Origin of the sequence: Streptomyces sp. NPDC012769 (genome assembly GCF_042901205.1) — a bacterium.
Classification (GTDB): Bacteria; Actinomycetota; Actinomycetes; order Streptomycetales; family Streptomycetaceae; genus Streptomyces.
Map to the genome: position 1 here is coordinate 57,672 of NZ_JBIBCP010000002.1, position 57,421 is coordinate 115,092.

The window sequence follows — 57,421 nt, forward strand, 5'->3', positions numbered from 1 at the left end:
GGCCCGCAGCCACACCATGCGGGACATCGTCGCCTCCATCCAGGCCGAGCAGGACCTGGTCATCCGCGCCCCCGCCGCCTCCGTCACCTACGTCGAGGGCGGCCCCGGCACCGGCAAGACCGCCGTCGCCCTGCACCGCGCCGCCTACCTGCTCTACCAGGACCGGCGCCGCTACGCGGGCGGCATCCTCATCGTCTCGCCGACCCCGCTGCTCGTCTCGTACACCGAGGGCGTGCTCCCCTCGCTCGGCGAGGAGGGCCAGGTCGCCATCCGCGCCCTGGGCTCACTGGTCGACGGGGTCGAGGCCGACGCGTACGACGAGCCCGCCGTCGCCCGGGTCAAGGGCTCCTCCCGGATGGTCGCCGTGCTGCGCAAGGCGGCCCGCGGCGCCCTGGAGACCCCCGCGCCCAGGCCCGCGGCCGGCGGACAGCTCGCCCTCGGCGAGGACGAGCAGGCCCCCACCGTCCCGGCCGGCACCCCCACCCTGCTGCGGGTCGTCGCCTTCGGCCGCCGCCTGGAGCTCGGCGCCGACGAGCTCAAGCGGATCCGCCACAACGTCCTCGGCGGCACCGCGCCCGTCAACCTGCTCCGCCCCCGTGCCCGCCGGCTGCTGCTCGACGCGCTGTACGCCAAGTCCGGCGCGGCCGGCCGGCACAGCGACCCCGAGCTCGCCGCCGAACTGCGCTCCTCCTTCGACGAGGACGTCTCCACCGAGGACTCCTTCCTCGCCTTCCTCGACGCCTGGTGGCCCGAGCTGACCCCGCGGCGGGTGCTCGACGCCATGGCCGACGAGAAGCGGCTCGGCCGCTGGGCCCGCCGGATCCTCAACCCCGGCGAGGTCCGCCGACTGGCCCGCTCGCTGCGCCGCCCCGGGCTCTCCGTGCACGACGTGGCCCTCCTCGACGAGCTGGCCACGCTCCTCGGCACGCCCGCCCGGCCCCGCAAGAAGCGGGAGTACGACCCGCTGGACCAGCTCACGGGCCTGGAAGAGCTCATGCCCGTACGGGAGGAGACCCAGCGCGAGCGGGCCGAACGGCTCGCGGCCGAGCGCGTCGAGTACGCGCACGTCATCGTCGACGAGGCCCAGGACCTGACGCCCATGCAGTGGCGAATGGTCGGCCGGCGGGGCCGGCACGCCACCTGGACGGTCGTCGGCGACCCCGCCCAGTCCTCCTGGTCCGACCCCGACGAGGCGGCCGAGGCCCGCGACGAGGCCCTCGGCACCCGGCCGCGCCGCCGCTTCGAGCTCACCGTGAACTACCGCAACCCGGCCGAGATCGCCGAGCTCGCCTCCAAGGTGCTCGCCCTCGCGATGCCCGGCAAGGAGTCGCCCAGGGCGGTGCGCTCCACCGGGGTGGAGCCCCGCTTCGTGGCGGCCGAGAAGGCCGATCCGGCCGAAACCGTACGGTTCGAGGCGGAGCGGCTCCTCGAGCGGGTGGACGGCACGGTCGGCGTGGTCGTCGCCATGGACCGGCGCGCGGAGGCCGCCCGCTGGCTCGCCGGGCTCGGCGACCGGGTGGTGGCGCTCGGCTCCCTGGAGGCGAAGGGCCTGGAGTACGACGCCACGGTGGTCGTCTCGCCCGCGGAGATCGCGGACGAGTCGCCGGCCGGCCTGCGGGTGCTCTACGTGGCTCTGACCCGGTCCACCCAGGCGCTGACGGTGGTCTCGGGGGAGCGGGACCTGCCGGACGCGGACGGGGTCCCGGACCTGCTGCGGGACTGAGGCCGCGGGACTGATTTCGAGTCAACCCGCGCCGCGGGAATCGCTTCCGGGGGTGGTTTGTTAGCCTTGTCGTGGCACCGGCTCGATCCAAGCCCCCGGGCCCAACCTTCGTCCCTCAGAGGGACCACTTGCCGCGAGGCGAGCATGGCGGGTCGGTGCCGCTCACGTGGAGAGGTCCTCGTCACCTTCGGGTGACGGGGACCTCTTCGTTTCCCCACGACTTCCTCTGGTCTTCCCCTCGTCTTCCCTTCGTCTCTTCAGTTTCGCGGTCGTCTCTCGTATGGTGGAAACTACTTTCCGAAAACGAAAAGACCGTATTACCTGCTACCCGCAGGTAGGTGCGACGATCGGAGGGCGCCGCCGGGCGACCAGCCGGGCCGGCGTAGCAACGAAGCTAGGGAAAGCAGAGGAACACGGCCATGGCAACGGCGCCCAGCGTCTCGTACTCGATGACGGTCCGGCTCGAGGTGCCCGCGAGCGGCACCGCGGTCTCGCAGCTCACCACGGCCGTCGAGTCCCACGGCGGTTCCGTCACCGGCCTCGACGTCACCGCTTCCGGCCACGAGGCGCTGCGCATCGACGTCACCATCGCCGCGACCTCCACCGCGCACGCCGAGGAGATCGTCGAGCAGCTGCGCGGCATCGAGGGCGTCACGCTGGGCAAGGTCTCCGACCGTACGTTCCTGATGCACCTCGGCGGCAAGATCGAGATGGCGTCGAAGCATCCCATCCGCAACCGTGACGACCTGTCCATGATCTACACCCCGGGCGTGGCCCGGGTGTGCATGGCGATCGCCGAGAACCCCGAGGACGCCCGCCGCCTCACCATCAAGCGCAACTCCGTCGCCGTCGTCACGGACGGCTCCGCCGTCCTCGGCCTCGGCAACATCGGCCCGAAGGCCGCCCTGCCCGTCATGGAGGGCAAGGCCGCCCTCTTCAAGCGCTTCGCCGGCATCGACGCCTGGCCGATCTGCCTGGACACCCAGGACACCGACGCCATCGTCGAGATCGTCAAGGCCATCGCCCCCGGCTTCGCGGGCATCAACCTGGAGGACATCTCCGCGCCCCGCTGCTTCGAGATCGAGGCCCGGCTGCGCGAGGCCCTGGACATCCCCGTCTTCCACGACGACCAGCACGGCACCGCCATCGTCGTGCTCGCCTCCCTCACCAACGCCCTGCGGGTGGTCGGCAAGGGCATCGGCGACGTGCGGGTCGTGATGTCCGGCGCGGGCGCGGCCGGTACGGCCATCCTGAAGCTGCTGATCGCGGCCGGCGTGAAGCACGCCGTCGTCGCCGACATCCACGGCGTCGTCCACGCGGGCCGCGAGGACCTGCGGGACGCCAAGCCGGACTCGCCGCTGCGCTGGATCGCCGACAACACCAACCCGGAGGGCGTCACCGGCACCCTCAAGGAGGCCGTCGTCGGCGCCGACGTCTTCATCGGCGTCTCGGCCCCCAACGTGCTCGGCGGCGAGGACGTCGCCGCCATGGCCGAGGGCGCCATCGTGTTCGCGCTCGCGAACCCGGACCCGGAGGTCGAGCCGGCGATCGCCCGTCAGACCGCCGCCGTCGTCGCCACCGGCCGCTCGGACTTCCCCAACCAGATCAACAACGTGCTGGTGTTCCCGGGCGTCTTCCGCGGCCTGCTCGACGCCCAGTCCCGGACGGTGAACACGGAGATGATGCTGGCCGCGGCCAGCGCCCTCGCCGACGTCGTCACCGAGGACGAGCTGAACCCGAACTACATCATCCCGTCGGTCTTCAACGACAAGGTCGCCGGCGCGGTCGCGGGCGCGGTCCGCAACGCGGCGAAGGCGGCGGGCGCGGGCGCCTGACCCTCGGACGGCCCCATGGGGCCGCTCCACCGCCCCTCGACCCCCGGGGGGCGGGCCGCGGCGCGCGTGTCGCGGGTCGCCGCACCCCAAACCCCCCTTTAGGGTGGTAGTTCGGCTCCGCATCGTCCCTGCGGAGTCGACGCTACGTCACCACCGGTGGGCACTGGCGCTTTTCGTGTGACCCCCAGGGGTGCCGGATTGGCGTTCCCGCCGCTGGTGGGGGCAGGATGCGGTCTGGGCGCGAGGGTCTGTCACCAGACCCGGGTCCGGGCACTGTCCGAGGGCCCTGGCAGCATCGGCTTCGCAGTGCCCATCATGCGGCTCCGCCGCGTGGCCCGCCTCACAGGCAACCCGCCTCACAGGCAAGAAGAAACACGGGAGTAACGAAATGAACCGCAGTGAGCTGGTGGCCGCCCTGGCCGACCGCGCCGAGGTGACCCGCAAGGACGCCGACGCCGTTCTGGCCGCGCTCGCCGAGACCGTCGGCGAGGTCGTCGCCAAGGGTGACGAGAAGGTCACCATCCCCGGCTTCCTGACCTTCGAGCGCACCCACCGTGCCGCTCGCACCGCTCGTAACCCGCAGACCGGCGACCCGATCAACATCCCGGCCGGCTACAGCGTGAAGGTCTCCGCGGGCTCGAAGCTCAAGGAAGCCGCCAAGGGCAAGTAAGCAGCCTGTAGGCAGCGCGCGCCGCGAGGCCGTACAGACGGCCTGAGGCAAGCGGAAAGGGCGGCCACCCTGTCAGGGGGTGGCCGCCCTCTCGTTCGTCCGTCAGAAGCGGTTGCAGGCGCTTATACGAGCGCGCTGCCCGGGAGCTCGACCTTGGCGCCGAGCTCCACGAGCTTCTCCATGAAGTTCTCGTAGCCGCGGTTGATGAGGTCGATGCCGTGCACCCGGCTGGTGCCCTGCGCCGCGAGCGCCGCGATCAGGTACGAGAAGCCGCCGCGCAGGTCCGGGATGACCAGGTCGGCGCCCTGGAGCTTGGTCGGGCCGCTGACGACCGCCGAGTGCAGGAAGTTGCGCTGGCCGAAGCGGCAGTCCGAGCCGCCCAGGCACTCGCGGTACAGCTGGATGTGCGCGCCCATCTGGTTCAGCGCCGAGGTGAAGCCGAGCCGCGACTCGTACACCGTCTCGTGGACGATCGACAGGCCCGCGGCCTGGGTGAGGGCCACCACCAGCGGCTGCTGCCAGTCGGTCTGGAAGCCGGGGTGCACGTCCGTCTCCAGGGCGATGGCGTTGAGCGAGCCGCCCGGGTGCCAGAAGCGGATGCCCTCGTCGTCGATCTCGAAGGCGCCGCCGACCTTCCGGTACGTGTTCAGGAAGGTCATCATCGAGCGCTGCTGCGCGCCGCGCACGTAGATGTCGCCCTCGGTCGCGAGCGCCGCCGACGCCCAGGAGGCCGCCTCCAGGCGGTCCGAGAGGGCGTGGTGGTTGTAGCCGCCGAGCTTGTCGACACCGGTGATCCGGATGGTCCGGTCGGTGTCCATGGCGATGATCGCGCCCATCTTCTGCAGCACGCAGATGAGGTCCTCGATCTCCGGCTCCACGGCGGCGTTGGACAGCTCGGTGACGCCCTCGGCGAGGACGGCGGTGAGCAGCACCTGCTCGGTGGCGCCGACGGAGGGGTACGGCAGGCGGATCTTGGTGCCGCGCAGCCGCTGCGGGGCCTCCAGGTACTGCCCGTCCGCCCGCTTCTCGATCGTCGCGCCGAACTTGCGCAGCACGTCGAAGTGGAAGTCGATCGGCCGGCCGCCGATGTCGCAGCCGCCGAGGCCCGGGATGAAGGCGTGGCCGAGGCGGTGCAGCAGCGGGCCGCAGAAGAGGATCGGGATGCGGGAGGAGCCGGCGTGGGCGTCGATGTCGGCCACATTGGCGGACTCGACGTGGGTCGGATCCATGATCAGCTCGCCCGGCTCCTCGCCGGGGCGGACCGTCACACCGTGCAGCTGGAGCAGTCCGCGGACCACGCGGACGTCACGGATGTCGGGCACGTTGCGCAGTCGGCTCGGCTCGCTGCCGAGCAGGGCGGCGACCATCGCCTTGGGCACGAGGTTCTTCGCGCCGCGGACGCGGATCTCGCCCTCCAGCGGGGTTCCGCCGTGGACAAGCAGGACATCGTCTGTGCCGGTCATGGATCTCGCGTTCCGGGTCGTCGGTCGGGTGGCCAGAGAAAAGGGTAAGGGGCAAGGAGACCCCACTTGTGTGGCTGAGGGGTCTCGGCGAATGTAATGAATTCGGCACAACACCCTCCGTCCCCGTGATCTTGCGGAGCGTCACCGTCCGCTTGTCGACCGCCCCGCTCCCGGGGGCCGGGTTGACCTGCGACTGCGCCCACCTACCCCGGACCCGGCCGGACAACCCCCCGTAGACGCCGAAGATGCGGGATCATGTGTCGCATGACCGAGGTGTCCTCGCTCACAGGACGGCTGCTCGTCGCCACGCCCGCGCTGGCGGACCCGAACTTCGACCGCGCGGTGGTCCTGCTGCTCGACCACGACGACGAGGGCTCCCTCGGCGTGGTCCTCAACCGGCCCACGCCGGTGACCGTCGGCGACATCCTCGCCCCGTGGGCCGATCTGGCCGGCGAGCCGGGCGTCGTCTTCCAGGGCGGCCCGGTGTCGCTCGACGCCGCCCTCGGCATCGCCGTGATCCCCGGCGACGAGGGCCCGCTCGGCTGGCGCCGGGTGCACGGGGCGATCGGCCTGGTCGACCTGGAGACCCCGCCCGAACTCCTCGGCCCCGCCATAGGGGCCCTGCGCATCTTCGCCGGCTACGCGGGCTGGGGCCCCGGCCAGCTGGAGGCCGAGCTCGGCGACGGCGCCTGGTACGTGGTGGAGTCCGAACCCGGCGACGTCTCCTCCCCCCGCCCCGAGACCCTCTGGCGCCAGGTCCTCCGCCGCCAGCGCGGCGACCTCGCGATGGTCGCCACGTATCCGGACGACCCTTCGCTGAACTGACCGCCCGGATTTCAGTACCCTGGGGCCCATGAGCACTCTCGAGCCCGAGCGCGGGGCAGGTACGGGAACCCTCGTCGAGCCGACGCCGCAGGTGTCCCACGGTGACGGCGACCACGAGCGCTACGCCCATTACGTCCAGAAGGACAAGATCATGGCGAGTGCCCTCGACGGCACTCCCGTGGTGGCACTCTGCGGCAAGGTCTGGGTACCGGGGCGCGATCCCAAGAAGTATCCGGTCTGCCCGATGTGCAAGGAGATCTACGAGTCCATGGGCGCCGGCGGCGACAAGGACAAGGACAAGGGCGGCAAGGACAAGTAGTCCGCTCCTCCGTACGAGTCGGGGACGGCCCCCGGCGCGCCCACCCGTGTGGTGGGAGCGCCGGGGGCCGTTCTCGTCTTCGTTCTCGTCGAGCTCATTGCACGGGGTGCTTCCGGCGGTCACAGAGTGGTTGAGACCACTTGTCGCGGTGATGACCGGCCCCTAACCTCACGCGTGTTGTGCAGCACGAAACGCCCGTTGCGTATGTTGCAACACGCTCGGAGGGGAACCGCCATGAAGCTTCCTGCCCGCATCGCCGTACCCATCGCCCTCATGACCCTCGCCGCCTGCGCCCCGCAGACCTCCGGCGGCGCCGCCACCGGCGACGAGAAGAGCGGCACCCTGCGCGTCTGGCTCTTCCAGGAGGTCGGCAACAAGCCCAAGGAGCAGGTCGTCGACCAGGCCGTCGCCTCCTTCGAGCGGCGGCACCCGGGCACGAAGGTCGAGGTCGAGTACATCCCCGTCGACACCCGCGCCCAGCGCGTCAAAGCCGCCTTCAACGACCCCGCGTCCGCGCCCGACCTCGTCGAGTACGGCAACACCGACACCGCCGGCTACGTCAAGGACGGCGGACTCGCCGACATCACCACCGAGTTCGACGCCTGGGCCGACGCCGAGGACACCGACCCCACCGCCCGCTCCTCCGTCACCGTCGGCGGCAAGGTCTACGGCGCGCCCCTCTTCGTCGGCGTCCGCGCCCTCTACTACCGCACCGACGTGTTCAAGGAGCTCGGCCTCACCGCCCCCAAGACCCAGGCCGAACTGATCGCGACCGCGAAGAAGGTCCGCAAGGCGAAGCCCGAGCTGTACGGGATCGCCGTCGGTGGCGCGTACACCTACGGCGCCCTGCCGTTCCTCTGGGCCCACGGCGGCGAACTCGCCACCGCCCAGGGCGACTCGTACAAGGCGGCCGTCAACGGCGAGGCAGCCCGCGCGGGCATCGCCGCCTACACCTCACTCTTCGGCGACGACAACTGCCCGGCCGCCAAGTGCGCCCAGATGGGCGGCAACGCCACCGTCACCGCCTTCGCCTCCGGCAAGGCCGCCATGGCCATCGGCGGTGACTTCAGCCACGCCGCCGTCGAGGCCGGCGCGGCCAAGGGCAAGTACGCCGTCGTGCCGCTGCCCGGCACCACCCCCGGCTCCATCGCCCCCGCCTTCGCGGGCGGGAACAACCTCGGCGTCCTGAAGAGCACCTCCCACCGCACCCTCGCGATCGACCTGATGAAGTCCCTCGCCGGGAAGGAGACCCAGGGCCGGCTCTTCGACGCCATGGGCTTCCTGCCCACGTACACCGACGTCCGGCAGGAGGCGGCACGCAAGGAGCCGTTCGTGAAGCCCTTCATCGACACCCTCGGCGCCGGCGCCAAGTTCGTGCCCGCCTCCGCCGGCTGGGGGCAGATCGACGCCTCGCTCGTGCTGCCGACCATGTTCCAGGAGATCGTCAGCGGCCGAAAGGACGTCAAGGCAGCCTCGGACGACGCCGCGAAGAAGATGGACGCCGCCTTCGCCGCGGCCGCCCGCTGAGGCGGCGGGCCGACCCATGACGCCCACCACGACCGCACCCGGCGCCCCGGCGAAGCAGACCGCCGGGGAAGCCGCCCCCGCGCGGCCCCCCGGCCCCGCACCCCGGCGCGGCACCCGCCGCGGCGGCTCCGCCTGGACCCCCTGGCTCTATCTGCTCCCCGCCCTCGCCGTCCTCGGCGGACTCCTCGTCTACCCGATCTACCAACTCGGCCTGATCTCCTTCCTGGAGTACACCCAGGCCCAGGTCAGCGGCGGCGCACCCACCTCCTTCCAGGGATTCGGCAACTACACCGCCCTCTTCTCCGACCCCCAGTTCCGGCAGGTCCTCCTCGCCACCGTCCTCTTCGCCGCCGCCTGCGTGATCGCCACCCTCGCCGTCGGCTGCGCCCTCGCCGTCCTCCTCACCCGCGTCCGCGCCCTGCCCCGGCTCGCCCTGATGCTGGCCGCGCTCGGCGCGTGGGCCACCCCCGCCGTCACCGGCTCCACCGTCTGGGTCTTCCTCTTCGACCCCGACCACGGGCCCGTCAACCGGGTCCTCGGACTGGGCGACTTCTCCTGGACGTACGGGCGCCTCAGCGCCTTCGCGCTGGTCCTGATGGAGGTCGTCTGGTGCTCGTTCCCCTTCGTGATGGTCACCGTCTACGCGGGCATCCGGGCCATCCCCACCGAGGTCCTGGAGGCCGCCGCCCTCGACGGGGCCTCGTCGTGGCGGATCTGGCGCTCCGTGATGGCCCCCATGCTCCGGCCGATCCTCGTCGTCGTCACGATCCAGTCGGTCATCTGGGACTTCAAGGTCTTCACCCAGATCTACGTGATGACCGGAGGCGGCGGCATCGCCGGCCAGAACCTCGTCCTCAACGTGTACGCGTACCAGAAGGCGTTCGCCTCCTCCCAGTACAGCCTGGGCGCGGCGATCGGCGTCGTCATGCTGCTGATCCTGCTGGCCGTGACGCTCGTGTACCTCCGTCTGCTGCGCCGCCAGGGAGAAGAACTGTGAGTGCCTTCCGCATCCGGCGGCCCGTGCGGCCCGTGCGGCCCGTGCGGCCCGTGCGGCCAGGGCGGCTCGCCGCCGAGGCGGCGACCCTCCTGGTCGCGGCCGCCGTCGCCTTCCCCCTGTACTGGATGGTGCTCTCCGCCTTCAAACCGGCCGGCGAGATCCAGTCGACCCGGCCGCGGCCGTGGACCCTGTCCCCGTCCCTGGACTCCTTCCGCCGCGTCTTCGAACAGCAGGAATTCGGCCGCTACTTCCTCAACTCCCTGACCGTCGCCGTCTCCGTGGTGCTCGCCTCCGCCGTCATCGCCTTCCTCGCGGCGACCGCCGTCACCCGATTCCGCTTCCGCCTCCGCACCACCCTGCTCGTCATGTTCCTGGTCGCGCAGATGGTGCCCGTCGAGGCGCTGACCATCCCGCTGTTCTTCCTCATGCGGGACGTCGGCCAGCTCAACACCCTGGGCTCGCTGATCCTCCCGCACATCGCCTTCTCGCTGCCCTTCGCGATCTGGATGCTCCGCGGCTTCGTCAAGGCCGTGCCGGAGGCCCTGGAGGAACAGGCGATGATCGACGGCGCGAGCCGCGCCCGCTTCCTGTGGCAGATCCTCTTCCCGCTGGTCCTCCCCGGGCTCGTCGCGACGAGCGTCTTCTCCTTCATCTCCACCTGGAACGACTTCCTCTTCGCGAAGTCCTTCCTCATCAGCGACACCTCGCAGTCGACCCTCCCGATGGCGCTGCTGGTGTTCTTCAAGCCCGACGAGAACGACTGGGGAGGAATCATGGCCGGATCGACCGTGATGACGATCCCGGTGCTCGTCTTCTTCGTACTCGTACAGCGCCGCCTGGTCTCGGGCCTGGGCGGGGCGGTGAAGGACTGACGCCATGACCCACGAGACCCCCGGCCATGACCTGATCCCCGCGCCGGTGCGGGTCGAAGGGCCGTACCGCTGCGGCTTCGCCCTGGACGAGCGGACGACCCTCAGCGCCGTTCCCGGCACCGAGACCACCGAACGCTGGCTGCGCACCGTGCTCGGGGCGGCGTTCCGGCTCCCGCTGCGCGAGGCGCCCCACGAGAACGCCACCAACAGCATCCGGCTGCGCCTCGACACGACCCTGGCCCCCGAGGCGTACCGGCTCCACGTCGTCATCAACCAGGTCGTCGAGATCATCGGCGGCGGCCCGGCCGGGGTGTTCTGGGGCGCCCAGACCCTGCGTCAGCTGCTCGGACCCGACGCCTTCCGCAAGGCGCCCGTGACGGCGCGCCCGTTCCCCGGCCTGGCGGCGCAGACGATCGAGGACGCGCCCCGATTCCGCTGGCGCGGCCTCATGCTCGACGTCGCCCGCCACTTCATGCCCAAGGACGACGTGCTGCGGCAGCTCGACCTGATGGCCGCCCACAAGCTGAACGTCCTGCACCTCCACCTCACCGACGACCAGGGCTGGCGCATCGAGATCAGGCGCCACCCCCGCCTCACCGAGGTCGGCGCCTGGCGGGCGCGGACCAAGTGGGGGCACCGGGCGTCACCGCTGTGGAACGAGACGCCGCACGGCGGCTACTACACCCAGGACGACATCCGCGAGATCGTCGCCTACGCCGCCGACCGGCATATCGCGGTCGTCCCCGAGATCGACGTGCCCGGCCACTCGCAGGCCGCCATCGCCGCGTACCCCGAACTCGGCAACACCGACGTCATCGACACCACCGCCCTCTCCGTCTGGGACACCTGGGGGGTCAGTCCGAACGTACTCGCCCCCACTGACACCGTCCTGCGCTTCTACGAGGGCGTCCTCGAGGAGGTCCTCGACCTCTTCCCGGCGGAGATCTCGCCGTTCGTGCACATCGGCGGCGACGAGTGCCCCAAGGACCAGTGGAGGGCCTCGCCCACCGCCCGCGCCCGGATCGAGGAGCTCGGCGTCGGCGACGAGGACGGGCTGCAGTCCTGGTTCGTCCGGCACTTCGACCGCTGGCTCACCGCCCGCGGCCGCCGGCTCATCGGCTGGGACGAGATCCTGGAGGGCGGGAGCCGAGCCGAGCGGGTACGAGCGCCCGGAGGCGGGACGACCGAGCTGGGCCTCGGGCCCGGCGCCGCCGTGTCGTCCTGGCGCGGTTACGCGGGCGGGATCACCGCCGCCGAGGCCGGCCACGACGTCGTGATGTGCCCCGAGCAGCACGTCTACCTGGACCACCGTCAGGCGCCCGGCGAGGACGAGCCGATGCCCATCGGATACGTGCGCACCCTGGCGGACGTCTACCGCTTTGAGCCCGTGCCGCCCGGCCTCGCCCCCGAGGCGGCCGCCCACATCCTGGGCACGCAGGCCAACGTGTGGACCGAGGTGATGGAGAACCGGGCCCGCGTCGACTACCAGGTCTTCCCGCGCCTCGCCGCCTTCGCCGAGGTCGCCTGGTCCCGGCTGCCCGCGCCGGAGGAGCGTGACCTGGACGGTTTCGAGCGCCGCATGGCCGTCCACCGCCGCCGTCTGGACGCCCTCGGCGTGGACTACCGGCCGCCGTCCGGACCGCACCCCTGGCAGCGCCGCCCCGGCGTTCCGGGCCGCCCCGTCGACGGGGCACCCCCGAACGTGTGAGGCACCCGCCCCCTCGTGTCACCCAAGAGCGGCAAATCGGAAGTCCCGGTCTCTCGCGGGAGTTCCCGGCACCTCGCGGACGGAACCGTCCTTCGCGGACCCTCGCGTCGTCCACCGCGGAAGATGTGCCAGAGTTGCCACGTCCGGGCCGTGAGCACGTACGGTACGGCCACACAGGCGTGACAGCCGGGGACGGTCGGGGATCACCGGGACACCGGGAAGGGGCAGCGGGTTGACCACGCACGCACCACAGACGGCATCACGGACGGCGCGGTCCGTGACGCTGCCCGCCTCGCTCGACGAGGCAGTGGCGGCGCTGACGGCCATGCCGGCCGCCGTTCCCGTGGCGGGCGGCACCGACCTGATGGCCGCCGTCAACCGCGGGCAGCTGCGCCCCGCGGGCCTGGTCGGCCTGAACCGGATCAACGAGATTCGCGGCTGGCAGTACCAGGACGGCCACGCCCTGCTCGGCGCGGGCCTCACCCACGCGCGGATGGGCCGCCCCGACTTCGCGGCCCTCATCCCGGCCCTGGCCGCCGCCTCGCGCGTCGCGGGCCCGCCGCAGATCCGTAACGCCGGCACCCTCGGCGGCAACGTCGTGTCCGCCGCGCCCACCGGGGACTCGCTGCCGGTGCTGGCCGCCCTGGAGGCCGAGCTGGTCGTGGTCGGCCCGCTCGGCAGCCGGGAGATGCCCGTCAGCCACCTCCTTGCCGGCCGCGACCTGCTGGCCCCCGGCGAGCTGGTCGCCTTCGTCCGCGTACCGCTGCTGCACGCCCCGCAGGTCTTCCTCAAGGCCACCGGCCGCACCGGCCCGGCCCGCGCCACCGCCTCCGTCGCCGTCGTCCTCGACCCGGCGCGGCGCGGGGTGCGCTGCGCGGTGGGCGCGATCGCGCCGATGCCGCTGCGGCCGCTGGAGGCGGAGCAGTGGATCGCCTCGCTGGTGGACTGGGACGGGGAGCGGGGTCTGGCCCCGGAGGCGCTGGCGGCGTTCGGCGATTACGTGGCCGCCGCGTGCATTCCGGACCCGCAGGGCGACGAGCAGTTGCCCCCGGCCGTACTGCACCTGCGGCGCACGGTCGCCGCGCTGGCCCGACGAGCACTGGGGAGGGCGCTGTCGTGAGCGACGCACACGAGGGCCGGGCACCGGAGACGGGCGGCTGGGAGCCGATCCCGCAGAGCGAGGGGTACGACGGCGACGCGACGGCGTTCGTGCAGCTGCCGCCCGAGTTCATGCTGGAGGGCGTGCCGCTGGAGGCGCCGGGGCACGGCTATGTGCCGCCGATGATCACGCCGCTGGTGCCGCTGACGGACCCGGCCGCGGCGAACCCGGGGATGACGGGCGAGTGGGTGGCGCAGCCGCCGTTCCCGCGGGAGGCGGGGCAGGAGGCCACCCACGAAGCCGGGCACGAGGTCGCGTACGACGCCGGGCACGAGGTCGCGTATGACGCCGGTTACGACGCCGGTTACGACGCCGGTTACGGGGTCGGGGCCGGGCACGAGGCCCCGCACGGGGGCCCGCACGAGGTCCCGCACGAGGACGCCCAGGAGCAGACGGCTTCCTGGACGATCCCGACGTTCGAGGACGGTCCCGACGTCCAGGACGACTCGGGTGAGTACGCGGCGTCGACGCCGGCCGGGTACGCGAGCGGCGCGCCCGCGACACTGCCGGGCGGCGCCCCGGCGCCCTGGGCGGTGACGGAACCGGAGACGGGGCCGGGGCCCGAGCCCGTATCCGTACCGGAGGCCGCGCAGGAGCCCGTACCGGACGCCGTGCCGGACGCCGCATCGGACGCAGGGCCGGACGCCGTCGCGGAGCACGAGCAGGCGCCCGAGCCGGTGGTCGAGCCTGCGGCGGAGGTGCCGGCGGTCGAGGTCCCGCCCGCCGCCCTGCCCGTCGACATGTCGACCGACAGCGACGAGCACCCCCACATCTCGTACACGCTGCGCGTGAACGGCGCCGACCGGCCCGTCACCGACTCATGGATCGGCGAGTCGCTGCTCTACGTCCTGCGGGAGCGGCTCGGCCTCGCCGGGGCCAAGGACGGCTGCTCGCAGGGCGAGTGCGGCGCGTGCAACGTGCAGGTCGACGGCCGGCTGGTCGCCTCCTGCCTGGTGCCGGCCGCGACGGCCGCCGGGTGCGAGGTGCGGACCGTCGAGGGCCTGGCCGTGGACGGCGAGCCGTCCGACGTGCAGCGGGCCCTGGCGAAGTGCGGCGTGCAGTGCGGCTTCTGCATCCCCGGCATGGCCATGACCGTCCACGACCTGCTCGAGGGCAACCACGCCCCGACCGAGCTGGAGACCCGCCAGGCGCTGTGCGGCAACCTGTGCCGCTGCTCCGGCTACCGAGGCGTCCTCGACGCCGTGAAGGACGTCGTCGCCGAGCGCGAGGCGACGGCCGGGTCCGGTGACGAGGCCGCGGCCCGCATCCCGCACCAGATTCCCCACCCGCACGACGGAGGCACGGCGTGAGCAGCGACACGACGACCACGGAGCCGACCGACGGCCTCGGTCCCGTGCCCGGTCTCGGTGCCGTCGCCGGTCTCGGTCTCGGCGTCTCGCTCCCGCAGGCCGACGCCCGGGCGAAGACGGAGGGCACCTTCCCGTACGCGTCCGACCTGTGGGCCGAGGGCCTGCTGTGGGCGGCGATCCTGCGCTCCCCGCACCCGCACGCCCGGATCGTGTCGATCGACACCACGGCGGCGGCCGAGATGCCGGGGGTACGGGCCGTGGTGACCCACGCCGACGTGCCCGGCGCGGCCACGTACGGCCGCCAGGTCGCCGACCGTCCGGTCTTCGCCGCCGAGCTGGTGCGCCACCACGGCGAGGCCATCGCCGCCGTCGCCGCCGACCACCCCGACACGGCGCGGCTCGCGGCCGCCGCCATCGCCGTCGAGTACGAGGTCCTGGACCCGGTCACCGACCCCGAGAAGGCCTTCGCCGCCGCGCCCCTGCACCCAGACGGCAACCTGATCCGGCACATCCCGCTGCGCTTCGGCGACCCGGAGGCGACCGGCGAGGTCGTCGTCGAGGGCCTCTACCGGATCGGCCGGCAGGACACCGCCCCGGTCGGCGCGGAGGCCGCGCTGGCCGTGCCGCGTCCCGACGGCGGCGTCGAGCTCTACACCGCGTCGACCGACCCGCACACCGACCGCGACCTGGCGGCGGCCTGCTTCGGCCTCGCGCCCGAGCAGGTCAAGGTCGTCGTCACCGGTGTGCCCGGCGCCACCGGCGACCGGGAGGACCCCGGCTTCCAGATCCCGCTGGGCCTGCTGGCCCTGCGTACCGGCTGCCCGGTCAAGCTCACCGCGACCCGCGAGGAATCCTTCCTCGGCCACGCCCACCGCCACCCCACCCTGCTGCGCTACCGCCACCACGCGGACGCCGAGGGCCGGCTGGTGAAGGTGGAGGCGCAGATCCTGCTGGACGCGGGCGCGTACGCCGACTCCTCCTCCGAGTCCCTCGCCGCGGCCGTGGCCTTCGCCTGCGGCCCGTACGTCGTCCCGCACGCCTTCGTCGAGGGCTGGGCGGTGCGCACCAACAACCCGCCGTCCGGCCATGTGCGGGGCGAGGGCGCGATGCAGGTGTGCGCGGCGTACGAGGCGCAGATGGACAAGCTGGCCGGGAAGCTGGGCCTCGACCCGGCGGAACTCCGCATGCGCAACGTCCTGTCCACGGGCGACATCCTGCCCACGGGCCAGACCGTGACCTGCCCGGCCCCGGTGGCCGAACTCCTGTCCGCCGTACGGGACTTCCCCCTGCCGCCGCTCCCCATGGACGCGCCGGAGGAGGACTGGCTGCTGCCCGGCGGCCCGGACGGCGCGGGGGAGCCCGGCGCGGTGCGGCGGGGCGTCGGCTACGCCCTGGGCATGGTGCACATGCTGGGCGCGGAGGGCACGGACGAGGTCTCGACGGCCACGGTCCGGGTCCAGGACGGCGTCGCCACCGTGATCTGCGCGGCCGTGGACACCGGTTCCGGCTTCTCGACCCTGGCCCGCCAGATCGTCCAGGACACCCTGGGCATCGACGAGGTGTACGTGGCCCCGGTCGACACCGACCAGCCCCCGGCCGGACCGGCCACCCACGGCCGGCACACCTGGGTCTCGGGCGGGGCCGTCGAACGCGCCGCCAAGATGGTCCGCACGCAGCTCCTCCAGCCGCTGGCCCACAAGTTCGGCATGTCGACCGAGCTGCTCCAGATCACCGACGGCAAGATCACCTCGTACGACGGTGTCCTGTCCACCACGGTCAGCGAGGCCATGGAGGGCAAGGAGCTCTGGGCCACCGCCCAGTGCCGCCCGCACCCCACCGAGCCGCTCGACGAGTCCGGCCAGGGCGACGCCTTCGTCGGCATCGCCTTCTGCGCCATCCGCGCGGTGGTGGACGTCGACGTCGAGCTGGGCACGGTCCGGGTCGTCGAGATGGCCGTCGCCCAGGACGTCGGCCGCATCCTCAACCCCGCCCAGCTCGCCACCCGCATCGAGGCCGGCGTCACCCAGGGCGTCGGCGCCGCCCTCACCGAGAACCTCCGCACCTCCCGCGGCCTGGTCCGCCACCCCGACCTGACGGGCTACGCCCTGCCCACGTCCCTGGACGCCCCCGACATTCGCATCGTGAAACTCGTCGAGGAACGCGACGTCGTCGCCCCCTTCGGCGCCAAGCCCGCGAGCGCGGTCCCCGTCGTCACCTCCCCGGCCGCCGTCGCCGCCGCCGTCCGCGCGGCCACCGGCCGCCCCGTCAACCGCCTGCCGATCCGGCCCCAGGCGGCGGTGGTCGTGGCCTGAGGCCCCCAGGCGGGCGGCCGGGTCGCCTGCCGCCGGGCTCGGCGCCTGGGGCTCGGCGCCGGGCTCGGGCCGGGCTCAGCGCCTGGCGGGATCTCGCCCCGGACGTCTGTGCGTGGCCGTGTGCATGAGTAAACTCCGGCCTTCCGGTGTGACGGAAGCGGGGGAATCATGACGTTCGAGCAAGAGTGGGCCGCTGAGCGCAGCGCCGCGGCGGACCGCGTCGGCACGCGCCTCAACCAGCTCCCCGCCGACCCCGGCGGCGGCGCCGGATCCGCCGACCTCGGCGTGAAGCAGGACCACCTCGGCGCGATCGGCCACGCGGCCTTCGCGCTGCACGGGCGGCTGGTGAAGGACGGGCACCACGCCCGTACGGAGACGTCGGAGGCGGCGACCGGACTCTCCCAGCACGGCTTCCGCACCGGAGCGGCCCTGACGACCGTCCAGGAGACCTGGGCGTCCCAGGTGGGCACCCTGCTGGACGCCTGCGCGCACATCTCCAACCACCTCGACTACAGCGCGGCCGCGCACGCCAAGGACGACGAGGACATCAGAACGGCGCTGGCCGTGTCCAAGATCAGTGAGTACCTCAAGTAGGCGGGGGAGCAGGCCGTGCTGACCTTTGACAACGTGTACCAGGCGCCGCTCGGCAAGCTGAAGGCGGCGGCCGACGGCTGGTCCCGGATGAAGGGCAGGCTGGACACCCTCGCCGAGGACGCGCACAAGACGATGGCCGCGAAGGCGAAGGCCGACGACTGGCGCGGCGTGAACGCCGAGGTCACGAAGCCCTTCATCGACAAGACCGCCAAGGAGTTCGCCGACGCGGCCAAGGCCGCCGACGGCATCCACAAGATCCTCGACGACGGCTACCGCACCTTCAAGAAGGCCAAGGACGACCTCACGAAGATCGTCGAGTCCGAGGCGCCGGCCCAGGGCCTGAAGGTGAAGAGCGACGGCACCGTGGAAGCCGCCTACCCCGTGGAGAAGGACGTCGCCGCCCGCCACGACCCCGAATTCCCCGACGCCCTGCGCAAGGAACGCGCCGCGATCGCGGCACTGAAGCGGCGCATCGACGCCATCGTCGAGAGCTGCGACGACGCCGACGTGGCCTGCGCGAACGCACTTCGCGCCAACATCACCGGCGACAAGCACAACTTCAGCGCCCCGAAGTACGCCAGCCTGGACGCGGAGGAGGCGGCGCGGGCGGTGGATCTGGCCCGCAAGGTCACCGGCGAGGGAGGCACGGCACGCAACGTCGAGGCGTTGAAGCAGCTCGAAGAGCTGATGAACGACAACGCCAAGGATCCCGAGTTCTCCACCGCCTTCTACCGCACCATGGGCCCCGAAGGAGCGCTGGAGTTCTACGCCACGATGTCCCTGGACTCGACGAGTCTCGGCCCTGCAGGCCAGGACCGCGTGCGCATGGTGCACGGCATCCAGGAGGACCTGGGTTCGATGCTGGGCGTGGCGACCAGCAAGAACACCCCGGGCCACCTGGACGCGGCGTGGACGACCGCGCTGATGAAGGCGGGCCACAAGGAGATCGACGTCTCGAACGTCGCCGGCTACGGCACGAAGATCTACGGCTACCAGGCCCTCGGCGCACTGCTCAGGGACGGCAAGTACGACGCGGAATTCCTCACCGCGGTCGGCCGGGACATGGTCGCGATGGAGCGGGCGAACCCGGACGTGTGGGAGCAAGGTCTCCCGTACAACCAGGAGATGGCGCTCAATCACGACAAGGACGGCGGCAGGGGCTTCTACCCCCTCACCGGCTTGATGGAGGCGCTCAGCAACAACCCCGGCGGCGCCACGGCCTTCTTCAACGAGCCGGTACGCGAGGACACGAACAAGGACGGCCTGGTCACCCTGGCCGACCGGCATGTCAGCGGCGACTACGGGAAGCCGGCCGGGATGGTCGACTACATGCTCGACCGCAAGCCGACCGTGGACTGGCACGACGCGGCGGTGGGCCAAGACCCGGGTTCCGAGCGTCGTGCGCTCGGCTACGCGCTGGAGGCCGCCGTCTCGGGCCAGGCGGACCCGCACCTGACGAAGTACGCCGACCACCAGCCGCACACCGAAGCCATGGCCAACGTCTTCGAGCGCATCGTGGAGAAGGTGGGTGGCACGCCCGCCCTCGTGGACGACAACCTGAGCGGCAGCATGGGACGCATGGCCGCCGAGTACATCGGCGACATCAACGCGGTCTACGGATCGGATACGGACGATTATGCCAAGGACGACAAGCAGGCCCACGCGAGCCTGAAGCAGGGGAGCCTGACACCGTTCATGGACGCGCTGGCTCGGCACGAGGGCAGTTACTCGACGGTGTCGGCGGCCCAGCAGGAGTACACGCAAGCCGCCATGCAGCTCAAGGCCGAGGACAAAGGCTTGTCCGAGCACAATCTGCAGCGTTCTCTCGAGCACATCGGACAGACGAGCGGTCACGTGAACGGCATTCTGGCCGGCGGGCGTATCGATGCGGAGCTCGCCGGACAGTTCGAGGAGAACGACGAGTACAACAAGGGACTCGAACGGGAAGGGAGTGCGGCGGGATTTGCCACGGGCGTGATTTTCGAAGGCATGGTGCGGCGTGCGCCGGTGGTCGGAGAGCTGGTGGGCTGGGTCATCGACCAGGGAATCAGCGCCGATGTCGACGACGCCAAGAAGGAACCCTACGAGGGATCCGGAGAGAAGGTTAAGGAGGCGTATCTGGCCGGCCTCTCCACCTCGACCCTCCCCATCCAGAAGCAAGTCGACCACCTCACGCTCCCGCCCGGCGTGAACCGGGAGGTTCTCAGCGACGCCGTCCTGGACTTCACCAAGAACGGGTATTCGAACGGTCTGCAGGAACAGGAGAAGGTGGGTACGCGGCATGGCCACTGAACCGGACAGCGGGGACGCGCCGCGCTCTCGGCGCCGAATCCTCCTGGTGGGAGGGACAATCGTTCTTGCCGTGCTCGTGGTTGCGACGGTCGCCTGGTTCGCCACCGAGGACGAGGACGAGGCGGCGCCTGTCCGCTTCTCCGCCGAGCCCTGTTGGGGGCTCCTCGACGAGAGCGACGTCACGCCCCTCTTCGAGCCGGGAGAGAACGTGGAGATCACCACCACGGATCTTTCTCTGACCGTCGAGCAGCATCGTCTCGCGGTGTGTTCAGGTCTGCAGCGGCGTGGGGGCGGGGATTTCCGCGCGATGGTCCTTTGGTGGTCGGAAACCCCGTTCAGGAACGAGAAGGCGATCCATTCGTGGTCGAAGATCGCCTACGCCGCCCCCGAGGCCAAGCCCGACTGGGGAGCCGGCGGAGAGACCTGGCCGACCGGCACGCGCGTCGTGGTGAGGTGCGAGGCACCTCCGAGTCCCAAGTTGGCCGAGAGTCGCAGGGCGGAGAAGTTCCTGTCGGTCGAGGTGACGGGCGAAGCCGAACGCGGTGTCGACGCCGCCAAGCAGCAAGAAGTGATCGCCGACATGGCGCTCAAGCTGCTGCGTGGGGTGGCGGAGCAAGCGGGGTGCACGAACGAGCTGCGTCTCCCCACATCCTCCTGAGGGATCAGGAACCCTCCCGCGGAGCATGCACGCGGTGTCGCCGTATGCTCCGTACGGTCATGGCGGCCCAGGTCAGGGGCGAGCCGCAGGGCGGAAAGTGGCTTGGAACAGCGTGAGTTCAGAGCGGGTGTGCGGGGCCGGAGGACGCGTGGTCATCGGTCGGTGGTGGCGGGTGGTTGCTGCGGGGCTGGCGGTCCTGTTGGTGGGGGTGGCCGCGGGGCCCGCGCAGGCGGAGAGTGTCAGGTCGCGGCAGTGGCACCTCACGTCCATGCACGCCGAGGAGATCTGGGAGCGCAGCACCGGGAAGGGCGTCACCGTCGCGCTCATCGACACCGGGGTGAAGGAAGTGCCCGAGCTCGCCGGGCGGCTCGTGGGGGAGATGGACTTTCCGGGGGCTGGGACGGCGAGCAGGAAGGACGGGGGGACGGCCGCGGCCGCCGTCATCGCGGGGAACGGCAAGGGGCCCGGCGGGCAGGCCAGTGCGTACGGGCTGGCGCCCGGGGCGAAGGTGATGCCGTTGAACATCAGCGACGGGTACACCGGCAAGGGCAGCCTCGCCGACCAGGAGAAGGCCGTCAACGCCGGACTGGTGCCCGCGCTGCGGCATGCCGCCGACTCGGACGCCCGGATCATCTCCGTGTCCGTCAGCCTGCCCGTGTACGAGGCGTCCACCGAGGTGAGCGAGGCCGTGGCGTACGCCATGGCGAAGGGCAAGCTCATCTTCGCCGGCGTCGGGGACACCGTCCTGGACGAGGGCAACGTCGAGGTGCCGGCGAAGCTGCCGGGCGTGGTCGGGGTGGCGGCCATCGACCGGAACGTCACCTGGATCAAGGGCACCGGCGTGGGCCCCCATGTGGATCTCGCGGCGCCCGGGGCGGACATCATCAGCGCCTGCGCCGGGGGCACCGGCCTGTGCAGGTCCAAGGGCACGGCCATCGCCTCGGCCGTCGCCGCCGCGAGCGCCGCCCTCGTGTGGTCCGCGCACCCGAACTGGACCCGGAACCAGGTGCTCCAGGTGCTGCTGAACACGATCGGCGGACCCGTGGGCGGCGAGGTGCGCAGCGACTACATCGGCTACGGGGTCGTACGACCGCGGCGGGCGCTGAACACGCCGGGGGACCCGGGCCCGCCGAACGTGTTCCCGCTGGAGGACTACGCGGAGCCGACCCCGAGCCCGACCCCCACGCCCGCGCCCAGCGTCACGCCCTCGGCCGCCGCGCCCGCGCCCGTCGCCTCCGGGCCCGGCGGCGACGGGCACAGCACCGGCTTCTGGATCGCGCTCGGGGTGTGCGCCGCCGGACTGCTCGGCATGGCGGTCGGTACGCCGCTCCTCATCGCCGACCACCGGCGCGGGCGGCAGCCCGCCTAGTCGTCGCGCTGCGCGTATGCGGCCGTGCCGCCGCCCACCGCGAGGACCGCGCTGCCGGACACCAGCCCCACGAGGAACCGACGCCGGGACGCCCCGCCCGCGCGGGGCTGCCCCGGGACGGCGACCAGGCGGCCCGTCGCCGCCTCGCGGCGGGCGATGTCGTCGGCCAGCGGGCCCTTCCGCCAGGCCCGGTCGGCGCCCTTGGGCGGGGTGACGGCCGCCGCGATCTGCGCCGGGGCGGGGCGGAGCGCCGGATCCTTCGCCAGGCACGGGGTGATCAGCGGCTGCAGCGCGGGCGGCACCAGGCTCAGGTCCGGGTTGCCGTGCACGACCTCGTACTGCACGGCCGCGACATGTGTCGCGTCGAAGGCGCGGCGGCCGCTCGACGCGAAGACGAGCACCGCGCCGAGCGAGAAGACGTCCGAGGCCGGGCCGACCCGCCGGCCCAGGACCTGCTCCGGCGCGCCGTAGCCGGGCGTCACCGGGATCTGCCCGGTCGTCGTCAGCGTCAGACCGTGCTCCGGGCGGGCGATGCCGAAGTCGATGACCCGCGGACCGGACGAGGTCAGCACGATGTTGGCGGGCTTCAGGTCACGGTGGACCAGGCCCGCCGCGTGGATGTCGTGGAGCGTACGGGACAGGAAGTGGCCCAGGGCGCGCACCGTGGGCTCGTCCATCGGCCCGTACGCCCGCACGGCCTCGTCCAGCGTCGGTCCGGCGAGGAACTCGGCCGCGATCCACGGCCGTCCGCCCTCCGTCTGCGCCCCGAGGACCCGCGCCACGCCCTTGCTGGTGACCGCGCGCGCCATCTCGGCCTCGCGGACGAAGCGCTGGGCCAGGCCCTGGTCGTGGGCGAGTTCGGGGCGCAGGACCTTCACGGCGGCGGGGCCGCCGGTGCCGTCGTGGCCGAAGTACACCTTGCCCATGCCGCCCTCGCCGAGGACGCCGAGGAGCCGGTACGGACCGAGCCGGAGGGGGTCTCCGGTGGAGAGCGGGTTCACGGGGTGGGGGTTCCTCTCACTGCGCGTCGCATCGCCGTGCGTCGCTTCACTGCACGTCGCATCGCGGCACCTCGCTTCACTGCGGCTCGCATCACCGCACCTCGAACTGCGGCTCGCATCACCGCACCTCGAACTGCGTCACGCGGCCGGCCCCGACGCCGTAGAACCCCTTGTCCCCGGCGGAGGCGAGGCGGACGGCGGCCGACGCGAGCGTCTGCGCGTAGCGGTGCGCGGCCAGGTCGACGACGCCGACGCCGCGCTCGGTCGGCACGCACAGGACGGTCGGTCCGGCGACTGGCGGGACTTCGAGGCTTGGCGCGCCGCCGGCGGACATGTCGACCTCCCACAGCCGTCGGCCCCGCCGGGCGTCGACCGCGACCAGGGTGCGGGTCCCCTCGACCGCGTACACGACGCCGTCGCGGACGAGCGGCGCGCCGTAGTGCCGCCGCTGCGGCTGGAGATCGCCGTACGGCCGTCCGTAGCCGAACTCCCAGATGTGCCGGCCGTCCGTGAGCCGGACCGCGTACAGGAACTGCGCCCCGACGTAGAGGTGCGTGCCGTCCTCCGCGACCTCGGCACCGTTGATCGGCGGGCGCACGAACGCGCCGGACGCCTCCGGGACGACCGTGCGCCACTGGACCTTGCCGGACCGGGTGTCGTAGGAGGTGAGGGTCATGTCGTTGGTCGCCTGGCCGACGATCAGCCGGGAGCCGACCACCCGCGCGAAGTACACGTTGAAGCCGTGGCCCGGCTCCGCCTCCTTGATCGGCGTGCGCCAGCGTTCACGGCCGGTGGCGGTGTCGAGGGCGAGCAGGACCCAGTCGTACGTACGGCTGTCGATGCCGGGCTTCCGGCGGTTGACCGCCAGGTAGAGCGTGCCGTCCGCCGCGTACAGCATCTTCGCCTGGCCGGCCACCCACGGGTGCTTGAACTCCTTGAGGACGGCGACCTCGCGCAGATGCCTGCCGGTGTTCGGTTCGAGCGCGTTGACGGTCAGGCCGTTGGACTCGTCCTCGAACAGGCCGTAGACGGTGGTGCGGTCCGCCGTGACCTGGTCGTCGTGGATGAGCTTGGGGTCGGTCCACTCGAAGCCGCCGGGGGCGGCGCGATGGCCCTTCAGACCGTTCCTGGTCATCATGATCACCGCCGCGTCCCGGAGGATCGGCGGGGCGGAACCGGGCGCCCCCGCCGCCTCCTTGGTCCAGGCGATGCGCAGCGGACCGCTCTCCTCGGACGTGCCGGAGCCGGTGCCGGAGGACGTGGAGGTGGACGGCGCCCCCGACCCCTTGCCGTTCGGCGGGGCCTGGCCCTCGCCCCGGGCGAGCCAGGCCCAGACGCCCGCGCCCACCCCGGCGAGGCCGAGCACCGAACCGCCGCCCGTGGCCAGCAGCCTGCGGCGCGAGAGGCCGGAGGAGCCGGTCCGGCCGCCGGGCGTCGCCGCCGGGACCGTCGGCGCGTAGGGGTCCTGCGCCGGGGCGGGGAGCCGGGGCGGGAGCGGGTGCCAGACGTCGGTGGCGCGGCGGGCGATCGCGGCGAGCAGCGGGGCCGGCAGGTGGTCGGCGAACTCGCCGTGCCCGTCGTGGAGTTCGGCGATCAGGGTGGAGGTCGTCGGGCGGGCCGCCGGGTCCTTCGCGAGGCAGGCCGTCAGCAGCGGGCGGAGGGACGGGGGAAGGGCGGCCAGGGTCTCGGGGTCGGGGTCGGCGTAGCGGACCCGGTACAGCAGGTCGGCCGGGGCGCCGCTGCCGAAGGGCGCGCGACCGGTCGCCGCGAAGATCAGGACGCCCGCGAGGGCGAACACGTCGCCCGCCGGGGGGTGTTCCTGGCCCGAGGCCTGCTCCGGGGACATGTAGGCCGGGGTGCCGGCCGCCGCGCCCGTGGTGGTGAGGCGGTCGTCGCCGGCCGCGCGGGCGATGCCGAAGTCGATCACCTTCGGGCCGTGGGCGGTGACCAGGATGTTGGACGGCTTCAGGTCGCGGTGGACCACGTCCGATGAGTGCAGCTGCCGGAGCGCTCCGGCGAGGGCGGCGCCGACCGCGCGGACCGTCGGCTCGGGAAGGGGGCCGGCGAGGCCGACGGCGTCGTCGAGGGGCGGACCGAGCACGTACTCCGTGGCCAGCCACGGGGTCTCGGCGAGCGGGTCCGCGTCGAAGACGGTCGCGCCGTGGCGGTCGCCGATGATGCGGGCCGCGTCCGTCTCCAGGCGGAAGCGGGTACGGAAGGCCGGGTCGGCGGCCAGCCGCGCGTGCAGGGTCTTCAGCGCGACCGTACGGCCGCCGGGGGAGCGGGCCAGGTAGACCGTGCCCATGCCGCCCGCGCCGAGCCGGGCGAGCAGGCGGTACGAGGCGATGGCCGACGGGTCGTCGTGGGTCAGGGGAGAGAGCATCGGTCAGTTCCCGGGAGAGGCGGGAGAGGCGGGGGAGGCGGCGTCACCGTACGGCCGCCCGGAGGAGGGAGCGGGGGTCCCGGGGGTCGCGGCGGCGGGGGCGCCCGGGCTCGCAGCACTCGGGGTCGTAGCACCGGGGGCGCCTGGCAGGTCGGCCGCGAGGAGGGACGAGGACTGGCGGGCCAGCGCCGCGACGACCCTGGGCGGCAGCCAGCCCGGCGTCAGCAGCGAGGCCGCCGAGCCGAGCACCGTCGCGTGCGGGGTGGGCGGCGCGAGGGCCGGCAGCAGGGCGGCGGCGGCCGGGCGGTCCGCCGGGTCGCGGGTCAGACAGCCGGTGACCGTCGCGCGCAGGGCGGCCGGCAGCTCGGAACGTTCCGGCACGGTGTGGCCCGTCGCCGCGTACGCGAGGACCGCGCCGAGCCCGTACACGTCGCCCGGCGGCCGCGGCAGCCCGCCCGTCGCCCGCTCCGGCGCCTGGGCCTCCCGGTCCACCCGTTCCGTGACCCGGCCCGCGCCGAAACAGGACAGCCGCGGGCCGTCGGCCGTGAGCAGGACGGCGGCCGGGGCCACCCCCGCGTGCGTCACGCCCTGCGCGTGCAGCGCCGTCAGGGTCTCGGCCAGCGCCGCGCCGATCACCCGCACCGTTTCCTCCGGCAACGGGCCGCCGTGCACGGCCAGGGCCACGGGAAGCGGGAGCGCGGGGACGTACGGAGCCGCGCAGGCCGGGACACCGGCCCCGTCCATGACCTCCAGGGCCTCCATGACCTCCGTGACCGGCAGCGTCCAGGGGGCGGGGAGCCGCTGGGCCGTCTCCGCCTCGCGCAGGAAGAGCGCCGGGTCGGTGCCGGGGAGGGGGAGGGTGAGCAGCACCGTACGGTCGCCGGCGGACTCCCTGGCGACGAAGCGGCGGTACGGGGGCGAGGGGGTGGGTCCCGGCGGTCCCGGCGGATCCAGCCGTGTGATGAGCCGGTACGGGCGCGGCCGTTCCATGTGCGAATCCCCCTTGTCGTCCGCCCGAGCAGACAGAGCCTACTCAAGCCATGATCAGGACGATCAGGGGGAGACCGCGGCGAGGCCGCGGCGAGACCGCGGTGGGGGTGCGTGGGGCCCGGTGCGGCGCGAGGCCCGCACCGGGCGTGGAGACCGTGATCGGATTCGAACCGACGTCACTCGCTTTGCAGGCGAGCCCCTGAACCACTCGGGCACACGGTCGTGTGGGTGTCGTGCTGCTGACGAGAAAGACGTTAGGCGGGGGCGGTGCGCGGGTTCAACGGTTCGCCCGGGGCCGCAACACGACTGCCATACGGCGTTCACGAGGGGCGGTGCGGTCCTGGTGGTCGTACGACCATCGGGGCAGGGCGGATACGCCTCACGACAGGGGCCAAAACCCACTACGACCCTTACCCTGGGCCTATGAGCGTCCTCGAACCCCGCGATGCCGACGTCGCCCCACCGCCCTCCGAACCCGAACCCGCACCCGCCGCCGACGCACCCGCCGGCGGCGGATCCGTGCTCGACCGCGGACACCGGGCGCTCAGCATCGGCATCGTCTCCGTCGTCCTGCTCATCGCCTTCGAGGCCACCGCCGTCGGCACCGCCATGCCCGTCGCCGCCCGCGAGCTCGACGGCATCTCGCTCTACGCCTTCGCCTTCTCCGCCTACTTCACCACCAGCCTCTTCGGCATGGTCCTCGCCGGACAGTGGTCCGACCGCAAGGGCCCGCTCCGCCCGCTCGCCGTCGGCATGAGCTGCTTCGCCGCGGGACTGCTGCTGTCGGGGACGGCGGGCACCATGTGGCTGTTCATCCTCGGCAGGGCCGTGCAGGGCCTCGGCGGCGGACTGGTGATCGTCGCGCTGTACGTCGTCATCAGCCGCGCCTACGAGGAACACCTGCGGCCCGCGATCATGGCCGCGTTCGCCGCGAGCTGGGTGGTGCCGTCCGTCGTCGGGCCGCTCGCCTCGGGCACCATCACCGAGCACCTGGGCTGGCGCTGGGTGTTCGTCGGCATCCCGGCCCTCGTCGTCTTCCCGCTCGCGCTCGCCCTGCCCGCCATCCGGCGCACCGCCTCAGGGCCCGCCGACCCCGACGCCCCGGTGGCGCCGTGGGACCGGCGGCGGATCAGGCTCGCCCTCGGCATCTCCGCCGGAGTGGGCCTGCTCCAGTACGCCGGGCAGGAACTGCGCTGGCTCTCCCTCCTCCCCGCCGCCGCGGGCGCGGCCCTGCTCGTCCCCGCCGTCCGGGGACTGCTCCCGCGCGGCACCTATCGGGCGGCGCGCGGCCTGCCGTCCGTGGTGCTGCTCCGGGGCATAGCCGCCGGCTCGTTCATCGCCGCCGAGTCCTTCGTGCCGCTCATGCTGGTCACCCAGCGCGGACTCACCCCCACCCTCGCCGGTCTCTCGCTCGCCGTCGGCGGCCTGACCTGGGCGCTCGGCTCGTGGGTGCAGTCGCGGCCGCGCACCGAGCCCTACCGGGGACGGCTGGTCGTGGTCGGCATGGTGCTCGTCGCCACCGCCATCGCCGCGGCGCCGGCCGTGCTGATCACCGCCGTGCCGGTGTGGGTGGTCGCGGCGGCCTGGACCTGGGGCTGCTTCGGCATGGGCATGGTCATCGCCTCCACGAGCGTGCTGCTGCTCAAGCTCTCCGCCCCCGAGGAGGCGGGCTCGAACTCCGCCGCCCTCCAGATCTCCGACGGCCTGTCCAACGTCCTCCTCCTCGCGGCGGGCGGGGCGGCCTTCGCCGCCCTGGGCGGCGGCGCCGTCGGCCACGCCGTGAGCGCCGACGCCTCGACCGGCTCCCACCCGGCGGCCTTCGCTGCGGTCTTCCTCCCGATGGCGGCGGTCGCGGCGATCGGGGCGTGGGTGGCGACACGACTGGGGGAGCGGCGCGGCACCTGACCGGGCCGGGCGGGCCGGAACCGGCGCCCCCGGTCGAAAACCCGTCGCCCCCGACAGCACCCCGCGCCTAGGGTCGCCGCATGGCCCGTGACACCGTGACCCTGCCCGTCGGCGACGACGTCGCCGACCTCGCCGACGCCCGGGGCGTCACCGTCGAGGAGCTCGTCGACGAGGCCGTGCGGCGGTACGTCTCCCTGGAGGCCACCCTCGTGCGGCACGAGGCCCAGCGCCTCGCACTGCGGCACCAGCCGCTCCTGAAGCGGCTCGGCGCATGAGCGGGATGGGGATCGAGACGGGGGCCGGCGACCGGCCCGGGACCGGGGCACGGTTCCTCACCGTCGCCGAGGTCACGGAGATCGCCCGGATCGCGTTCACCGGGGACGGCGTTCCCGAGCTGCGGGCGCCCGGGCTCCTGGAGTCGGCCGTGCACCGGCCGCGGGCCCGTATGTACGGCGAGAGCGCGTACGCGGACCTGTACGAGCAGGCGGCCGTGCTGCTGCACGCGATCGCGTCGAACCATCCGTTCGTCGACGGGAACAAGCGGGCCGCGTGGCTCTCGGCGGCCGTCTTCCTCACCGTCAATGACGTCGACCTCGCCGACGTCGACCAGGACCGGGCATACGAGCTGGTCATCGCCGTCGCGGGCGGCGAACTCACGGACATTCAGGGCATCGCGGGGCGTTTGCGAGAGTTGTGAGGACTCTCTCAGGGAGGGACGGCACGGCCTCGTTCGTACGGGGTCGCGGCCGGCGCACCGGTAAGGTGGCCCGGTTGTCATATCTGGACGAGCGTCGAACCGGAGATCGTGACTACTACCACCGCCTCCTCCCACCACCTCTCTCCCGCCTTCCCCGGCCGCGCCCCCTGGGGCACCGCCAACAAGCTGCGAGCCTGGCAGCAGGGCGCGATGGAGAAGTACATCCAGGAGCAGCCTCGTGACTTCCTCGCGGTCGCCACGCCCGGCGCCGGCAAGACCACCTTCGCCCTGACCCTCGCGTCCTGGCTGCTGCACCACCACGTGGTGCAGCAGGTCACCGTCGTCGCGCCCACCGAGCATCTGAAGAAGCAGTGGGCGGCGGCCGCGGCGCGGATAGGGATCAAGCTCGATCCCGACTACAGCGCCGGACCGCTCAGCAAGGAGTACGACGGCATCGCCATCACGTACGCCGGCGTCGGCGTGCGGCCCATGCTCCACCGCAACCGCAGCGAACAGCGCAAGACCCTCGTCATCCTCGACGAGATCCACCACGCCGGAGACTCCAAGTCCTGGGGCGAGGCCTGCCTGGAGGCCTTCGAGCCCGCGACCCGCCGGCTCGCCCTCACCGGCACCCCCTTCCGCTCCGACACCAACCCGATCCCCTTCGTGACGTACGAGGAGGGGAACGACGGGATCCGGAGGTCGTCCGCGGACTACACGTACGGCTACGGCAACGCGCTCGGCGACGGGGTCGTCCGGCCGGTCATCTTCCTCTCCTACAGCGGCAACATGCGCTGGCGCACCAAGGCGGGCGACGAGATCGCCGCCCGGCTCGGCGAGCCGATGACGAAGGACGCGGTCTCCCAGGCCTGGCGCACCGCCCTCGACCCGCGCGGCGACTGGATGCCCAACGTGCTGCGGGCCGCCGACCAGCGGCTGACCGAGGTCAGGAAGTCGATACCGGACGCGGGCGGGCTGGTCATCGCCTCCGACCAGGACTCGGCCCGGGCGTACGCCAAGCTGATCCGGGAGATCACCGGCACCAAGGCCACCGTCGTCCTGTCCGACGACGCCGGGGCCTCCGGCCGGATCGACGAGTTCAGCGCGAACACCGACCGCTGGATGGTCGCGGTCCGGATGGTGTCGGAGGGCGTCGACGTGCCGCGGCTCGCGGTCGGCGTGTACGCGACGACGATCTCCACGCCGCTGTTCTTCGCGCAGGCCGTCGGCCGCTTCGTGCGATCGCGCAGGCGCGGCGAGACCGCGTCCGTGTTCCTTCCCACCATCCCGAGCCTGCTCGGCTTCGCCAGCGAGATGGAGGTCGAGCGCGACCACGTCCTCGACCGGCCGAAGAAGGAGGGCGAGGAGGACCCGTACGCCGAGTCCGAGAAGGAGATGGCGGAGGCCGAGAAGCAGCAGGACGAGGACACCGGCGAGCAGGACATGCTGCCCTTCGAGGCGCTGGAGTCCGACGCCGTCTTCGACCGGGTGCTCTACAACGCCGCCGAGTTCGGCATGCAGGCCCACCCGGGCAGCGAGGAGGAGCAGGACTACCTCGGCATTCCGGGTCTCCTGGAGCCCGACCAGGTGCAGCTGCTGCTCCAGAAGCGGCAGGCCCGGCAGATCGCGCACAGCCGCAAGAAGCCGGACAGCGAGGCCGACCTGCTGGAGCTTCCGGCGGAACGGCGTCCCGTCGTTTCGCACAAGGAGCTGCTCGAGCTCAGGAAACAGCTCAACACGATGGTCGGCGCGTACGTGCACCAGAGCGGCAAGCCGCACGGCGTGATCCACACCGAGCTGCGCCGGGTGTGCGGCGGGCCGCCGAGCGCCGAGGCGACCGCCGGGCAGATCCGCGAGCGGATCAAGAAGGTGCAGGAGTGGGCCACCCGCATGCGGTGACCTCGACCACGGCGAACGCCCCGAGACGGCACGGGGAGAGGCCCGTACGCATCCCGCGTACGAGCCTCTCCCCGTCGGCGGGGACCGGCCCCCACGGTCGGGCCCCGCGCACGTCCACGCTACGAGGGCGGGGCGGGCGATCTTGTCCGCCAAAGTCCCGCGTTCGGCCGACTTAGGTCCCGAACCGCCCGTATCAGGTCGCAGGCGCCCGGATTCTGGACGAGGTCTTCCGCTGAGCGGAGCAGGTCGCTACTGTCCCGGCTCAAGCAAACGCCCCGTGGCAGCGCCGCCGCGGAGCGCAGCCGGTGTACCCCGTCCTGCCGGCGGCCTCTGACGTGCGTCGCCGATGGGACCGGTGCCGCGGCTTTCGTCGGAGTCGTTGTCACTCACTCCGAAGGAGAGGGCGTCGTGACCGCGGAGACCTCCCAGACGCTCGACCGGGGACTTCGAGTCCTCAAACTGCTCGCCGACACCGACCACGGCCTGACCGTCACCGAGTTGTCCAACCGACTCGGTGTGAACAGGACCGTCGTCTACCGACTGCTCGCCACGCTCGAACAGCACGCCCTGGTCCGCCGTGACCTCGGCGGCCGTGCCCGGGTCGGCCTCGGCGTGCTCCGGCTCGGCCGGCAGGTCCACCCGCTGGTGCGGGAGGCCGCGCTGCCCGCGCTGCGCTCGCTGGCCGAGGACATAGGCGCGACCGCGCACCTGACCCTCGTGGACGGCGCGGAGGCCCTCGCCGTCGCCGTCGTCGAACCGACCTGGACCGACTACCACGTGGCCTACCGGGCCGGCTTCCGCCACCCGCTGGACCGCGGGGCGGCCGGCCGCGCGATCCTGGCCGCCCGCCAGGGCGAGCTCATCGAACCGGGCTTCACCCTCACCCACGGCGAACTGGAGGCCGGCGCGAGCGGCGCCGCCGCCCCGCTGGTGGGCGTGACCGGTATCGAGGGCAGCGTGGGCGTCGTCATGCTCGCGGACGCGGTGCCGGAACGAGTGGGCCCACGCGTGGTGGACGCGGCCCGCGAGGTCGCCGACGCGTTGCGCTAGGGCGCGCGGCAGCCGGGCTACGACGGTGCGGGCTCGGGCCTGCGGCCTGCAGGCCTCGACGGCCTCCGGCCGACGGGCCTGGGCGGCCTGCGGCCGGTGACGCCCGGGTGGCGCTCACGGGCCTGCGGCCGGTGACGGCCGGGCTGCGCTCGCGGAGGCGGCGCCGCTGTCGGCCTGCGGCCTGCGACGGCCCGCTTGCGCGGGCGGCGCGCGGCGCTCGCGGGTTTGTGGGCCAGCGACGGTGGGTTGCGCTGGGCGGCGGTGCGCTCTCGGCATGCGGCGCGCGGCGGCCGGAGTGTCGGCGGCGCGGGCTCGGGCCCGGGGCCGGTGATGGCCGGGTGCCGCTGGGCGGCGACGCCGCTTGCGGCCTGGGATCGCCCGCTTGCGCTGGCGGTGACTTCCACGGAGTGCGGCCGGTGATGGCCGGGCTGCGCTCGCGGAGGCACCGCTGTTGGTCTGCGGCCTGCGGTGGCCCGCTTGCGCGGGCGGCGCGGCCGCTCGCGGTCTGCGGCGGGCGAGGCCGCCTCGCATTCACTGCGCGCGGTCGGCGAGGCCGGGTGCCGCTCTCGGCCTGGGATCGGTGATGGCCGGTGGTATTGACGGCCGGGTGGCGCTCCTGGGCCTGGGGCCGGTGATGGCCGGGGCGGATGGCGGGCGCGGCGCGCATGGAGGCCGGGGAGTGCAGGGGTACGGGCCGGCGGCCGGCGGGTCTCGCGGCGTGCGGCCGACGATGGTCGGGTGCCGCTTGAGGCCTCCGGCGGTCGAGGCCGTGGCGGATCACGGTGCGCGGCTGGGTGCGAGCGTGCCGGCGATACGGGTCCGGGCCGGCGGGTCTCAGGGCGCCGGTCCGCAAGCACGGTGGTACGGGCTCGGGCCCGGGGCTGCGGTCGGCGATGGCCGGGTGGCGCTCAGGGGCCTGGGGCCGGTGACGGTCGGGGCGTATGGCGGCACGCGGCCGCTCGCTTGCCTCCCGGCGACGAAGGTCGCGGCGCGCGGTGGTCGGGGTGAGGTGGGGGCGATCCGGGGCCGTTTCGGGGGCTAGGGCTTGGTCCTGGGTGGGGTCGGTGGGTGGGGGTCTGTGAGGAGGGTTCCCAGGGACGTGCGCGCGTGGGTCACCGAGCGGCCCGTGCGGGTCGTGGTCAGCAGGCCCGCCGCTCGTAGGGCTGCCGCGTGGGCCGAGGCCGTGGCGTTGCTGACGCCCAGGGCGCGGGCCAGGGAGGTGGTGGTGTGGGGGGTGGTGAGGAGGCGGAGGAGGTCGGTGCGGGTGCGGCCGAGGACGGGGGGCAGGGGCTCGGGCGGGGGCGGGGTGTCGTGGCCGGGCGGGTGGCCGGGGTCCGCCGGGTAGGCGAGGACCACCGGGCGGCCGGGGAGGTCCTGGAGGAGCGGGCCCGCCGGGTGGTGGAAGGTCGGCAGCAGGACCAGGCCCCGGCCGGCGAGGCGGACGTCGCGGGCGGGCCGGCCCGGCCACTCCCAGACGCCCTCGTGGAGCCGCGTGCCCGGGGCCAGGGCGGTCAGGGCGGCGGCCACGCCGTGTTCGGCGACCGCCAGGGCGTGCCGGGCGAACTCCTCGCGGTGCAGGTCCTGCACCCGCGCCCAGACCGGGGCGAGGACCGTCTCGTACGCGGCCTGCTGGGCCCGCCGTACCGTCGCCCAGGACGTCTCCTCGCCCGCGTGCAGGCGCAGGATCCAGCGCGGCGCGGGCGCCGCCCCGTACACCCGTTCCAGCTCGGACCGGACGAAGTCCGGTTCCGTCGAGCGGATCCGTTCGAACCCGTCGGCGAGGGTGTCGCCGAGGACGTCGAGGAAGTACGGGGCGCGGCCCGCCGGCACCAGGTCGGCGAGCGGCTCGGCGGCGGCCGGCAGGGCGCGCAGCACCCGGCCTCGCCAGCGGCCGAACAGCGGCGGTACGCCGCGGGGCGCGACGGCCGTCGTCAGGGCGGCGTGGAGCTCCGGGAGCGGCGAGGGCCGGGGCGTGAAGCGGACCCGGCCGAGATCGTCCGCCGTGAAGTGGATCCGCAGCACCCGCACGACTCCTCGCCCCTCGCCAGCCTTTCGGGCAGGCCCTGAACCTTCGCGCGGCCCCCCGCCCCGCCCCCAGGATGCCCGCTATGACTGCGAAACCCGCCCTCAGCCGCCGTACCCTCGCCCAAGGCGCCCTCCTCGCCGCCGCCGCCGCGCTGCTGCCCGGCCCGCTGCCCGCGCGCACCGCCCACGCCCGGCCGCCACTCCGTCGGCCGCCGCTCCGGCTGCCCGCGCCGACCGGACCGCACCCCGTGGGCCTGCGCACCGTCCACCTCACCGACCCCTCCCGTACCGACCCCTGGCAGGGCGGCGTGCGGGAGCTGATGCTCACCGTCCTCTACCCGGCCCGCGCCGTGGGCGGTTGTCCGCGCGCCCCGCAGCTCACCCCGGCCGAGGCCGCGGTCTTCGCCGACCTCGCGCCGCACGTCCGCCCGGGCCTTCCGGGGCCGGGGACGGTGGACTGGGGCGCCGTCCGCACCCACGGCCACATCGGCGCGCCCGCCCTGCCCGGGCGCCGTCCGGTGCTGCTGTACACCCCCGGCGGCGGGGACTCCCGCACCCTCGGCACCACCCTCGCCGAGGACCTGGCGAGCCACGGCAGGGTCGTCGTCCTCGTCGACCACCCCGGCGACGCCACCCAGGTGGAGCTCCCCACCGGCATGCGGACCACCGTCCTGCTCGGGCCGCCGGACCGGCGGACCTTCCGCACCATGATCGACACCAGGGTCGCGGACCTCCGCCTCGTCCTCGACCGGCTCGGCGACCTGCCCCTCGCCCCCGTCATGGACCGGCGCCGGATCGGTGTCCTCGGGCACTCGGCGGGCGGCACGGCCGCGGTGTACGCGGCGCATGCCGACCGCCGGATCGGCGCCGTGGCGAACCTGGAGGGCTATCTTGACCTGGCGCCCCTCGACGGCTTCGACCGGCCGCTGCTGCTCTTCCGCACCGACGGCTTCGACGGCGCCGCACGCATCGAGAGCTCCTGGGCCGGGCTGCCCGGCCACCGCGCCCTGCTCACCGGCGCGAACCACTGGGCGTTCACCGACTACGCGGCGCTCGTCCCGCGGCTCCAGGCCGCCGGACTGGTGACCGCAGCCGCCCGGGCGGCGCTCGTCGGCCCCGGCGACCCGGCCGCGGCGGTGGCCGCGGTACGGCGCCGGGTGGGCGGCTTCTTCGCCCACCACCTGCCGTAGCGGCGGGAGCGCGGCCACCACCCGCCAAAGCGGCGGGCGCGCGGCCGCCCAGTAGATTGGGTGCGTGTTCTCCCGCCTCGCCGGTCTCCCGCGCCCCCGTGCCCTCGCGCTCTGCGCCCTGCCCGTCGTCGCGCTGCTCGCCGTCGCCGGGCTCGCCCCGCTGCCGTACTCGATCGCACAGCCCGGCTCGACAGCGGACGTGCTCGGCGAGGACAAGGGCCGCGAGGTGATCACCGTCTCCGGCGTCCCGGTCCGCCCGACCGAGGGTCAGCTGCGGATGACCACGATCGTGGCGACCGGGCCGTCCGAGCCCATCGACTTCGGAGAGGTCGCCGACGCCTGGTTCCGCACCGACCGGGCGGTTCTGCCGAAATCCTCCGTCTATCCGTCGGGCAAGTCCGACGAGGAGATCGAGAAGCACAACCTGGGGCAGATGAAGGAGTCGCAGGACGCGGCGACGCTCGCCGCCCTCGGCTATCTGAAGCTGGACCCGAAGAAGGTGAAGGTCCGACTCCATCTGGCCGACATCGGCGGCCCCAGCGCCGGACTGCTGTTCTCGCTGGGCATCGTCGACAAGATCGCCGGGGACGGCGACGGCGGTGAGCTGACCGGCGGCCGGATCGTCGCCGGTACGGGCACGATCGAGCCGGACGGCACGGTCGGCGCCGTCGGCGGGGTGTCCCTGAAGACGCAGGCCGCCGCCCGTGACGGGGCCACCGTCTTCCTCGTGCCGAAGGCCGAGTGCTCCCAGGCGGAGGCGGAGCGGCCGAAGGGCCTGCGACTGGTCCCGGTGACCGCCCTCAGCGACGCCGTGTCGTCCCTTCGGGCCCTGGAGCAGGGGCAGGAGTCGAAGGTCCCGAGCTGCTAGGGGATTTCCCGGCCGTCGCCGAGCCGAGGGCCGGCTTCGCCGGGGCCGGGGCGTCCAGTTGGCGCCAGACCGGGAAGAGCAGCGGCGACAGGGTCGCCAGGAAGAACCCTCCGCCCACCGTGAGCAGCGCCGCCGTGAGTCCCGCGCTCTCGACCAGGAGACCGGCGGCCAGGCCGCCGAGCGGAGTGGTGAGCAGCACCGCGGCCGAGCTGGCGCCGCCGACGCGGCTGCGCAGCTCCTCGGGCACCACCTCGTAGAAGACGGTGGTGAGGATCGGGTTGAGCACCCCGGCGCCGAGCCCACCGAGCGCCGCCGCCACGACCATCGGCGGGACGGTGTCGGTGAAGGCGGCGGTGATGATGGGCAGGCCGGTTATCAGGAAACCGGCGGTGAAGACCGGGCGGCGCGGGAAGCGGTGGCCTGCCGCGCCGTAGAGCAGCGCGCCGGCGAGGGCGCTGCCGCCGAAGACGGCGACCAGCAGGCCCTGCGCGGCCGCGCCGCCGAGCTCCTCGCGGGCGTGGATCGGCAGCAGTACCGCGCTCCAGCTCAGGGCGAGCCCGTTGGTGACCATGACCATGAGGTCGACGGCGAGCAGCAGCCGGGTGCGCAGCAGGAAGGAATAGCCCTCGCGCAGGTCGGCGCGGTAGGCGATGAGGCTCAACGGCGGTGCTTCGAGAGGGGGTTCGGCCGCGGGTATGCCGCGCAGGGTGGTGAGGACGAGCAGCGCGGAGGCCAGGAAGGTGGCGGCGTCCACGTACAGCACGGTGTCGGCGCCCACCAGCGCCACCAGCAGGCCGCCGACGGCCGCGCCGGTCATCCGGGCACCGCGCGAGACGGCGTCGTAGAGGCTCGCGGCGCGGGAGAGCGGGGTGCCGGCGCGCTCGGCGAGGTCGGGGACGAGGACATGGCGTGCGGTCTCGCCGGGCGCGTGGAACAGGCCGGTGACGGCCATGAGCGCGCAGAGCATCCAGAACTGCAGGATCCCTGCCCGGTTGAGCAGGGGGATCGCGACGAGCGCCAGGGCGCAGACGAGGTCGGAGGCGACGGAGACCCGGCGCCGGCCGATCCGGTCGATGACGGGGCCGCCGGCGAGGGCCGAGACGACGACGGGCGCGGCGGCGCAGAAGGCGACGAGGCCGGCCTTGCCGGGGCTTCCGGTGGTCTCCAGGGCGAACCACGGCACGCCGATGAGGGTGAGTGAATTGCCGCTGATCGAGATGGCGTTGGCGGCGAGTACGCCGGCCAGTGGCGTGCGTGAGCGCACGGTGGTCCCCCCGGGTTGCTGTTGCTGTTGCAGTGGCGGTCAGGCGGCGGCGTGGGCGGTGCGGGGGCCGGGCGCGGCGAGCCGGAGACCGAACTCGACGAGAGTCCAGCCCAGTTGGACGCGGAGCGGGGTGGCGGAAGCGGCGGTGGCCGCGGCGTGGTGGAGCTCGGCGGCGGTCAGGGCGTGCAGCGTGAGATGGATGTCGGGATGCATGGACGGGGCCCTTCCGGTCGGATCCGTACGGAGGTCGGTCAGTTCGCGCCGTGCTGCGGGAAGGCGTGCAGGTGCATCCGCACCCGCTGGACGCCGGGGGCGTCGCGGTCCTCGCTCGCGTGGTACTCGCCGATCAGGGCGTGTATCCGCTCGTTGAGCTCGCGCTGCCGCTCGGGCGGCAGGTGCAGGGTGAAGTCGCTGATGTCCGAGGCGCCGTTCCACGTGTCGATCCACTGGTGGCGGGTGCCGAGGTAGGTGTTGAGCTCCTGGGTGTGGATGTTCGCGATCTCGTAGAGGAAGACCTCGACCGCGCCCTGCACCTCGGGGTCCGGGTTGCCGTGCAGCGACTCGTCGATGGCGGTGCCCTGCTGGGCGGCCTTCCACCAGCGCTCCCGGCCCTTGCCGCGCTCCGGGTCGTCCTCGACGAAGCCGTGGGCGGCGAGCTGGCGCAGGTGGTAGCTGGTGGCGCCGCTGGACTCGCCCAGCCGCTCGGCGAGTCGGGAGGCCGTGGCGGGGCCGTGGTGGCGCAGTGCGCGCAGCAGCTGGATGCGCAGGGGGTGGGCGAGGCCGCGCAGGGAGCGGGGGTCGAGCACGCGGGGCGGGGGCGGTGCGGTGCGGGCGTCGCCGGACTCCGCCTCGGACGTCGGCTCCGTCTCGTACGTCGGCTCGGACGTCGGCTCCGTCTCGTACGTTGGCTCGGACGTCGGCTTTAGCTGGGACTTCGGCTTCGGCTCGGACGTCGGCTTCGGCTCGGGCTCAGGCTCGTGCTTCTCGGACATGACTCCACCGTAGAGTTGCAAAGGACTCTCTGCAAGGGTTTTTTGCAGAGAGTCCTTTGCAACTCGCGACGCGCTTCGCCCCGGGCCCTCAGCCCTCCCTGATGAAGCCCTCCTCGATCAGCCACTCCTTCGCCACCTCGTGCGGATCGCGGCCCTCCACGTCGACCCGCGCGTTGAGCTCCTGGGCCACCGCCGTCGTCAGCTTCGCCGTCACCGGCCCGAGCAGGTCCGCGATCGCCGGGTACTTCGCGTACGTCGCCGCGTTCAGCTCCGGTGCCGCGTTGTAGTTGGGGAAGAAGTGCCGGTCGTCGTCCAGGACCGTCAGGTCCATCGCCCTGATCCGCCCGTCGGTCGTGTACACCTCGCCCAGCAGGCAGGAGTCGGACTGCGAGACCTGGGTGTAGATGATCCCGGCGTCCATCTTCCGTACGTTCGCGGCCGGCAGGCTCATCCCGTACGCCTTCTGCATCCCCGGCAGCCCGTCGTCGCGCGAGGCGAACTCGTTCTCCACGCACACCGTCACCGCCGACGGGTCCCGCTTCGCGAGCGCCGCCACGTCCGAGAGGGTCTTCAGCCGGTACCTCTCGTTGTTCTTCCGGCTGATCGCGAGGGCGTACGTGTTGTCCAGCGAGGCCTGCGGCAGCCACACCACCCCGTTCTTCCGGTCCGCCTCGCGCACCGCCTCCCACTGCGCCACGGGGTCGGCGATCGGCTCGGCGTGGCCCAGGTACGTGATCCAGGCCGTGCCCGTGTACTCGTACATGGCGTCGGCGTCGCCCTTCACGATCGCCTCGCGCGTGCTGATCGAGCCGGCCAGGTTCGTCCGGTCAAGGACCTCCGCGCCCGCCGCCCTGAACACCAGGCCCACCATCTGGCCCAGGACGATGTTCTCGGTGAAGGTCTTGGACGTGACCGTGAGCGAGGCGCCCTTCAGCGGCTGCCCCCGGCCCACCGAACCCGGCACGACGTCGTCCACCATCGGCGAGCCGCTCTTCAGCCCGCACCCGGACAGCGCCGGCGCCAGCGCCAGCGCCAGAACCACCGCCAGTGCCGGAGGCAGGGCCGCCGACCACCGCCGTACCGCCCGGCGCATCACGCGCCCACCCCCAGGCCGCGCGGCGTCAGAGCCACCTCCGCCAGCGAGGCCAGCCAGTCCACGAGCAGCGCCAGCGCCACCGTGAGCACGGAGCCGAGGACCAGGACCGCCATGCGCTGGGTCTGGATGCCCGAGGTGATCAGGTCGCCGAGTCCGCCGCCCCCGCCGAAGGTCGCGAGCGTCGCCGTGCCCACGTTCAGCACGAGGGCCGTGCGCACCCCGGCGAGGATCAGCGGCACGGCCAGCGGCAGTTCGACCCTGGTGAGCGTGCCGAACGCGGACATCCCGATGCCCCGGGAGGCCTCCACCAGCTGGGGGTCGATCGCCCGCAGACCGGCCACCGTGTTGGAGAGCACCGGGAGCACCGCGTAGATCACCATGCCGACGATCGCCGTCGACGGGCCGATGCCCAGCCAGATCACCAACAGCGCCAGCAGGCCGATCGCCGGGGTGGCCTGCCCGATGTTGGCGATCGCCGTGAAGAGGGGAGCCGCCCGGTCCAGACCGCGCCGGGTGAGCGCGATGCCCAGCGGGACGGCGATGACCAGCACCCAGAAGGTGGAGATCGCCGTCAGCTTCACGTGCTGCCACAGCCGCAGCTGCACATTGCCGCCCGCCAGGGCGTTGCGGGCGATCGAGTCGAGGTCCGCGTTGGTGATCCACAGGAAGGTCGCGAGCAGCACCACCGCCACGAACGCCGGCAGCGGGACCAGCTTGCGCCAGGTGATCCGGCGCCGGGCCGCGGTCGGCGGGGGAGGAGGCTCGTCCTCGACGACGGCCGCGTGCCCCTCGTCCAGGAAGGTGTGCCCCCGGACCTCGTGCTCGCCCGCCGGGCGGTCCTCCGTGTCGCTCACGCGCCGCCCTCCAGCTCCTGCTCCGTCTGGTGGGCGCGCAGTTCCTCCAGCTCGTGCTGGTGCTCGACGGCCGCGAGCCGGTCGGCCTGGAGGAGCTCGTGGACCGAGTTCATCAGGGTCTCCATGTCGACCACGCCGATGTACTCGCCGCGCCGCCCCGTCACCGCGACCCGCCCGCCGCTGTCGATCAGCACCGCCTCCAGGGCGTCGTGCAGGGTCGCGTCCCGGGTCACCGTGTCGTGCACGAGGGTGCCCGCCCGGGCCAGCGAACCCTTGGCCCGCATCAGGTCCCCGCGCCGCAGCCACTTGTAGGGCCGGCCGCGCCGGTCCAGCATCAGCAGCTCGTTGTGGGGGCCCTTGCGCAGCGTGTTGAAGATCGACTGGAGCGGGTCGTCGACCGTCACCGTCGGGAAGTCGGCGACCCCCACGTCCCGCACCCGGGTCAGGTTGAGCCGCTTCAGCGCCGCGCCCGCGCCGACGAAACCGGAGACGAAGTCGTCGGTCGGGTTGGTGAGGATCGCCTCCGGGGTGTCGAACTGGGCGATGTGCGAGCGCTCGCGCAGCACCGCGATCCGGTCGCCGAGCTTGATGGCCTCGTCGAAGTCATGGGTGACGAACACGATCGTCTTGTGCAGCTCGTGCTGGAGCCGGATCAGCTCGTCCTGGAGGTGGTCGCGGGTGATCGGGTCGACCGCGCCGAACGGCTCGTCCATGAGCAGCACCGGCGGATCCGCGGCGAGCGCCCGGGCCACGCCGACCCGCTGCTGCTGGCCGCCGGACAGCTGGCGCGGATAGCGGCCGTGGAACTCGCGCGGGTCGAGCCCGACCAGGTCCAGCATCTCCTCGACCCGGTCCTTCACCCGGGACTTCGACCAGCCGACCATCTTCGGTACGAGGGCGATGTTCTCGGCCACCGTCATGTGCGGGAAGAGGCCGGAGGACTGGATGGCGTAACCGACCTTGCGGCGCAGCTTCACCGGGTCGATGTTCGTGACGTCCTCGTCGCCGATGCGGATCCGGCCGCTGGTCGGCTCGATCAGCCGGTTGATCATCTTCAGGGTGGTGGACTTCCCGCAGCCGGACGGGCCGACGAAGATCACCGTCTCGCCCGCCCTGATCTCCATGCTCACGTTGTCGACGGCAGGGTGCGGATTGCCGGGGTAGCGCTTGGTGAGGTCCTCCAGCTCGATGGAGGCGCCGGAGGTCGTCGGGCGGGCGGTGTCAGACACGGATCCCCCTCGGAACGGTCAGCCGGCCGAGCAGTACGTACGCCCCGTCGAAGAGCAGCGCGAGGATCACGATCCCGAGCGTGCCGGCGAGCACCTGGTTGATCGCGTTGGCGCTGCCCAGGGAGGCGATGCCGCGGAAGATCTCGTTGCCGAGGCCCGGCCCCGAGGCGTACGCGGCGACCGCGGCGATCCCCATCAGCATCTGGGTCGACACCCGGATGCCGGTCAGGATCGGCGGCCAGGCCAGCGGCAGCTCGACCCGCAGCAGCCGGGCCGCCCGGGACATGCCGATGCCCCTGGCCGCGTCCACCAGGCTCGGGTCCACCCCGCGCAGCCCCACGATCGCGTTGCGGACCACCGGGAGCAGTCCGTACAGGGTCAGGGTGATGACGGTGGGCGGCACGCCCAGGCCGACGAGCGGGATGAGCAGGCCGATCGCGGCGAGGGAGGGGATGGTGAGCAGGGTGGCCGTGGACATGATCGCCACGTTTCCCGCCCATGGGCTGCGGTAGCTGAGCACACTGATCAGCACCCCGACCGCGGTGGCGATCACCATGCACTGGAAGACGGCGCTGACGTGCTGGAAGGCGTCGGTGAGCAGCTGCTGGTGGCGACTGACCAGATAGTCCCAGAAGCTCACGCGCGTCCCTCCGCAAGGGCCCGAGGGCACCGGGCCCGAGGGTTACCGCGGCGGGTCCCGGTCCTCCGCGGCCTGTTCCACCAGCGGGATGATCCGCAGGGGGACCGGGTTCTCCATGACGATCGCCGTGGAGGCCCGGACGATGCCATCAAAACCGACGACGCGGTCGATCACCCGCTGGAGATCGGCGTTGGACCGGGCCACCAGCCGGCACAGCATGTCCCCGTGACCGGTGGTGGTGTGCAGCTCCAGGACTTCCGGCACGGTCGCCAAGTGCCCTCGCACGTCGGCGCCTTGGCCCTGCTTGATCTCCAGGGTGGCGAAGGCGGTGACCGGGTAGCCGAGGGCCGCCGGGTCGACCTGGGGGCCGAATCCGCGGATGACTCCGTTCGACTGAAGCCGGTCGAGCCGCGCCTGGACCGTGCCGCGCGCCACGCCGAGGCGCCGCGAGGCCTCCAGGACCCCGATCCGCGGCTCCTCGGCGAGGAGCACGATCAGCCGGCCGTCCAGATGATCGATCGCCACGGCGGCCTCCCGGTGGTCATGATGTACAAGTCGCACGCCCATACTGGCGGGTCGCTGTGCACATTGACCAGTGAAACAACAAACTATTGCGCACCCTGCCGCCCGGGGTGACGCTGCTCCCATGACTGAGACCATGGATCACACCCCGACCACCGCGCGTGAGGCCGATCCCTTCCCGGTGAAGGGAATGGACGCGGTCGTCTTCGCCGTCGGCAACGCCAAGCAGGCCGCGCACTACTACTCCACGGCCTTCGGCATGAAGCTGGTCGCCTACTCCGGACCGGAGAACGGCAGCCGCGAGACCGCCAACTACGTCCTCACCAACGGCGCCGCCCGCTTCGTGTTCACCTCCGTCATCAAGGCCACCAGCGACTGGGGCCGCTTCATCGACGAGCACGTCGCCGCGCACGGCGACGGCGTCATCGACCTGGCGATCGAGGTCCCGGACGCGCGCGCCGCCTACGCCCACGCCGTCGAGCAGGGCGCCACCGGCCTCGTCGAGCCGTACGAGCTCAAGGACGAGCACGGCACCGTCGTCCTCGCCGCCATCGCCACGTACGGCAAGACCCGTCACACCCTGGTCGACCGCTCCGGCTACGACGGCCCGTACCTGCCCGGCTACGTCGCCGCCAAGCCGATCGTCGAGCCGCCGGCCAAGCGCACCTTCCAGGCCATCGACCACTGCGTCGGCAACGTCGAGCTCGGCAGGATGAACGAGTGGGTGGCCTTCTACAACAAGGTCATGGGCTTCACGAACATGAAGGAGTTCGTGGGCGACGACATCGCGACCGAGTACTCGGCGCTGATGTCCAAGGTCGTCGCCGACGGCACCAAGAAGGTGAAGTTCCCGATCAACGAGCCGGCGATCGCGAAGAAGAAGTCGCAGATCGACGAGTACCTCGAGTTCTACGGCGGTCCGGGCGTCCAGCACATCGCCCTCGCCACGAACGACATCGTCGCCACCGTGCGGGCGATGCGGGCCGCGGGCGTCGAGTTCCTGTCCGTCCCTGACGCGTACTACGACACCCTCGGCGAGTGGGTCGGCGACACCCGTGTGCCGATCGACGAGCTGCGCGAGCTGAAGATCCTCGCGGACCGCGACGAGGACGGCTACCTGCTGCAGATCTTCACCAAGCCGGTGCAGGACCGTCCGACGGTCTTCTTCGAGATGATCGAGCGCCACGGGTCGATGGGCTTCGGGAAGGGCAACTTCAAGGCGCTCTTCGAGGCGATCGAGCGCGAGCAGGAAAAGCGCGGCAACCTCTAGCCGCCCTCCTGCCACCGGGGCCCGGCCCGGGAGCCACCCTCCCGAACCGGGCCCTCGCCACGCCCCGCATCCGGGCGGGCGGGCTCAGCACCAGCAGGGCCGCAGGCCCGCACGGGCGGCGCGCTACGCCACCGCCGCCGGCTTCGTCGGCTTCGCGGGTTCCCGTCGCACGTCCGGGGGCAGTACGTCCGGCGGGTCGCCCAGGACCGCCAGCGCCTCCTTCGCCCGTGGCGCGAGGAGGGGCGAGAAGTGGGGGTTGGTCCGCAAGGCCTCCGCGAGGTGGCGGCGGGCCGGGCCGGAGGTGCCGAGGGCGCGCTCGATCTCGCCGCGGTGGTAGGCGAAGAGCGCGCTGCGCAGCCCCTCGTCCGTCGCCCGCTTCGCGTACTCCAGCGCCTCCTCCGACTCGCCCGCCCGGTGCAGCGCCCACCCCAGCGCGTCCGCCACCCGCACCGAACGGTGCCCCCGCGCCCACTCCGCGCGCAGCCGCTTCACCGCCTCCGCCGGGTCGCCGTGCTCCGCCTCCAGCAGGCCGAGAACCGCCTCCGCCCCCGGCCACCCGCCGGTGCGCGCCCGCTCGTACAGCGCCTGCGCCTCCGCGTCCCGGTCCAGCGCCTCGTACAGCTCGCCCGCCTCCACGAAGTACTCCGGCAGCGGCAACCGCTCCAGCGCCGCCCGCCAGTCGCGGACCGCCTCCGCCGTCCGGCCGAGCGCCGCGAACGCCCGCGCCCGGCCCGCCAGCGACGGGCCGTGATCCCGTACGAGCCCCAGCGCCGTCCCGTACTGCGCCAGTGCCTCCGCCGGCTCGCCCCGCTCCCACGCCAGGTCACCGAGCCGGGACAGCGCCGCCGCCTTCTCCGTCGGCGTCCGCGCGAGCGCCACCGCGTCCAGGGCCGCCGCGCCCGCGTCCTCGCGCCAGCCGCGGTCCCGGTACGCCTGCGCCGAGCGGGCACTGACCACCGCACCCGAGTGCAGCTCGGCCAGCGTCTCCGTCGCCTTCTGCGCCGCCTTGTAGTCGCCCAGACCGTTGTACGCGTCGATCAGCACCGGGTACGCCGACCACCGCTTCGGGTTCGCCCGGCGCACCTGCTCGCCCCACTCCTTCGCCGACTTCCAGTCACCGCGGGCGTTCGCCAGGGCCGCCATCCCCAGCTGCGCGTCCAGGTTCCCGCGCCCGGCCGGCCGCACCGCGAGCGAACGCCTCAGGGCGCTCTCCGCCCGCGGCAGGTCCGCCGCGTCCGCGCGCCGCAGCCCCCGCTCCGTATAGGCGGCACCGAGCACCGCCCATGACGCCTCGTCACCGGGATGGGCCCGCAGCCACTTCTCCCGGTCCGCGATCAGCGCGGCCAGATCCGGCAGGGCCGCCTGCGCCCCCGCGTTCGCCGCGTCCGCCGCCCGCTCGACGGGACCGGGCGCGGGCGGCGGCGTCCGGCCGACCAGCTCGGGCACGTACAGCAGCGCCGTCGCCGCGAGCACCGCGCCCACGCCGCAGGCGAGGACCGTCCTCGACACGTTCTCGGTCTTCATGGCGCTCACTGTGCGCCCGAGCGCGGCTGTACGAAGAGCACACGAGCGCCCGCTCCGGCGGGTTCACACCGATGGCCCCGGGTGCCACGCTGGACGCATGGACGATCTTCAGCAGAGCGATCCTCGAACCGACCTCCCGGCGCGGCTCCACCGGGCCCTCGCCGCCGGACTGCCCGCCGAGGCCCTGCTCACCGACCCGGACGTCACGGCTTCCTACGCCCACGACATGGCGAGCTTCTGCACGGCCGGCACCCCCGCGGCCGTCGTGCTCCCGCGCACCGTCGAACAGGTGCGGCACGTCATGCGCACCGCGACCGAGCTGCGCGTCCCGGTCGTCCCGCAGGGCGCCCGCACCGGACTCTCCGGCGCCGCCAACGCCTCCGACGGCTGCATCGTCCTGTCCCTGGTCAAGATGGACCGCATCCTGGAGATCGACCCGGTCGACCGGATCGCCGTCGTCGAACCGGGCGTGATCAACGCCGTGCTGTCCCGGGCCGTCGCCGAACACGGTCTCTATTACCCGCCGGACCCCTCCAGCTGGGAGATGTGCACCATCGGCGGCAACATCGGCACCGCCTCCGGCGGCCTGTGCTGCGTGAAGTACGGGGTCACCGCCGAGTACGTGCTCGGTCTGGACGTCGTCCTCGCCGACGGCCGGCTGCTCAGGACCGGCCGGCGCACCGCCAAGGGCGTCGCCGGGTACGACCTGACCCGCCTCTTCGTCGGTTCCGAGGGCACCCTCGGCATCGTCGTCGGGGCCGTGCTCGCGCTCCGGCCGCGGCCGCCCGTCCAGCTCGCGCTCGCGGCCGAGTTCCCCACCGCCGAGGCCGCCTGCGAGGCCGTCTGCGCCGTCATGGAGCGCGGCCACACCCCGTCCCTGCTCGAACTCATGGACGGCACCACCGTCCGGGCCGTCAACAAGCTGGCCCACATGGGGCTGCCCGACACCACCGAGGCGCTGCTGCTGTGCGCCTTCGACACCCCCGACCCGGCCGCCGACCTGGCCGCGGTGGGCGAGCTGTGCCGGGCCGCGGGCGCCACCGAGGTCGTACCGGCCGAGGACGCCGCCGAGTCCGAACTGCTCCTCCAGGCGCGCCGGCTCTCGCTCACCGCCCTGGAGACCATCAAGACCGCGACGATGATCGACGACGTGTGCGTTCCGCGCACCCGGCTGGCCGCGATGCTCTCGGGCACGGCGGCGATCGCCGAGAAGTACCGGCTGACCATCGGGGTCTGCGCGCACGCGGGGGACGGCAACACCCATCCCGTCGTCTGCTTCGACCACGCCGACGAGGACGAGTCGCGGCGGGCCCGGGAGTCCTTCGACGAGATCATGGCGCTCGGACTCGAACTCGGCGGCACGATCACCGGTGAGCACGGGGTGGGCGTCCTGAAGAAGGAGTGGCTGGCGAGGGAGCTGGGGCCGGTGGGCGTGGAGCTGCAGCGCGGCATCAAGGCGACCTTCGACCCGCTGGGCCTGCTGAACCCGGGCAAGCTCTTCTGACCCGTGCCCTCGCGGGCGGCGGGACCGGCCCCGGCTCACAGCTCGCCTTCGGTGGACTCGTCCGACGGCCACGGGTCGTTCAGCCACAGCTCGTCCGGCACGACCGTCGTGGCCAGGAGCTCGGCGAGCCCCTCGTCGATGCCGAGCTGCTCGGTCTCGGTGCCCGGCGGCACCGCGCGCAGGGTCCGCTCCAGCCAGGCGGACACCTGCGCGGACGGCGCCTCCAGGAGGGCGTCGCCGTCGGGGGAGGAGAGGGCCATCAGGATGACGTTGCGGCCGTCGACCTTCGTCGGCCAGATGCGGACGTCACCGTGGCCGCAGGGCCGGAAGACGCCCTCGACGAGCAGCTCGCGGGCGAAGGTCCAGTTGACGGGGTGCTCGGAGCCGATGTGGAAGGTGATGTGGACGGCGTACGGATCGTCCACCCGGTAGGCGAGGCGTGCCGGGACCGGGATCGAGCGCTCCGGGGAGAGGACGAGCTTCAGTTCCAGCTCGCGCTCGACGACGTTGTTCTCGGTGTTCTGCATGGTCCTGTCTCCCTGTGCGGCGGGGGCCCTCGGGCGGGCCTTCACGGGGAGAGAGCGGGGTCGGGCGGATCCATTACGCGACTTCGGGAAAGTTTTCCGAGGAATTTTTTGTCTGGGCCCGAGAATCACACTGTGTGACGAAAAGGGGGAGCTGTCCCTCGAAGGCGGCCTTTCTGGTGGGCTCCTTCTCCGTGCGGCGGCGTTCTTCGTTACTGTCCTCCTTGGGCTCGGCGCGGTCGGTGCGGACCGCGCGGGGCCCTGGCGGATCAAAGACGTTGTGACTGAACGGAGTCGGGGCAGTGGCTACTCCTCCTGGAGGCGGCGGAGAGGTACCGCAGGCGGGGTACTACCCGGACCCGTCCATTCCCGGGTACATCCGGTACTGGAACGGCGGTGCGTGGGTCCCCGGTACGAGTCGCCCGGCCCCCAAGGAGGGCGAGGCGCTCCCGGCCCCGCCGGTCGCCGTCGCCCCCCAGCTGGCCCCGAGCCCGGCCCCCGCGCCCTCGCTCCCGGCCGTCCCCGCGGTCGAGGAGACGGGTCCCGTCTTCTTCGACGAGGACCCGGCCCCCGCGGCCGCCGCCCCGCAGGAACCCGCCTCCGCCTGGCAGGCGACCACGGACCGCCAGACCGGTTTCGGCGGCGAGCGCGACCAGAAGGTCTCCTGGGGCGGCACGCCCGACCCGCGTGCCGCCTGGCCGGCGCCGGACCCGGCCGCCGCCCCGGCGGACGGCTCCGGGACCGCGACTCCGGAACGACCGGTGTCCGCGGAGGCTTCTTCCGGCGGCGTCTCCGGCGGCGGCGCCTCCGGAAGCGTCACCGCCGCGACCGACGCCGCCGCCAACCGGGCCGCCGCTCTGCCCGCGCAGAGCCCCGCGCCCGCCGAGCCCTCCAGCGCCACGGGCGCGCCCGCCCCCGTACAGGCGAACGCCGCCCCGGCGGCCCCCGCGTGGCCCGCGGCCGGTGGACAGGCCGAGGCGCCCGCGGCTGTGCCCGGCCGACAGCCCGTCGGCCCCGCCGGCCCCGGCGGCTCCGCCCGGCTGGGCGGCATGCCCGTCAACCCGGCACCCGCCGCGGCCTCCTGGTCCCCGCAGGCCCCGGCCGCCCCCGTGCCGGCCCAGCCGCAGCCCGTACCCGTGCAGACTCCCGTCCAGACTCCGGCCCCGGCCCCCGTCCCGCCGCAGCCCGCACCCGCCCCGGCCCCCGGCCTCGCGCCCAGCCCCGCCTCGCAGGACGTCGCCCAGCCCGTGCTGCCCTGGAAGCCGGTGGCCGAGGACCCGTTCCTGTCGGCGGCGCGGGCGCAGGCGTCGGCGCGACCGGCCGGGATGGGGCGGCGGCTGCTGGCGCGGCTCGTCGACACGCTCGTGCTCGGCGCGGCGGTCGGCGGGGTCTCGTACCCCTTCGTCAGCGCCGCCCTCACCCACATCAACGACAAGATCGAGGCCGCCAAGCAGTCCGGCGTCACCGTCCAGGTGTGGCTGATCGACTCGACGACCTCCGTGCAGTTCGGGATCGCCCTCGCCGCCTTCCTCGTGCTCGGCGTGCTCTACGAGGCGCTGCCCACCGCCCGGTGGGGCCGGACGCTCGGCAAGAAGCTGTGCGGGATCGAGGTGCGGGACATCGAGGCGCACGAGCCGCCGACCTTCGGCGCCGCGCTGCGCCGCTGGCTGGTCTACAGCGTGCTCGGGCTGCTCGCCGTCGGCGTGGTCAACGTGCTGTGGTGTCTGGTCGACCGGCCCTGGAGGCAGTGCTGGCACGACAAGGCGGCCCGCACCTTCGTCGCTCGATAGGGCCCGTCCCGGTCCGTCCGGTGGGGGCGTCCCCCGAACGGGGGGCGATTCCTTGCGGGGCCCCGTGCCGCGGGGTGCACTGCCCCCATGAGCAACGATCAGCCGCCGCCGCCCCCGGGTCAGCCGCCCGAAGACGACCCGTTCCGCAAGAGGCCCCCCGAGCCGGGAGGTCCCCCGCCCTCGGGCGGGCCGCCTCCGGGAGGCCCGGCCTCCCAAGGGCCGTACGGTTCGCCGTACGACAACAACATGCCGCCCCCGCCGCCGCCCTACGGCGGTTACGGAGGGGGTTACGGCGGCGCCGATCCGCTCGCCGGGATGCCGCCGCTCGCCGAGTCGGGGCGGCGGATCGTCGCCAGGATCATCGACTGGCTGATCATCGCCATCCCGCTCGCGATCATCGGCATCCCGTTCAAGGTGTACGAACGGGCCGGGGACGACAACGACTTCGGCGACACGGTCAACAGCCTCAACGGCGGCGGCCAGCTGATCTTCCAGCTGATCACGATCGTCGCGTACGTCGCCTACGACACCGTCATGACCGCCAAGAACGGTCAGACCCTCGGCAAGAAGCTGATGAAGCTGCGGGTCGCCATGCTCAACGACGGCTCCACGCCGTCGATGAACGCCTCGCTCATCCGCGCCATCGTGCTCTGGCTGCCCGCGCTGATCTGCTGCGCCTGTCTGTGGCCGCTGCTCCTGCTGATCCTGATCCTGGTGGACAAGCCGTACAAGCAGGGCCTTCACGACAAGGCCGCCAAGACCGTGGTGGTCTCCGTGCCCCAGTGACGGACCCTCGGTGACGACCCAGGAACCGAGGCGGTCTACGAACCGATCCGGGTGTCGGCCCCCGCCCCCACGGGCGCGGCCGGCACCCGGATCTCGTTGTTCCCGGAGTCCGGTGAGGCCGCGGCGGCCGAGGTCTTGACGTCGCCCGCCCGGACCGGCATCGTCACCGCCACCAGCACACCGAGCATCAGGCCCGCGGCGCAGATCGCCGCGATGCCGAGCGTCGTGGTGGTGCCGGAGAGCAGCAGCAGGGCCATGGTCGAGAGCACGACCGTGGCCGAACCGTAGGCGATGTGTGCGGCGTTCGGTCGCTGCATGGCGGATACCGTCCCTCGGGCGCGTGGCGATGGCGACTCTACGACGGTGGATGCCCGGGGGGAACCGGCGGTAAGCGTGACCTTACCCACGGCTCCGGTGCACGGGGGGCGCAGGGGCGCACGACCGCGTCGGTCGAGGCCCGGAAGTTCGTTCTCTGTTCGACTATCGGAAATCCACTCCTGCATAGTGCAGTTGGTCTGTCCAAGTCAAGATCTGTCTTTTCTGCTTCAACTCCGGTCGAATGTCGTCACTTGTGACGCGCGAACCCGCCGAGCGGACACCCCACCACCGGTCCGCGGCGAGGAGCGCCGGGGAGGACAGATCCAAGTGACCATCAGACGACGGGCCATCAGAGCGTCCGCGGTCGTCGTGGCGCTCGCGGCCACCGCCGCCACCGCTTCGACCTTCAGCACCGCGTGGGCGGACGACCACTCGGGCGCACCCGCGAGTGCGCCGCGGGCCGTGGACAAGCTCACGGTCGACCACGACCTCGAGGGACCGTTCAGCAAGCAGCAGGAGCAGCAGCGCAAGGCCGCCATCGAGCAGGTGCTCAGCGGCGAGACCAAGGTCGAGCGCCGCAACGGCTCCCAGGTCGTCAAGCTCGACAGCAAGAAGTACGTCGAGCTCGGCCGCGAGAAGACCGACAAGATCTTCACCATCCTCGTCGAGTTCGGCGACCAGGTCGACACCACGACCCTGGTCGACCGCAAGGACGACGACACCGACGAGCTGAAGCCGAAGTTCGGCGGCACGCCCGGCCCGCTGCACAACCAGATAGCCGAGCCGGACCGCTCGAAGGACAACTCGACGGCCTGGCAGGCGGACTACGACCAGCAGCACTTCCAGGACCTCTACTTCGGCACCGGCAAGGACGCCTTCGGCCGGCCGAAGCAGTCCCTGAAGACCTACTACGAGAAGACCTCCTCCGGCCGCTACTCGGTCGACGGCCAGGTCTCCGACTGGGTCAAGCTGCCGTACAACGAGGCCCGCTACGGCTCCAACTACTGCGGCCAGTCCAACTGCGCCAACGTGTGGGACACGGTCCGCGACGGCGTCACCGCCTGGGTCGCCGACCAGAAGGCCAAGGGCAAGTCGGACGCCGAGATCAAGTCCACGCTGGCCCAGTACGACCTGTGGGACCGCTACGACTTCGACGCCGACGGCAACTTCAACGAGCCCGACGGCTACATCGACCACTTCCAGCTCGTGCACGCGGGCGAGGACGAGTCGGCCGGCGGCGGCGCCCAGGGCGGCGACGCCCTGTGGGCCCACCGCTGGTACGCGTACGGCACCAACGCCGGCAAGACCGGCCCCGCGAACAACAAGGCCGGCGGCACCCAGATCGGCGACACCGGCATCTGGGTCGGCGACTACACCGTGCAGCCGGAGAACGGCGGCCTCGGCGTCTTCGCGCACGAGTACGGCCACGACCTCGGTCTGCCGGACCACTACGACACCGCCGGCGGCGAGAACTCGACCGGTTTCTGGACGCTGATGTCGTCCGGCTCCTGGCTGGGCACCGGCAAGGACGCCATCGGCGACCTGCCCGGCGACATGACCGCCTGGGACAAGCTCCAGCTCGGCTGGCTCAACTACGCCAAGGTCAACGACTGGCAGCGCGGGACGAAGACCACCCACAAGCTGGGCGTGTCGGAGTACAACACCGACAACCCGCAGGCGCTCCTCGTCGAGCTGCCGAAGAAGGCCGTCACCACCGACGTCGTGGCCCCCGCCGAGGGTGCCACCCAGTGGTGGAGCGACATGGGTGACGACCTCAAGAACACCCTGACCCGCTCCGTCGACCTGACCGGCAAGAGCTCGGCCTCCCTGGAGCTCCAGGGCTGGTACGACATCGAGCTGGACTACGACTACCTCTACACCGAGGTGTCGACGGACGGCGGCGCCAACTGGACGGCCGTGGACGGCACCGCCAACGGCAAGCCGCTCCCGCGCGACGCGTCCGGCGCCCCGGCGCTGACCGACGTCTCCGGCGCGTACCAGAAGCTGGTCTACGACCTGAACGCCTACGCGGGCAAGAAGTTCGACCTCCGCTTCCGCTACCAGACGGACGGCGGCGCGGGCGGCAAGGGCTTCGCGGCCGACGCCATCACGCTGACCGCCGACGGTGCCGCGGTGTTCTCGGACAACGCCGAGAACGGTGCCAACGGCTGGACCGCCAAGGGCTTCCAGCGCATCGGCAAGGGCTTCACGAAGGAGTACGAGCAGTACTACATCGCGGAGAACCGCCAGTACGTGTCGTACGACAAGACCCTCAAGGTCGGCCCGTACAACTTCGGCTTCGCCGGTGACAAGGCGAGCTGGGTCGAGCACTACCCGTACCAGAACGGTCTGCTGATCTGGAAGTGGGACCTGTCCCAGAAGGACAACAACACCTCCCAGCACCCGGGCGCCGGCCTCCTCCTCCCGGTGGACGCCCACCCGAGCCCGCTGAAGTGGCGTGACGGCACCCTGATGCGCAACCGCGTCCAGGCGTACGACTCGCCCTTCGGCCTCACCCGCACGGACGGCTTCCAGCTGCACAAGGCGGGCGAGCCGACCTGGGTCCCGTCGCAGGCCGGAAACCCGGTCTTCGACGACCGCAAGGGTGTCTACTGGTTCGCCGAGACCCCGCGCGCGGGTGTCCAGGTAACTGACACCAACACCAAGATCCAGGTCGTCAAGGAAGCCAAGGACGGCTCGACGGTCACGGTCCAGGTGGGTCCGTCGACGAAGTAACGACGAGATATTTCGTATCGTCGCAGGTCAGAACATGATCGGCCGTCGCCCCCTAGCGGGCGGCGGCCGATCGTGTTTAGGTGCGTCTTACGGCCTCGGCCGCCCGACCTTATTGACAGTCGTTCCACGGGGGAGTGGTTCCGCATGCCCAACGGAGGGTTCTGCAGACTGCCGGGAGGCAGTGTCGTCGTCGCCATAGGACTGCCCAGCCCGGCCGGCGACGGGGCCACCGTCCGCTTCCTGGTGCACGCCGCGAACCGTGCCCGCGCCCTGACCCGGCTGCGGAACCTCGGGCTGCGGGCGGTCTACCTCCGCGGCAACACCGAGCCGCCCACCCCGGACGAGATCACGGCCGTCCTGCACCACCCGGACGGCCTGCTGTGGCGCTCCACCCCGGGCCACGCCCAGGAGCTGTGGCACCCGATACGGTCGCTGCCGAAGGCCGTCTGAGGGCTGCGGAGGCCCGCCGGGGCCCGGGCCGCCCCTCGGCCCGCCCGGCCGGCCCGGTCAGCCCGCCACGACCGGCTTCCCGGTCAGCTCCACGCCCGCCGCGCGCAGCTCCTCCAGGGCCCGGTCGGTGGTCTCCTTCGCCACCCCGGCCGTCAGGTCGAGCAGCACATGGGTGCGAAAGCCCTCGCGGGCCGCGTCCAGGGCGGTCGCCCGCACACAGTGGTCGGTGGCGATGCCGACCACGTCCACCTCGGTGACCTTGCGGGACCGCAGCCAGTCGGCCAGCGTGCTGCCGTTCTCGTCGCGCCCCTCGAAGCCGCTGTACGCCGCCTCGTAGGCGCCCTTGTCGAAGACGGCGTCGACGGCGCCGCTGGCGACGGCCGGCGCGAAGTTCGGGTGGAAGCCGACGCCCTCGGTGCCCGCCACGCAGTGCCGCGGCCAGGAGGACACGTAGTCCGGCCGGTCCGAGAAGTGGTCGCCCGGGTCGACGTGGTGGTCGCGGGTGGCGATCACGTGCTGGTAGGCGGCGCCGCCGGCGGCCCCGACCAGATCGGTGATGGCGGCGGCGACATCGGCGCCCCCCGCCACCGCGAGGCTGCCGCCCTCGCAGAAGTCGTTCTGTACGTCCACAACGATCAGTGCGCGGTGCATGGCGGGTGTCCTTCGCGAGCGGGCGGTCGGGTCGGGTCGGTTCCGAGCCTAGAGACTTCCCCCTCCCCGGGGGAGGGGGCGCTCTGGGGCGTTGCGCGTACTGCGTCAGACGTATTCCGTCGGCAGCACCGGCTCGCCCCGCGACAGCTGCATCGCCGACATCGGCAGCGCGGCGCGGGCCGCGATGTGCCGGGTCCTGGCCGCCTCCAGGGGCTCGCGGGCGACCACCTCGCCGCCCTTGACCAGCTCCACGAGGAGCCGGCGGTCGACGAGCTCGGCCGGTACGGGCCCGGTGCCGACGACCTCGGCCTCGGCCACTCCGTCGGCGTCCACCCGGCGGGCGGCCCACTTGCGCCCGCCGACGGAGGCCTTGCCGCCCACCGACTTCTTCGCCACCGGCACGAGCGGCGCCTTCGGATCGGCCGAGGAGGCCCGGGCGACCAGCTTGTAGACCATCGAACAGGTCGGGTGGCCGCTGCCGGTGACCAGCTGGGTGCCCACCCCGTACGCGTCGACCGGCGCCGCCGCGAGGGAGGCGATGGCGTACTCGTCGAGGTCGGAGGTCACCACGATCCTGGTGTCCCGGGCGCCCAGCTCGTCGAGCTGCTGCCGCACCCGGTGGGCGACGAGCAGCAGGTCGCCGGAGTCGATCCGGACCGCCCCGAGCCCGGTGCCGGCCACCTCGACGGCGGTGCGGACGGCCTCGGCGACGTCGTAGGTGTCGACGAGCAGGGTGGTGCCGCTGCCCAGGGAGTCGACCTGGGCCCGGAAGGCGTCGCGCTCGGTGTCGTGCAGCAGGGTGAAGGCGTGGGCGGAGGTGCCGACGGTCGGGATGCCGTAGCGGAAGCCGGCCGCCAGGTCGGAGGTGGAGTCGAAGCCGCCCACGTACGCGGCCCGCGAGGAGGCGACGGCGGCGAGCTCATGGGTGCGCCGGGCGCCCATCTCGATCAGCCGCCGCCCGCCGGCCGCGGCCGACATCCGGGAGGCGGCCGCCGCGATGGCCGAGTCGTGGTTGAGGATCGACAGGATCACGGTCTCCAGGAGCACGCACTCGGCGAAGGAGCCCTCGACCCGCAGGATCGGCGAGCCGGGGAAGTACACCTCGCCCTCCGGGTAGCCCCAGACGTCGCCGGAGAAGCGGTAGCGCGCGAGCCACTCCAGGGTCGGCTCGTCGACGATGCCCCGCTCGCGCAGGAAGCCGAGCACGCCCGGGTCGAACCGGAAGTTCTCGACGGCGTCCAGGACCCGTCCGATGCCCGCCACCACGCCGTATCGCCGCCCCTCGGGCAGCCGGCGGGTGAAGACCTCGAAGACGGACCTGCGGTCCGCCGTACCGGCCCGGAGGGCCGCCTGGAGCATGGTCAGCTCGTACTGGTCGGTGAAGAGCGCCGTCGACGGAACGTCCACCGGCAGCCCAAGGTCCGCAGCGTTCATGGAGAGGATGCTAGCGCAGTATTCGTCACTCTGACGAATAGGGGCTGTGCGGGTGACCCCACGGGTGACCCGTTTGTGCGACCGGCCCGTGCGGGTGGCAGCATGGGGTAAGTGAGCGTTGCGCCTATCGAGATCGAACGGACCGAATCGGCCGAGGAGGTCTCCGCCGTCGTCGAACCCGACGTGCCCTGGGTGACCCTCGTGCACAACGACCCGGTCAACCTGATGAGCTATGTCACCTACGTCTTCCAGGCGTACTTCGGCTACTCCAAGGACAAGGCGCACAAGCTGATGCTCGACGTGCACAACAAGGGCCGCGCGGTGGTCTCCAGCGGCACCCGCGAGGAGATGGAACGGGACGTGCAGGCGATGCACGGCTACGGCCTGTGGGCGACCCTCTCGCAGGACCGCGGCTGATGGCGGGGCACTTCGAGGCGCTGCCCGGCGGCGGCGCGGCCGTCGCGCTCGACGAGGTCGAGATCTCCATCCTGCGTTCCCTCGCCGTGCAGCTCATGGAGCTGATCGGGCCCGGTGACGAGCCCGTCGAGGGCGAGGACCCGCTGGCCGCGCTCTTCGCCGAGGGGCCGAGCGAGCCGCCCTCCGACCCGGCGCTGCGCCGGCTGTTCCCCGACGCCTACGGGGACGACAGCGACGAGCTGCGGCAGGCGGCCGCCGACTTCCGCCGCTTCACCGAGAACGACCTGCGCGCCCGCAAGCGCGACGACGCGCTCGCCGTGGTCCGCACCCTCGACGGGCTCGCCTCCGCGGCGGCCGGCGAGGGCGGCGGGGTCCTCAAGCTCACCGCGGACGAGTCGCGGGCCTGGCTCGGCGCGCTCAACGACCTGCGGCTGACCATCGGCACCCGGCTCGAGGTCACGGACGACGACGAGAGCGAGCGGCTCTACCGGCTGCCCGACTCCGACCCGCGCAAGCCCATGGTGATGGCCTACCTCTGGCTCGGCGGGCTCCAGGAGTCGCTCGTCGAGACGCTGATGCCGTGACGACGCCGATGCCGTGACGACGCCGATGCCGTGACAAGGCGACCGTCCGACGTCGGGTCGCACGCGGGACGCACGTCCGATGCACGCGGGGCGTTCGCTCAGCGGACGCTCAAATCCGCATAACGAATGCGTCACCAAAGAGTCCACCTTTGCCGTGTTGAGTTCTCTTTGTCCGCCTTTTCGTGTGGCGTGGGCCACAAACGCCCCGGTCGATCACTGTGAACGCCGTGATAAATCTTCACGACCACCCGGGGACGCCACCCCTGTCCCCGGGGGCGCTTCGACCGGCTGACCGCCGGTGGCACTCCATCCATATCCGGGGGGATCAGGACCTGATCCGCAGCACACACGGCCCAGCGGCCGGCGCGCGGATCAGCATGGAGAAAGGCGCACCACCATGACCTCAGTGCAGGTCGACAAGCAGCACGACGGCACCGACGGGGCCGTGGAGGGCGGCGAGGGCTACCAGCGTGGCCTCGGCGCCCGGCAGATCCAGATGATCGCGATCGGCGGCGCCATCGGCACCGGCCTCTTCCTCGGCGCGGGCAAGGCCATCGCCAAGGCCGGGCCCAGCCTGATCCTCGCCTACGCCATCGCGGGCCTGGTCATCTTCTTCATCATGCGGGCCCTGGGCGAACTCCTCATGTACCGCCCGGTGTCCGGCTCCTTCTCGGAGTACGCACGCGAGTTCATCGGCCCCTTCGCGGGCTTCGTGACCGGCTGGACGTACTGGCTCTTCTGGGTCGTCACCGGCATCACCGAGGTCACCGCCGCGGCGACCTACATGACGTACTGGTGGAACATCCCGCAGTGGATCTCCGCCCTCGTCTTCACCGTGATCCTCTACGGCGCCAACCTGATCTCCGTGAAGCTCTTCGGCGAGCTGGAGTTCTGGTTCTCCATGGTCAAGGTCACCGCCATCATCGGCATGATCCTGATCTGCGCCGGCATCCTCACCGTCGGCTTCTCCGACGCCGCCGAGACCGCGACCGTCGCCAACCTCTGGAACGACCGCGGCTTCTTCCCGAACGGCATCGGCAACACGCTGATGACGCTCCAGATCGTGATGTTCGCCTTCCTCGCGGTCGAGCTGGTCGGCGTCACCGCCGGCGAGTCCAAGGACCCCAAGACCGTCCTGCCCAAGGCCATCAACACCGTGCCGTGGCGCATCGCCGTCTTCTACGTCGGCGCGCTG

General features: G+C 72.6%; 49 protein-coding genes, 1 tRNA gene and 1 pseudogene (2 of these 51 only partly in view). 32 read left to right on the forward strand and 19 right to left on the reverse strand.

Annotation, left to right across the window (positions count from 1 at the left end; all coding sequences use genetic code 11):
- The 3 genes from ACFY7C_RS09100 to ACFY7C_RS09110 form a co-directional block, all read left to right on the forward strand.
- Positions 1 to 1,723 carry the 3' portion of a HelD family protein gene (locus ACFY7C_RS09100; protein ID WP_389646238.1) on the forward strand. Its footprint begins 632 nt before the window's first position, so only the last 1,723 of its 2,355 coding nucleotides appear in the window; the start codon falls outside the window, past its left edge; its stop codon occupies positions 1,721 to 1,723.
- A 419-nt stretch (positions 1,724 to 2,142) separates the two neighbouring features.
- Positions 2,143 to 3,558 (forward strand): NAD-dependent malic enzyme, encoded by a 1,416-nt coding sequence (locus tag ACFY7C_RS09105; RefSeq protein WP_389646241.1) that lies wholly within the window; start codon positions 2,143 to 2,145, stop codon positions 3,556 to 3,558.
- 388 nt (positions 3,559 to 3,946) lie between these two features.
- A complete protein-coding gene (locus tag ACFY7C_RS09110; RefSeq protein WP_017237029.1) occupies positions 3,947 to 4,228 on the forward strand; it encodes an HU family DNA-binding protein in 282 nt (93 codons plus the stop codon).
- Between the two features lie 122 nt (positions 4,229 to 4,350).
- Here the strand turns inward: ACFY7C_RS09110 and murA are convergent, their stop codons facing one another.
- The gene (gene murA, locus ACFY7C_RS09115; protein WP_356066994.1) at positions 4,351 to 5,691 is read right to left on the reverse strand and encodes a UDP-N-acetylglucosamine 1-carboxyvinyltransferase; all 1,341 of its coding nucleotides are present in this window, start codon (positions 5,689 to 5,691) and stop codon (positions 4,351 to 4,353) included.
- A gap of 264 nt (positions 5,692 to 5,955) precedes the next feature.
- On the opposite strand from murA, the gene ACFY7C_RS09120 reads away from it, so the two are divergent.
- The 13 genes from ACFY7C_RS09120 (at position 5,956) to ACFY7C_RS09180 (ending at position 21,633) form a co-directional block, all read left to right on the forward strand.
- Positions 5,956 to 6,516, forward strand: a complete 561-nt coding sequence (locus ACFY7C_RS09120) for a YqgE/AlgH family protein (protein WP_389646244.1) — start codon at positions 5,956 to 5,958, stop codon at positions 6,514 to 6,516.
- A gap of 28 nt (positions 6,517 to 6,544) precedes the next feature.
- Complete coding sequence (locus tag ACFY7C_RS09125) at positions 6,545 to 6,835, forward strand: DUF3039 domain-containing protein (RefSeq protein WP_389646246.1); 291 nt, start codon at positions 6,545 to 6,547, stop codon at positions 6,833 to 6,835.
- Positions 6,836 to 7,069: 234 nt separating this feature from the next.
- On the forward strand, positions 7,070 to 8,362 hold the full coding sequence (locus tag ACFY7C_RS09130; protein ID WP_389646249.1) for an extracellular solute-binding protein: 1,293 nt from the start codon (positions 7,070 to 7,072) through the stop codon (positions 8,360 to 8,362).
- Between the two features lie 16 nt (positions 8,363 to 8,378).
- On the forward strand, positions 8,379 to 9,359 hold the full coding sequence (locus ACFY7C_RS09135; protein WP_389646252.1) for a carbohydrate ABC transporter permease: 981 nt from the start codon (positions 8,379 to 8,381) through the stop codon (positions 9,357 to 9,359).
- Positions 9,356 to 10,231 (forward strand): carbohydrate ABC transporter permease, encoded by an 876-nt coding sequence (locus ACFY7C_RS09140; RefSeq protein ID WP_389646255.1) that lies wholly within the window; start codon positions 9,356 to 9,358, stop codon positions 10,229 to 10,231. The genes ACFY7C_RS09135 and ACFY7C_RS09140 overlap by 4 nt, the downstream gene beginning before the upstream one ends.
- A 4-nt stretch (positions 10,232 to 10,235) precedes the next feature.
- Positions 10,236 to 11,939, forward strand: coding sequence for a beta-N-acetylhexosaminidase (locus ACFY7C_RS09145; RefSeq protein ID WP_389646258.1), 1,704 nt, complete (start codon positions 10,236 to 10,238; stop codon positions 11,937 to 11,939).
- Between the two features lie 232 nt (positions 11,940 to 12,171).
- Complete coding sequence (locus tag ACFY7C_RS09150) at positions 12,172 to 13,059, forward strand: FAD binding domain-containing protein (RefSeq protein ID WP_389646261.1); 888 nt, start codon at positions 12,172 to 12,174, stop codon at positions 13,057 to 13,059.
- The gene (locus ACFY7C_RS09155; protein ID WP_389646263.1) at positions 13,056 to 14,408 is read left to right on the forward strand and encodes a 2Fe-2S iron-sulfur cluster-binding protein; all 1,353 of its coding nucleotides are present in this window, start codon (positions 13,056 to 13,058) and stop codon (positions 14,406 to 14,408) included. Before ACFY7C_RS09150 ends, ACFY7C_RS09155 begins: the two co-directional genes overlap by 4 nt.
- On the forward strand, positions 14,405 to 16,720 hold the full coding sequence (locus tag ACFY7C_RS09160) for a molybdopterin cofactor-binding domain-containing protein (protein WP_389646266.1): 2,316 nt from the start codon (positions 14,405 to 14,407) through the stop codon (positions 16,718 to 16,720). Before ACFY7C_RS09155 ends, ACFY7C_RS09160 begins: the two co-directional genes overlap by 4 nt.
- Before the next feature lie 168 nt (positions 16,721 to 16,888).
- Entirely contained in the window at positions 16,889 to 17,314 is a 426-nt protein-coding gene (locus ACFY7C_RS09165) for a hypothetical protein (RefSeq protein ID WP_389646269.1), read from the forward strand.
- 15 nt (positions 17,315 to 17,329) lie between these two features.
- Positions 17,330 to 19,606, forward strand: a complete 2,277-nt coding sequence (locus tag ACFY7C_RS09170; RefSeq protein WP_389646271.1) for a hypothetical protein — start codon at positions 17,330 to 17,332, stop codon at positions 19,604 to 19,606.
- Positions 19,596 to 20,264 (forward strand): hypothetical protein, encoded by a 669-nt coding sequence (locus ACFY7C_RS09175; protein ID WP_389646273.1) that lies wholly within the window; start codon positions 19,596 to 19,598, stop codon positions 20,262 to 20,264. Before ACFY7C_RS09170 ends, ACFY7C_RS09175 begins: the two co-directional genes overlap by 11 nt.
- Before the next feature lie 268 nt (positions 20,265 to 20,532).
- Positions 20,533 to 21,633, forward strand: coding sequence for a S8 family serine peptidase (locus ACFY7C_RS09180; RefSeq protein WP_389646275.1), 1,101 nt, complete (start codon positions 20,533 to 20,535; stop codon positions 21,631 to 21,633).
- Positions 21,634 to 21,647: 14 nt separating this feature from the next.
- On the opposite strand, the pseudogene ACFY7C_RS09185 reads toward ACFY7C_RS09180, so the two are convergent.
- The 4 genes and pseudogenes from ACFY7C_RS09185 to ACFY7C_RS09200 form a co-directional block, all read right to left on the reverse strand.
- A pseudogene (locus ACFY7C_RS09185) lies at positions 21,648 to 22,634 on the reverse strand (serine/threonine-protein kinase); the annotation flags it as partial.
- 118 nt (positions 22,635 to 22,752) lie between these two features.
- Positions 22,753 to 25,017, reverse strand: a complete 2,265-nt coding sequence (locus tag ACFY7C_RS09190; protein ID WP_389646278.1) for a PQQ-binding-like beta-propeller repeat protein — start codon at positions 25,015 to 25,017, stop codon at positions 22,753 to 22,755.
- 3 nt (positions 25,018 to 25,020) lie between these two features.
- A complete protein-coding gene (locus tag ACFY7C_RS09195; protein ID WP_389646280.1) occupies positions 25,021 to 26,007 on the reverse strand; it encodes a serine/threonine protein kinase in 987 nt (328 codons plus the stop codon).
- Positions 26,008 to 26,154: 147 nt separating this feature from the next.
- A tRNA-Cys gene (locus ACFY7C_RS09200) sits at positions 26,155 to 26,229 on the reverse strand.
- A gap of 201 nt (positions 26,230 to 26,430) precedes the next feature.
- Between ACFY7C_RS09200 and ACFY7C_RS09205 the strand changes: the two genes are divergently transcribed.
- From ACFY7C_RS09205 to ACFY7C_RS09225, 5 genes are all read left to right on the forward strand, one after another.
- Entirely contained in the window at positions 26,431 to 27,912 is a 1,482-nt protein-coding gene (locus ACFY7C_RS09205; protein ID WP_389646283.1) for an MFS transporter, read from the forward strand.
- 80 nt (positions 27,913 to 27,992) lie between these two features.
- Complete coding sequence (locus ACFY7C_RS09210; protein WP_389646286.1) at positions 27,993 to 28,187, forward strand: hypothetical protein; 195 nt, start codon at positions 27,993 to 27,995, stop codon at positions 28,185 to 28,187.
- Positions 28,184 to 28,609: a type II toxin-antitoxin system death-on-curing family toxin gene (locus ACFY7C_RS09215; RefSeq protein ID WP_389646289.1), complete on the forward strand. Its 426-nt coding sequence runs from the start codon at positions 28,184 to 28,186 to the stop codon at positions 28,607 to 28,609. The genes ACFY7C_RS09210 and ACFY7C_RS09215 overlap by 4 nt, the downstream gene beginning before the upstream one ends.
- Before the next feature lie 105 nt (positions 28,610 to 28,714).
- Complete coding sequence (locus ACFY7C_RS09220; RefSeq protein ID WP_389649403.1) at positions 28,715 to 30,508, forward strand: DEAD/DEAH box helicase; 1,794 nt, start codon at positions 28,715 to 28,717, stop codon at positions 30,506 to 30,508.
- 408 nt (positions 30,509 to 30,916) lie between these two features.
- The gene (locus ACFY7C_RS09225) at positions 30,917 to 31,558 is read left to right on the forward strand and encodes a helix-turn-helix domain-containing protein (protein WP_352080204.1); all 642 of its coding nucleotides are present in this window, start codon (positions 30,917 to 30,919) and stop codon (positions 31,556 to 31,558) included.
- A gap of 1,038 nt (positions 31,559 to 32,596) precedes the next feature.
- Here ACFY7C_RS09225 and ACFY7C_RS09230 read toward each other — a convergent pair.
- Complete coding sequence (locus tag ACFY7C_RS09230) at positions 32,597 to 33,580, reverse strand: ArsR family transcriptional regulator (protein WP_389646291.1); 984 nt, start codon at positions 33,578 to 33,580, stop codon at positions 32,597 to 32,599.
- Positions 33,581 to 33,666: 86 nt separating this feature from the next.
- Between ACFY7C_RS09230 and ACFY7C_RS09235 the strand changes: the two genes are divergently transcribed.
- On the forward strand, positions 33,667 to 34,773 hold the full coding sequence (locus ACFY7C_RS09235) for an alpha/beta hydrolase family protein (RefSeq protein ID WP_389646294.1): 1,107 nt from the start codon (positions 33,667 to 33,669) through the stop codon (positions 34,771 to 34,773).
- A 64-nt stretch (positions 34,774 to 34,837) separates the two neighbouring features.
- Complete coding sequence (locus tag ACFY7C_RS09240; RefSeq protein ID WP_389646296.1) at positions 34,838 to 35,641, forward strand: hypothetical protein; 804 nt, start codon at positions 34,838 to 34,840, stop codon at positions 35,639 to 35,641.
- Here the strand turns inward: ACFY7C_RS09240 and ACFY7C_RS09245 are convergent.
- The 8 genes from ACFY7C_RS09245 to ACFY7C_RS09280 form a co-directional block, all read right to left on the reverse strand.
- Entirely contained in the window at positions 35,574 to 36,905 is a 1,332-nt protein-coding gene (locus tag ACFY7C_RS09245) for an MFS transporter (protein WP_389646299.1), read from the reverse strand. The two genes, ACFY7C_RS09240 and ACFY7C_RS09245, sit on opposite strands and share 68 nt — an antisense overlap.
- 39 nt (positions 36,906 to 36,944) lie before the next feature.
- Entirely contained in the window at positions 36,945 to 37,118 is a 174-nt protein-coding gene (locus tag ACFY7C_RS09250; RefSeq protein ID WP_389646302.1) for a hypothetical protein, read from the reverse strand.
- Between the two features lie 38 nt (positions 37,119 to 37,156).
- Positions 37,157 to 37,897: a helix-turn-helix domain-containing protein gene (locus ACFY7C_RS09255; RefSeq protein ID WP_389646304.1), complete on the reverse strand. Its 741-nt coding sequence runs from the start codon at positions 37,895 to 37,897 to the stop codon at positions 37,157 to 37,159.
- Positions 37,898 to 37,985: 88 nt separating this feature from the next.
- The gene (locus tag ACFY7C_RS09260; RefSeq protein WP_389646307.1) at positions 37,986 to 38,990 is read right to left on the reverse strand and encodes a glycine betaine ABC transporter substrate-binding protein; all 1,005 of its coding nucleotides are present in this window, start codon (positions 38,988 to 38,990) and stop codon (positions 37,986 to 37,988) included.
- Positions 38,990 to 39,847: an ABC transporter permease gene (locus tag ACFY7C_RS09265; RefSeq protein ID WP_389646310.1), complete on the reverse strand. Its 858-nt coding sequence runs from the start codon at positions 39,845 to 39,847 to the stop codon at positions 38,990 to 38,992. Before ACFY7C_RS09265 ends, ACFY7C_RS09260 begins: the two co-directional genes overlap by 1 nt.
- On the reverse strand, positions 39,844 to 41,076 hold the full coding sequence (locus ACFY7C_RS09270) for a betaine/proline/choline family ABC transporter ATP-binding protein (protein ID WP_389646313.1): 1,233 nt from the start codon (positions 41,074 to 41,076) through the stop codon (positions 39,844 to 39,846). The genes ACFY7C_RS09265 and ACFY7C_RS09270 overlap by 4 nt, the downstream gene beginning before the upstream one ends.
- Positions 41,069 to 41,716: an ABC transporter permease gene (locus tag ACFY7C_RS09275; RefSeq protein WP_389646316.1), complete on the reverse strand. Its 648-nt coding sequence runs from the start codon at positions 41,714 to 41,716 to the stop codon at positions 41,069 to 41,071. The genes ACFY7C_RS09270 and ACFY7C_RS09275 overlap by 8 nt, the downstream gene beginning before the upstream one ends.
- A 42-nt stretch (positions 41,717 to 41,758) precedes the next feature.
- Complete coding sequence (locus ACFY7C_RS09280; RefSeq protein WP_345487928.1) at positions 41,759 to 42,241, reverse strand: Lrp/AsnC family transcriptional regulator; 483 nt, start codon at positions 42,239 to 42,241, stop codon at positions 41,759 to 41,761.
- 121 nt (positions 42,242 to 42,362) lie between these two features.
- Between ACFY7C_RS09280 and hppD the strand changes: the two genes are divergently transcribed.
- Positions 42,363 to 43,508, forward strand: coding sequence for a 4-hydroxyphenylpyruvate dioxygenase (gene hppD, locus ACFY7C_RS09285; RefSeq protein WP_389646319.1), 1,146 nt, complete (start codon positions 42,363 to 42,365; stop codon positions 43,506 to 43,508).
- A gap of 123 nt (positions 43,509 to 43,631) precedes the next feature.
- On the opposite strand, the gene ACFY7C_RS09290 is transcribed toward hppD, so the two are convergent.
- Positions 43,632 to 45,032: a tetratricopeptide repeat protein gene (locus ACFY7C_RS09290; protein ID WP_389646322.1), complete on the reverse strand. Its 1,401-nt coding sequence runs from the start codon at positions 45,030 to 45,032 to the stop codon at positions 43,632 to 43,634.
- A gap of 97 nt (positions 45,033 to 45,129) precedes the next feature.
- On the opposite strand from ACFY7C_RS09290, the gene ACFY7C_RS09295 reads away from it, so the two are divergent.
- Positions 45,130 to 46,536, forward strand: coding sequence for an FAD-binding oxidoreductase (locus tag ACFY7C_RS09295; protein ID WP_389646325.1), 1,407 nt, complete (start codon positions 45,130 to 45,132; stop codon positions 46,534 to 46,536).
- Positions 46,537 to 46,571: 35 nt separating this feature from the next.
- Here the strand turns inward: ACFY7C_RS09295 and ACFY7C_RS09300 are convergent, their stop codons facing one another.
- Positions 46,572 to 47,063 (reverse strand): SsgA family sporulation/cell division regulator, encoded by a 492-nt coding sequence (locus tag ACFY7C_RS09300; protein ID WP_389646327.1) that lies wholly within the window; start codon positions 47,061 to 47,063, stop codon positions 46,572 to 46,574.
- Positions 47,064 to 47,362: 299 nt separating this feature from the next.
- On the opposite strand from ACFY7C_RS09300, the gene ACFY7C_RS09305 reads away from it, so the two are divergent.
- Together ACFY7C_RS09305 and ACFY7C_RS09310 are read left to right on the forward strand one after the other, a co-directional pair.
- Positions 47,363 to 48,850, forward strand: a complete 1,488-nt coding sequence (locus ACFY7C_RS09305) for an RDD family protein (protein ID WP_389646330.1) — start codon at positions 47,363 to 47,365, stop codon at positions 48,848 to 48,850.
- 87 nt (positions 48,851 to 48,937) lie between these two features.
- Complete coding sequence (locus ACFY7C_RS09310; RefSeq protein ID WP_389646334.1) at positions 48,938 to 49,636, forward strand: RDD family protein; 699 nt, start codon at positions 48,938 to 48,940, stop codon at positions 49,634 to 49,636.
- Between the two features lie 35 nt (positions 49,637 to 49,671).
- Here ACFY7C_RS09310 and ACFY7C_RS09315 read toward each other — a convergent pair whose 3' ends face one another.
- Positions 49,672 to 49,953 carry a hypothetical protein gene (locus ACFY7C_RS09315; protein ID WP_389646337.1) on the reverse strand — a complete coding sequence of 94 codons (282 nt, stop codon included), beginning with the start codon at positions 49,951 to 49,953 and terminating at the stop codon, positions 49,672 to 49,674.
- Between the two features lie 328 nt (positions 49,954 to 50,281).
- Between ACFY7C_RS09315 and ACFY7C_RS09320 the strand changes: the two genes are divergently transcribed.
- Positions 50,282 to 52,690 (forward strand): immune inhibitor A domain-containing protein, encoded by a 2,409-nt coding sequence (locus ACFY7C_RS09320; RefSeq protein ID WP_389646339.1) that lies wholly within the window; start codon positions 50,282 to 50,284, stop codon positions 52,688 to 52,690.
- 144 nt (positions 52,691 to 52,834) lie between these two features.
- A complete protein-coding gene (locus ACFY7C_RS09325; protein WP_389646342.1) occupies positions 52,835 to 53,140 on the forward strand; it encodes a hypothetical protein in 306 nt (101 codons plus the stop codon).
- A gap of 57 nt (positions 53,141 to 53,197) precedes the next feature.
- Here ACFY7C_RS09325 and ACFY7C_RS09330 read toward each other — a convergent pair whose 3' ends face one another.
- Both ACFY7C_RS09330 and ACFY7C_RS09335 read right to left on the reverse strand, forming a co-directional pair.
- The gene (locus tag ACFY7C_RS09330) at positions 53,198 to 53,791 is read right to left on the reverse strand and encodes an isochorismatase family protein (protein WP_389646344.1); all 594 of its coding nucleotides are present in this window, start codon (positions 53,789 to 53,791) and stop codon (positions 53,198 to 53,200) included.
- A 105-nt stretch (positions 53,792 to 53,896) separates the two neighbouring features.
- Positions 53,897 to 55,225 (reverse strand): nicotinate phosphoribosyltransferase, encoded by a 1,329-nt coding sequence (locus ACFY7C_RS09335; RefSeq protein WP_389646347.1) that lies wholly within the window; start codon positions 55,223 to 55,225, stop codon positions 53,897 to 53,899.
- A 111-nt stretch (positions 55,226 to 55,336) separates the two neighbouring features.
- Between ACFY7C_RS09335 and clpS the strand changes: the two genes are divergently transcribed.
- The 3 genes from clpS to ACFY7C_RS09350 all read left to right on the forward strand — a co-directional run.
- The gene (clpS, locus tag ACFY7C_RS09340) at positions 55,337 to 55,642 is read left to right on the forward strand and encodes an ATP-dependent Clp protease adapter ClpS (protein WP_352080754.1); all 306 of its coding nucleotides are present in this window, start codon (positions 55,337 to 55,339) and stop codon (positions 55,640 to 55,642) included.
- Entirely contained in the window at positions 55,642 to 56,226 is a 585-nt protein-coding gene (locus tag ACFY7C_RS09345; protein WP_389646350.1) for a DUF2017 domain-containing protein, read from the forward strand. Before clpS ends, ACFY7C_RS09345 begins: the two co-directional genes overlap by 1 nt.
- A 397-nt stretch (positions 56,227 to 56,623) precedes the next feature.
- On the forward strand, positions 56,624 to 57,421 hold the 5' portion of the coding sequence (locus ACFY7C_RS09350) for an amino acid permease (protein ID WP_389646353.1). The gene runs 630 nt beyond the window's last position; the window shows 798 of its 1,428 coding nt (coding positions 1–798); it begins with the start codon at positions 56,624 to 56,626; its stop codon lies beyond the right edge, outside the window.

Coding starts and splice junctions, on each gene's coding strand:
- ACFY7C_RS09105 (WP_389646241.1), top strand. CDS start 2,143: ATGGCAACGGCGCCCAGCGTCTCGTACTCGATGACGGTCCGGCTCGAG.
- ACFY7C_RS09110 (WP_017237029.1), top strand. CDS start 3,947: ATGAACCGCAGTGAGCTGGTGGCCGCCCTGGCCGACCGCGCCGAGGTG.
- murA (WP_356066994.1), bottom strand. CDS start 5,691: ATGACCGGCACAGACGATGTCCTGCTTGTCCACGGCGGAACCCCGCTG.
- ACFY7C_RS09120 (WP_389646244.1), top strand. CDS start 5,956: ATGACCGAGGTGTCCTCGCTCACAGGACGGCTGCTCGTCGCCACGCCC.
- ACFY7C_RS09125 (WP_389646246.1), top strand. CDS start 6,545: ATGAGCACTCTCGAGCCCGAGCGCGGGGCAGGTACGGGAACCCTCGTC.
- ACFY7C_RS09130 (WP_389646249.1), top strand. CDS start 7,070: ATGAAGCTTCCTGCCCGCATCGCCGTACCCATCGCCCTCATGACCCTC.
- ACFY7C_RS09135 (WP_389646252.1), top strand. CDS start 8,379: ATGACGCCCACCACGACCGCACCCGGCGCCCCGGCGAAGCAGACCGCC.
- ACFY7C_RS09145 (WP_389646258.1), top strand. CDS start 10,236: ATGACCCACGAGACCCCCGGCCATGACCTGATCCCCGCGCCGGTGCGG.
- ACFY7C_RS09165 (WP_389646269.1), top strand. CDS start 16,889: ATGACGTTCGAGCAAGAGTGGGCCGCTGAGCGCAGCGCCGCGGCGGAC.
- ACFY7C_RS09175 (WP_389646273.1), top strand. CDS start 19,596: ATGGCCACTGAACCGGACAGCGGGGACGCGCCGCGCTCTCGGCGCCGA.
- ACFY7C_RS09180 (WP_389646275.1), top strand. CDS start 20,533: ATGCACGCCGAGGAGATCTGGGAGCGCAGCACCGGGAAGGGCGTCACC.
- ACFY7C_RS09190 (WP_389646278.1), bottom strand. CDS start 25,017: ATGCTCTCTCCCCTGACCCACGACGACCCGTCGGCCATCGCCTCGTAC.
- ACFY7C_RS09195 (WP_389646280.1), bottom strand. CDS start 26,007: ATGGAACGGCCGCGCCCGTACCGGCTCATCACACGGCTGGATCCGCCG.
- ACFY7C_RS09205 (WP_389646283.1), top strand. CDS start 26,431: ATGAGCGTCCTCGAACCCCGCGATGCCGACGTCGCCCCACCGCCCTCC.
- ACFY7C_RS09210 (WP_389646286.1), top strand. CDS start 27,993: ATGGCCCGTGACACCGTGACCCTGCCCGTCGGCGACGACGTCGCCGAC.
- ACFY7C_RS09215 (WP_389646289.1), top strand. CDS start 28,184: ATGAGCGGGATGGGGATCGAGACGGGGGCCGGCGACCGGCCCGGGACC.
- ACFY7C_RS09235 (WP_389646294.1), top strand. CDS start 33,667: ATGACTGCGAAACCCGCCCTCAGCCGCCGTACCCTCGCCCAAGGCGCC.
- ACFY7C_RS09250 (WP_389646302.1), bottom strand. CDS start 37,118: ATGCATCCCGACATCCATCTCACGCTGCACGCCCTGACCGCCGCCGAG.
- ACFY7C_RS09255 (WP_389646304.1), bottom strand. CDS start 37,897: ATGTCCGAGAAGCACGAGCCTGAGCCCGAGCCGAAGCCGACGTCCGAG.
- ACFY7C_RS09260 (WP_389646307.1), bottom strand. CDS start 38,990: ATGCGCCGGGCGGTACGGCGGTGGTCGGCGGCCCTGCCTCCGGCACTG.
- hppD (WP_389646319.1), top strand. CDS start 42,363: ATGACTGAGACCATGGATCACACCCCGACCACCGCGCGTGAGGCCGAT.
- ACFY7C_RS09290 (WP_389646322.1), bottom strand. CDS start 45,032: ATGAAGACCGAGAACGTGTCGAGGACGGTCCTCGCCTGCGGCGTGGGC.
- ACFY7C_RS09295 (WP_389646325.1), top strand. CDS start 45,130: ATGGACGATCTTCAGCAGAGCGATCCTCGAACCGACCTCCCGGCGCGG.
- ACFY7C_RS09300 (WP_389646327.1), bottom strand. CDS start 47,063: ATGCAGAACACCGAGAACAACGTCGTCGAGCGCGAGCTGGAACTGAAG.
- ACFY7C_RS09310 (WP_389646334.1), top strand. CDS start 48,938: ATGAGCAACGATCAGCCGCCGCCGCCCCCGGGTCAGCCGCCCGAAGAC.
- ACFY7C_RS09315 (WP_389646337.1), bottom strand. CDS start 49,953: ATGCAGCGACCGAACGCCGCACACATCGCCTACGGTTCGGCCACGGTC.
- ACFY7C_RS09325 (WP_389646342.1), top strand. CDS start 52,835: ATGCCCAACGGAGGGTTCTGCAGACTGCCGGGAGGCAGTGTCGTCGTC.
- ACFY7C_RS09330 (WP_389646344.1), bottom strand. CDS start 53,791: ATGCACCGCGCACTGATCGTTGTGGACGTACAGAACGACTTCTGCGAG.
- ACFY7C_RS09335 (WP_389646347.1), bottom strand. CDS start 55,225: ATGAACGCTGCGGACCTTGGGCTGCCGGTGGACGTTCCGTCGACGGCG.
- ACFY7C_RS09345 (WP_389646350.1), top strand. CDS start 55,642: ATGGCGGGGCACTTCGAGGCGCTGCCCGGCGGCGGCGCGGCCGTCGCG.